Raw genomic sequence first — 50,990 nt, 5'->3', positions numbered from 1 at the left:
GGATTCAGCAGTGGATGAATAATTATCCAAGAAGGATGTTCGGATACAAAACAGCCAATGATATTTATATGGCAGCTTAGTGTGATTGGTAAAATATGGTGGGCAATTAAACTTGCAACTTACATTTGGAAACGAAAAAACCCTTTTTGATTGCTTTGCCAGAAAGGATATGTTATATTTTGTTTATTCCCTGCCTTGTTGAAGAAGGCCGTCAGTCCGAGGGGAGGTGAAAAGCGTGTCATCCTACGAAAGCATGATTATCCTATCTGCAGATCTGGACGAAGAAACAAAAGAACATTGGCTGGAACAATTCCAAGAAATTCTCGTCAAAAAAGGGGGAGAGCTGCTGGAGCTGGAGCCCTGGGGGAGAAGGAAATTGGCCTATGTCATCAACAAAGTCCACCATGAAGGCGAATATTATCTGATCAAATTCAAAGGGAACCTTGAAATATTAAAAGAGCTGGACCACCTCTGTAAAGTTTCTGATGAGGTTATAAGGTCACTGACAACCAGGCTCAATCAATAAAAATGGGAACGGAGGATTCCAATGTTGAACAGAATTATCTTGATAGGGAGGCTTACAAGAGATCCGGAATTGAGGTATACACCTTCCGGAGCGGCGGTGGCCACATTCACGTTGGCGGTTGACAGGCGTTTTTCCAACCAGCACGGGGAAAGAGAAACGGATTTCATCAGAATCGTGGTCTGGCAGAAACTGGCGGAAACCTGTGCAAATTACATCGAAAAAGGGAGACTGGTGGGGGTGGAAGGAAGGCTGCAGACACGTAGCTATGATGACAAGGAAGGAATCCGCAGAAACATTGCCGAGGTAGTGGCCGACAATGTACAGTTCCTGGAATGGCCGCGTGATGACCAGAAAAGAAAACCCTCGGAAGCAAGTAACGACAGTGAATTGGAATTCAAGGATGGCGACATCAAAGATGACGACATTCCTTTTTAAAATTTGTCTATCTGCTGTTTCGAGAAAGGAGTAAGTAGATGAGAAGAGATAGAGGGCGCAGGCCCAGAAAAAAGGTGTGCGTTTTTTGCCAGGAAAAGACGGATTACATTGATTACAAACAGGCGGAAAAATTGAAAAAATTCATCACTGAAAGAGGAAAAATCCTTCCCCGAAGAATAACCGGCAATTGCGCCAAACACCAGAGAGAGATGACAGTAGCTATCAAAAGAGCGCGAATCGTTGCATTGTTGCCTTTCACCTCCGAAAGCAGTTAAATTCTTTCGGGAGAACAGGGGATATGATGCGATGTCGCTGCAACGGTGGCATCGTGTTTTTTTGTCTTCACCGTCAACGCTACGGGAGGAAAAAACGGTCCGTTTAAAGAAATAAGCAATAGCCGTGTCAGGGCAAAGGAGAGAGATAACATGAAGGTAATCTTGATCGAAGATGTTGATCGTTTGGGAAGAAAGGGAGATGTAAAAAATGTTGCCGATGGTTACGCCCGCAACTTTCTTCTTCCCCGCAAATTGGCGCATGAGGCTACCCCGGCCCGATTGAAAGAAGCTGAAAAATGGCAGGAACAACGAAGGCAAAAAGATGCCAGGGAAGAGAAGATTGCTCGGGAAATGGCCGAAAGCCTTGATAACAAAGAAATCATTTTCAAACGGCCGGCAGGGAAAGAAGGAAAACTTTTTGGTTCCGTGACTGCGAGCGACATAGCTTCACTGCTTGAGGAAGAAGGATTCAAAACTGACAAGCGCAATATCGAAATAGAGGAGCCCCTGAAAAGAATCGGTACCCATGACGTTACTCTGAAGCTGAGGGCAGGTGTATTTTCAACCATAAGAGTGACGATAGAACAGGAAAATGGCGCGGAAAACAAAGAAGAACCGGCCGGGGAAGAGAAGGTTGATAGTGAGGACCCCCCGGAGATGTAAGAGAGAGGAAGAATGAATTTGATCGAGGAAAGAATTCCTCCCCAGAACATAGAAGCCGAACAATCTGTTCTGGGAGCGATGTTTTTGAACAAAGAAGCTGCCTATACAGCCTTGAGTATGCTGGAGGAAAGTGATTTTTATCGCAATGACCACCGTAAAATATTTTCTTCCATCAAGAACATGGTCAACAACGGTGATCCGGTCGATGTCATCACCCTTTCCGAAGAACTTGAAAGCAGGGGCATACTTTCGGATGTCGGCGGCAGTACATATCTGACCACGCTGGCCAACATCGTTCCCACGGCAGCCAACGTTCAATATTACGCACAGATAATCAGCGAAAAATCGGTTCTGAGGAGATTGATCAGCGTTGCTACCGAAATTGTCAGGCAGGGCTATGAACCACCGGAAGATGTAAAGGGGTTTCTGGACAAGGCCGAACAACTGATCTTCGATGTGGCCGGAAACACTTCCAGGCAGGGCTTTGTTCATCTGAAAGAGATTTTAAGCGAGACGTTTGACCGCATCGAGACATTGAGTGAAAAGAAAACGGGGGTAACCGGCGTTTCCACCGGTTTTTTTGAGTTTGACAGGCTCACGGCGGGGCTGCAGGATTCCGAATTGATAATTATTGCTGCCCGGCCGTCAATGGGCAAAACAACCCTCGCTTTGAATATCGCCCAACATATTGCCGTGAATGAAAAGCAACCGGTAGCTTTTTTCAGCCTGGAGATGTCCAAGGATTCGCTGGCGCAACGACTCCTGTGCGCACAGGGCAATATTGATTCACAGAGAATGAGGAGTGGATTTCTCAAAAAAGAAGACTGGCCCAAAATTGCGGGTGCTTTGAGTTCCCTGAGCGAGGCTGACCTGTATATCGATGACTCTCCCCAGCTGTCGGTAATGGATATTCGTGCAAAAACGCGGCGCCTCAAAGCTGAAAAAGGACTGAAAGCTGTTTTCATCGACTACCTGCAGCTGATGCACAGCCAGGGAAGAAGTGAATCCAGACAGCAGGAATTGTCCGATATATCGCGTTCGCTCAAAGCCATGGCCAAAGAGCTGGAAACACCTGTTATCGCCTTGTCCCAGTTGAGCAGGGCCGTGGAGAAGAGAGTGGATCGGCGTCCCATTCTAAGTGATCTGATGGAATCAGGAGGCATAGAGGCCAATGCCGACCTGGTTGCTTTTATCTACCGGGAAGATTATTATGTCAGGGATGCCGAGAAAAAGAACATTGCCGAAATAATAATAGCCAAGCAACGTAACGGCCCCGTTGGCAAGTTCGACCTGTATTTTCTGGAGAACTTTATCAAGTTCGGCAATATGTCCCCCGAAAAATGATTGACCCCTTGCTGCATGGATGGAAAATCCAGATTATATCATGTTCAACAGGAATTAAATGAAATGTATCAGTGAAAATGGGGAAGGTGATCACCCTTTGCGCGCAGAAGGCGGAAAATATGACGTGATCATTGTCGGTGCTGGCCCTTCGGGTGTTTTTGCCGCATCCGAGCTTTGCAAGCATGACGGAGCTCGCGTCATGATCATAGAAAAAGGGCCCGATATTACACGCAGAAGATGCCCGGCCAAAAGCGGCGGAGATTGTTTGCGCTGCGATCCCTGCTATCTGGTCAATGGATTTGGCGGTGCCGGTGCCTTCAGCGACGGGAAGCTAACACTGTCCCCTGAATTCGGGGGATCCCTGGCCGAATACACAGGCCTGCCTCTATTGAGGGAACTCATCGACTACATTGAAAGCATGTATCTCTCCTGGGGCGAGGAAACAGTGCTCTACGGAACCGATCTGGCTGCGATCGAAGAGCTTCAACGCGGGGCGGCAGCTGTGGGCCTGAAGCTGATTCCGGCCAGAATACGCCACCTGGGAACGGAAAATTGTTTCAAGATCCTGACCAGAATGTATCATCAACTCCGTCAAAAAGTGGAGATCCGCACCCGCGAGGAAGTGACAGAGATTTTGACGGAAAACGGTGCGGTGACCGGAGTAAAAACGGGTGAAGGTGTCTGCTACAAAGCAGACTATATCATCTGTGGGCCGGGACGGACAGGTTCGGAATGGTTTTCCGAAGAAATTCGCAGGATGGGTCTTGAAGGAACCAACAATCCCGTGGATATCGGGGTAAGGGTGGAGGTTCCTTCCGATGTGATGGAACACATAACCTCCAAAATTTATGAATCCAAACTTGTTTATTTTTCACCCTCATCTGATGATAGAGTGCGAACGTTCTGCATGAATCCATACGGAGAAGTGGTAACCGAAAACAACAACGGCATCCTTACCGTGAACGGGCATAGCTATGCTGCGGCAAGAACGAAAAACACCAACTTTGCCTTGCTGGTGAGCAAGATGTTTACGGAACCCTTCAATGAACCGCTCCGTTACGGGAAAAATATCGCCAGCCTGGCCAACATGCTCGGCGATGGCGTCATCATTCAGAGACTTGGAGACCTCCTGGCGGGGCGGCGATCGACCGTCGAGAGAATCGAACGGGGTTTGGTCAACCCCACTCTTGATCGGGCTACCCCCGGTGACCTGAGCCTGGTCCTCCCTTACAGGCTTCTTCTTTCCATCCTGGAGATGTTGAAGGCACTGGACAGGATTGCGCCGGGAGTCAACTCTTCCGACACCTTGCTTTACGGCGTGGAGGTAAAATTCTATTCATTCAGATTGGATCTGAACCCCCAACTGGAGACAGGGATAAAAAACCTCTTTGCTGTCGGCGATGGTGCCGGAGTGACCCGGGGATTGATACAGGCTTCGGCATCGGGCGTTGTTGCCGCCCGGGAAATAGAAAGAAGAATTTTGAAGGCCTCCTGAGAAGCTTGCCCGAACACCCCCCCATAAATTTCAAGCAATCGGCAATTTAATGCAATTTATTTTTTTTCAAGCAGGAGATTCCCAATTCATGAAGAATTATTAATCAATTACGGGCAGTTTTTTAAGAAAAGTTAACAATTGTTATATACGCTGTACGGGAGGCTTGTTCATGAAAAGCTTTGATCTTGTCTATCATTTTCATAAAAAATGCAAGGATGCGGCGCAGACTGTTGAAACGAAAACGGAGCAATGCCGCAACAAGTTAAAAAAATATGGTGATTTTATAAAAAGGGTCAGGATTGCGCCTGCTACATATCTCATCACTTCATTTCTTCTGATCACACTTGTTCTGGGGCTGAACAATTATTTCAACAGTTTTTTTCATGTGGTTTATTTTGAAAAAGAAAATATCGGACTGACAAAGGATATTGCCGCGGTTGAGAATCTGGTCGCCGGGATGCTGGAAGAAAAAAATGAACGGTACGATTTTGAAGTATTTCCCGGGGAAGAGATCACCTTTTCAGAACTTGAACTGCACTGGCTGGGAAGGGAGAACCTCAAGGAAATCGAAAAATACATTGATGAACAACTTACTTTTTATGCCGAGGGGTACATGGTGTATGTGGATGGCAAACCGACCATATGCCTGGAAAGCAAGGAAAGATTTGATGAGATCTTTGAAGCCCTCAAACATAGATACGTTCCCGAACACCCTCACGTCAGAATTCTCGAGGTTGCCACGGCAGAAAAGATCAACGGTGAACAGATAAAGGTGGCACCCGATGAGGTCATGGACATTGTTGAAGCATTCCGGATTCTACACCCGGAAACGGCAGAGCCAAGGGTATATCTGGCATCCAGGGGGGAGTCACTGCATGCGATAGCGGAGATGCACAATATGGGAGTGGAAGCCCTGGAGGAGAGAAACCCGGGACTTGACGATGTGCAGCTGGAGGAAGGCCAGGAGATATACATGCCTCCCAAGCCGGTAATTACCATTGTTTCTGTCGAGGAGCTGACTGTTCAAGAAAGCATTCCCTACGAGACGGAGTATGTGAACAATGCACAGTTGGAAATAGGTCAATCCAGGGTTAAGTCCGCCGGCAAGGACGGAATCCTGGAAACGATTTATCATGTCACCAGGGAAAATGGGAAAGAGATGGAGCGGCAGAAAAATAGGGAAAAAGTGGTACAGGAACCGAGGAGTGAAATTGTCGAGCGGGGAACCAGGTTGAAGGAAGCGGCGAAAGGAGATTTCCAGCCGACCGGGCAACTCATCTGGCCGGTTCCAAGATCTTACGACGGCGGCGGCAGGATAACCAATTCCTATTCGGCAGGGCACCGGGGTATTGACATTTATGCCAGCACCCTGAAAAAGACACCGATCGTGGCTGCAGATTCCGGGACTGTTGTTGCGGCGCAGTATTACAAGGCTTACGGGAATATCGTTGTTATCAACCACGGGAAACTCTATACTCTTTATGGCCATCTGAGCCAGACCCTGGTTGTGCCGGGACAGTCGGTGAGCAGGGGAGGCACGATCGGGTACATGGGGAACACGGGGCAGACCTCTGGCCGTACGGGTATCCACCTTCATTTCGAGGTAAGGACGGCCAACGGGGGTAACTGGAATCAGTGCACGCGGGTCAACCCCCTGAATTATGTTAACCGGTGATCCTTGAATACCAGTATTTATTCCAGATTTGCAGGCCGGGGGAAGAGACACCCCGGCTTTTTGATTGGCATGAAACGGCATTCTGTTGACCTGCCCCGGGAGAAGGAAAAGAATATGGTAAAGGCGAATAAACTGAAGGGAGAAGGCAATCAGCGGGAGGGTCATGATGACTTACAGGATATTGGTGGTTGATGATGAACAATCCATTGCCGAGATATTGAAATATAGCCTGGAGAAAGAAGGGTACAAGGTTTTTCTTTCATTCGATGGGGAAGATGCCCTCAAAAAAATTGCAGAACTGGATCCCGATCTCGTCCTTCTGGACATCATGCTTCCCTTGCGGGATGGGTTCCAGGTATGCCAGGAAGTCCGGGCATCCCGCAGCAGGCTCCCTATAATTATGTTGACCGCAAAGGAAGCTGAAATTGACAAGGTCGTCGGCCTGGAGATCGGGGCTGATGATTACATAACCAAGCCCTTCAGCATGAGGGAGGTCATGGCCAGGGTAAAGGCAGTGCTGAGAAGAAGTGCTTTCAGCCAGCGCCGGAGGGGGGCCCGGTTGAGAGCCGGGGGCCTGGAAGTTGATTTCAATACCATGGAAGTGATCAAGGATGGCGAGGCCGTTGAGCTTTCGTTTCGCGAATTCACCCTGCTTGCTTTTCTGATGCAACAACCCAATCATATCTTTACACGCAAAAAACTGTTGAATGAGGTGTGGGGATACGATTACATCGGGGAAGAAAGGACTGTGGACGTGATGATAAGGCGCTTGCGGGAGAAAATCGAAAAAAACCCCGCGGAACCATCATATATCTGTACAAAAAGGGGAGTAGGATATTACTTCCGGAGGGGAAGCAGTGTTTAAAGGACTACAATGGAAAATTGTACTGGTATATTCCCTGCTTGTTCTTTTCGCTCTCCAGCTGATCAGCGTGTATCTGGTGCAATCACTCGAAAACTATTATTTGCGCAATTTCAAGGAGGGGTTGGAAACACAGGCCAAACTGCTGGCGACCTTCCTGACTCCGCGCATTTCGGAAGAAGGGGGCAACGATTTTGTAGCTGATATTGTCGAAGGATTCAAGGGAACGGGAGATCTGGACATCATTGTTCTGGATCGTTATGCACGGGTTACCGGAACATCGGGTCACCCGGAAACGGTGGGAGGACGGATAATCCAGGCCGAGATTACCAAGGCCCTGGCCGGCAACCCCGATGAAGCTATCCGTATCAGCGCGGAGAACAAAAATCGTTATTATTACCTTGCCTACCCGATCAAACACGATGGAACGGTGGTCGGGGTTATTTATCTGAGCAGTTCATTGAAAAAAATCGATCAGACCTTGAGGGAGATCAAGAGGATGTTGATCTCCGGCTCGATCCTGGTATTGATAATCAGCCTTGCTATCGGCATGGCGCTGACTCGCACAATCATCCACCCCATAAAAGAAGTAACTTTCAAAGCAGAGCAGATGTCACGCGGTGATTTTTCGCAACGGGTGGAAGCATATTCCGATGACGAGATCGGTCAGCTGGCCAACATGTACAATTTTCTTGCTTCCCGTCTGGACAGCACCCTTGAGGAGATCTCTGCCGAAAAGAGCAAGGTTGAGGCCATTCTCAATTACATGCGCGACGGGATCGTGGCCATGGACAACTCCGAGAGACTGATCCATATCAATCCCGCGGCAGAAAGTTTGTTGAATACTATCGGCAGCGAGGAAGCCTGGCCGGGAAGGCGCCCTTCTTTTCTTCTGGACACCTTGATCGGCCCGGGGATGCTTCAAAGTTATTATGATGATAAACAGCCCATGGTTTTTGAGAGGACCTGGGACCATCCCCAACGCATATTCCGGCTCAGCATTGCCCCCTTCCAGGAGGAAGAAAGGTCGGCGGGCACGTTGATCGTGCTGCAGGATATAACCAGGGAAAGTGAAATCGGACGGCGTCAGCAGGAATTTGTAGCCAATGTTTCTCATGAATTGAAAACGCCCTTGACTTCGATGAAGAGCTATGTCGAGACCTTGCTGGAAGAACGATTGCAGGACAAGGAAGTGGCCTACAAATTTATACAGGTAATCAACAAGGAGACAGAGCGCATGGTCAAGCTGGTCCAGGATCTGCTGACCCTGTCAAAACTGGATGCCCGGCTGGAAGATGCCTATCGCGTGGCGGTCAATCTTCGGGATCTGTTTGTGGAGATTGTTGTCGAGATGGAATTGCAATGGGGGCGGGGAAATATCCCTTCCATGCACATGAAGTTTCAGGAAAATATGCCTGCGGTATTTGTTGACCGCAATCAGATCAGCCAGGTCTTTGTCAACCTGCTGAACAACGCCATCCAGTATACTCCTCCGGGGGGGCGGATCGATATCCGGGCAGAGGAAAAAGAAGGCCGGGTACATGTCTGTATCGAAGACACGGGGATCGGGATACCCCGGGAAGAACTGGACCATGTTTTCGAAAGATTTTACAGGGTTGACAAGACACGCTCCCGGGAGTATGGCGGCACGGGGCTGGGCCTGTCTATTTCCCGGCTGGTCGTGGAGGCCCATGGGGGCAAGATATGGATCGATAGCGAGCCTGGAAGGGGAACGGCAGTCTGGTTTACCCTTCCATCAGCCAATGGGAACGGAGAAAAAGATGAACGGCGATAGCGGTAAAACTGTAACTCTGATCATTCTGGTCATCACCAGTCTTCTCTTGACGGCTTTCCTCTGGTATGGGCCCTCTCCCCGCCATGAAGAAGCTGACCTTATCGTTGAAGCTCCGTTTTTCCTGGAAGAACCCCGCGATGAAATCCAAGCCGTTTTCCCCGCCAGAATAGCGTTGCCTCTTTCTACTGGCCAATATCTGGTCTGCCGCAGGGGTGACGATAAAGCCAGGGAATTATGGGAGCAGATACTATTCTACCTGCAAGGATGCAATTTCACCGAGGAAAGAGAAGTGCTTCAGAAGGAGGATTCCCTGGCAACAATCTATTTTGAACCACCCTTTCCCTGGGCTGCAATTGCAGCCACAACGGAGCAGAAAGACTTGATCGTGGAGAAGATGCAGTTTTTTGTCGACAGCGGCAAGTTGTACCTGTTTTTGCAGGGACCACATGGGGAACTGACCCTGAAAATGACCGAGGACATTTTCCTCCCGGGATTGAAAGATCTGAAAACCGCCATGGCCGCTGAAGGCGGTCCAAGGTACAATCTGCTCGCCGATGCCCGATTTGCAGACCGGGAATTTTCGGATGAACTTCAAATCCAGGGCGAAATTTATTTTTCCGCGGAAGATTTTTTCCTGCATGAATATATTGTCCTGACACGGGAGCCGGTAAAAACCGATGCAATGCTGAAAGCGGTTTTTGTAAACGACAAGCTTGCCCGTAAAATAGAGGAAGAGGACGGGACCCTGATTTTTACCGATGGAGAGAAAGGCCTGCGCATATCCGACTATATTGAATACACGGCACCCCGCCTGGAAAAGGGGGTGGCAACGCTTTCCTATACCCGTGCCATCCAGAAGGCCAATGAATATCTGTGTTATTATGGAGGTTGGCCTGAATATCTGTATCTGGTCCACATGTCTGCCGCCCGGCAAGGTGAGAGCACCTATTGCGCGGGATGGGCGCTACATGTGGACGGCATGCCCGTCCTGGAGGAACCGGGGCGGACAGAAATTACTTTCAATGACCGGGGGTTGTATCATTACAAGCGATCTCTGTACCGAACTTCCGATTTTTCAGGCCGGAGAGTGGTGGCGGCCCCGGCTCTTCAGGCGATAACCAAAGCCATCGAATACTGCAGGAATGCGGCAGATATGGATATTGCGGCGGATTTGAAATTGAAAGATGTTTATCCGGCTTACAGGCCATCCGGTGTTTTGGACGAAAGTGATATCAAGGCTTATCCGGTCTGGGTGGTGCGGATCAACAATCTGGATATCTATCTGGATCTGGTCGATTTATCTCTTTCGGGATGGAGCGAACACGATGAATATCTCTAGAGCAAAAACAGTTTTGATTGTCGTATTCCTGGGTCTGAATTTGTTTCTTGCTTACCATTTGTTTTTACCGGAATGGGGCGGTGCCGGGAGTGCTTTCACGCGTGAAGAGCTGCAAAAATTGGAGCAGAAACTTGCGGAGAACAATTATGAAATATCCACGTCGATCCCCAGAAAGAAGATGAGCAGTTCATTTTTAACCGTGAGGCCGTTGAAAACCGACGCCGAAAAAATAGCAAAACAGTTCTTTATAACAGGAAAAGCAAATAGAATTATTGCAGATGACAAGAATATCTTTGAGAGCGATGACGGGGTTCTTGAAATTTTCAGCAACGGGTTTTACCGTTACTTGTTAAAGAAAGATAATACAATGGAAAATAATTTAACGGGGAAAATCACTTCCGCGGAAGCTGTTGAAATCGTGGAAAACTTCATGGTGCAGAAAGGAATAGAATTCAAGGAATTGAAACCCGATGCTGTGCGAGGAGACCCGTCTCAAAGCTGCAAGATGTCCTATTATCAGCTTTATTCACGGGTACCGTTGTTTTCCGGTCATCTTGGCATCACGATGGAAAAAGGCGTTGTCAAAGAGGTAAAAAACTGCTTGCTGGAGATCGTGGGTCAGGAAAAAAGACGTGAAATGGAGGTATTACCCGTTACCATGGCTATAATGAGGTTGATAGAGGAAATCGGGCCTGCGTATCGAAAAAGAAATATTACAGATGTTGGCCTGGGGTTTTACAGCCAGGAATATGATGCCGAGCAATGGGAAGTTCCTCCTGTCTGGAGAATCGTGATTGACGGGACGGATATCTATTATGTCAATGCATTTACCGGTTTTATTGAGCCTGATGGATTCGCGGATCAGATTACATAGCATATCTTCCAGGAGGAAAAACATAGATGGAAAAACTGATCATACCCGGTAACCAGACAGTGAAAGGAAAAATAAAGGTAAGCGGCGCAAAAAATGCTGCAGTTGCCGTCTTGCCTGCCACCATTATCGCCGGAGCAAAGGTGCATGTTGAAAACATACCGGAAATCGATGACGTTTCCACGTTACTGCAGATACTGGAAAGCATGGGGTTGTTCATCCGGCGCCGGGGGCGCAATGCTTTGGAAATTGACTCCTCCAGAATGTGGGCTGACGCAACCCCGCCCTACGATCTGGTCAAAAAACTACGAGCCTCGTCGTATTTCATGGGAAGCCTTCTGGCTCGTTTCAAACGTGCCGATGTGCCGGCGCCCGGTGGGTGTGAACTGGGGCCAAGGCCTATCGATCAACATCTGAAAGGTTTTGCTGCCCTGGGGGCAGATGTCTCCGTCGAACATGGGATCGTAAAGTTGCGGGCGGACAAACTTCGCGGCGCCAAGATTTATCTTGACGTCGTCAGCGTGGGAGCGACCATAAATATCATGTTGGCTGCTGTCGGCGCGGAGGGAAGGACTGTCATCGAAAACGTAGCCAAGGAACCGGAAATAGTTGATCTGGCCAACTTTTTGAATGCCATTGGGGCTTCTGTCCGCGGCGCGGGTACCGATATAATTCGCATTGATGGTGTGAAAGATTTTTATTCCGCTTCTCACAATATTATCCCCGACCGCATCGAGGCCGGGACCCTGCTGATGGCGGCAGCCGCCACCGGTGGAGACTTGCTGCTTCAGGATGTTATACCTACTCACCTGGAAGCGCCTATTGCCAAGCTGAAAGAGATGGGCTACAGGGTGATCACCACCCTGGACACAGTCGAGATCAAAGGATCCAATGCGCTGACGCCGGTTGATATAAAAACATTTCCCTATCCGGGCTTTCCTACCGACCTGCAACCGCTGGGCATGGTCGTGCTTACCAGGGTTCCCGGGACCAGCATCATAACCGAAAACGTATTTGAAAATCGGTTCAGGCATGTAGATGAACTGAAAAGGATGGGAGCACGTATCAAGCTGGAAGGGAGAACGGCGGTGGTTGAAGGCGGGGGTAGGCTTACCGGCGCTCCGATCAAAGCTACCGATCTCAGGGCCGGTGCAGCACTGATCGTTGCGGGGCTGATTGCCAAAGGGGAGACGATCCTGAGCGGGGTGGAACATATTTACAGGGGTTACGAGGATATCGAGGAAAAATATGCGGGTATAGGAATCGAGATATACAGGCGCCATGGCAACAATCGTAACAAACAGGCAAAAAAGATTTAGTCCATGCAGATCTGGTTGGTTCGACATGCTTCCACATCTGCCCAGGAAGAAGGCCGCCTGCAGGGGCAGCTGGATTTTCCTTTAAGCGCCAGGGGGAAAGAAGAAGCGGCGAAACTTGCGGCACGGCTGAAAAATGAGGTAGAGTTCAGCCGGATATTCAGCAGTAACCTGAAAAGGGCCAGGGATACGGCAGTATTGATAGCCCGGGAGGGCAAGAAAGAACTTGAAATAAATTATCTGCCTCTGCTCAGGGAATATGGTTGGGGGGTTTTTGAAGGGTTGACCTGGGAAGAGGTTGCTTTTATCTATCCCGAACAATATCGTAAAATAAAAAGGAACTACTGGCGTACATACATTCCCGGAAGGGAAAGCCGCCGAGGTTTTATCTCCCGTGTAAGAGCGCTGGGGCGGCGCGTTGAATATTTCCCCCGCGCGGAAAAGGCAATATTGCTTGTAACCCATGCGCGCCTGATCAATGCGTTTATCACCCACATGATCGGAGGGGATTTGAATCAAAAATGGCTTTATTCTCCACAACCGGCCTCGATATCTGTTCTTGAACGAAAACCTGCCACCAAAGATTTCGACCTGATCAATTTTAACGATTGCCATCATTTGAATTCATAAAAAATTATTTTGTGGTTAGCGTACAGAATTAGCAAGGAATGCGGGGGGAAAAAAGTGTATCCATCAGACAATCAGTTCAATGCCAGGGATTATCCGGAAAAAAGGAAGAGGCTGCCTTCACTTCTGGCGGTCCTGATAATGGCCGCTATCGGGGCGTTTCTGGGCTGTTTGCTTTATGCGGCCATCTTCGATGAAGTCCGGGAACCTCCGGAAAAACAACAAGTTCCGGAAAGAATATGGCATGACTATCAGCATACGGAAGTCGTCGGAGCAGTGGAGAAGGCAGCCCCGGCAGTGGTGGGCATCAGCAATTCGGTCACCGTCACCCGGCCGGGGGCGAGGATGTTGATCGAACAGGCATCGGGCTCGGGTGTGGTTATAGATGGGGAGGGCCACATCGTCACCAACCAACATGTCATCAATGGCGCGGAAAAGATCGAAGTGGTATTTTGCGACGGACGGACCATCGAGGCCAGGCTGGTCGGGGAGGACGTCTTGACCGATCTTGCCGTGGTCAAAATCAACCCGGGCAGGGACGGGGTCAAGTATGCGGTTCTCTCCGATTCCGACAATGTCCACATCGGAGAGACAGCGATTGCTATCGGCAATCCTCTGGGGCTGGTATTTCAACAGACGGTAACTGCCGGGGTTGTCAGCGCTGTGGGAAGGCAGGTTCCCGTTCCGCAGAGCCACTACCGGTATACCTATATCCAGACAGATGCTGCCATCAATGAAGGCAACAGCGGTGGGGCGCTGATAAATCTCGCCGGGGACATTATCGGTATAAATTCGGCCAAGATCAAGGATACAGGGGTTGAAGGAATGGGTTTTGCCATACCGAGCAATACCGTGGCCAGGGTTGTCGAAGACATCATCAAACATGGCAAGGTCAGGAGGCCCTATATCGGTGTCTATATCCAGGATCTTGCCGAGGCGACGGGAAACAGCGGTGATCGCGGCGTCTACATTCAGGAAGTGAGTGGCGGAGGCGCTGCCGAGAAAGCGGGGGTACTGGCAGGTGATGTTATTGTTGCTGTTGACGGCCGACAGATAAATGTCACGGCCCAGCTGTTTGACCAGCTTCTGAACTATGAACCGGGCGAGGAACTAACCATAAAAATACGGAGGAACGGCGGAGAGAAGAACCTGACCATCGAGCTCATGGAAACGCCGGAGCAATACTGAGCGGGAAGGAATGGTTGAAAATAGAAAGGATCTTGATCTTTGATGAACCCGGAACGTGTCATAATGATCTTTATCGACGGGATCGGACTTGGGAAACAGGATGTCCATGACAACCCGTTCTGTTTCACAGATACACCGCGTCTGTCCCGGGTTCTGGGAGGCAATTCCCTTTGCCGCGGGGCGGAGGGCTTCTACAGCCCCGGTCTGGGGCTTTTTGGCCTCGATGCCACCCTGGGAGTCGAGGGTACCCCGCAGAGTGCCACCGGGCAGACTACGCTTTTTACCGGAGAGAATGCGGCGGCACTGGTGGGGAGGCATGTCAATCGTTACCCCGGCGAGAAACTCAAAAGCTTGTTGCGTGAAAAGGGTATTTTGTCCCAACTTGTTGCTGCCGGGCTGAAACCGACATTTGCCAACGCTTATCGTCCCGAATTTTTTGATGATCTAAAAAAAGGCCTTGTGCATTCATATTCGTGTTCCACATGGCTTACCTACTATGCGGGGCTGCCCTTCAGAACTCTGGTACAGCTGGAACATGGGCAGGCCCTGTACATGGATATAACCCACCATTATTTGAACAGAATGGGGTATCCAGTCGAAATTGTTGAACCGGAAGAAGCAGCGCGGCGGCTACTTGCATTGAGCGATGAGCACGATTTTACCCTCTTTGAATATTTTCTGAGCGATGTTGCCGGCCATCTGGCGGAGAGACGAAAAGCAAGGGAAATCGTGACCCTTCTGGATAGGTTCTTGGGATACATTCTGGAGCATCCCGGCGGGGAAAAAACAATGCTCATCATTACCAGCGACCATGGCAATCTGGAAGACCTCGGCCATAGGGGGCATACGCTCAATGATGTTCCGGCCCTGATCAAAGGGCCTTCTGAATTCATCCGGAAGGCAGGAGATATGGAAAATATCGGCGATGTCGTGGGTCTGGTCAAAAACTTTTTGGATTTGCATGAATGATCATCGATGAAACAGCATCCATGAGCAGAAACACGAACAACGGGAAAACAGCGAGTGATCGATTGAGCAAAGGGAAAAAGGGAAAAGAGAACAGTAAAATAATTGTCGATGCCGATGCCTGTCCCGGAAACGTGTTGCAGATCTGTTACCGGCTGGGGGAGAAATTTTCCCGTCCGGTATGGACAGTGGCCAGTTTCAACCATTGCGTGGGGGCTGATAACCATATCGTGGTAGGGAATGACCCCGAGGAAGCCGATTTGAAGATAATCAATTTTTGTCAACGGGGAGATGTGGTCATCACGCAGGATGGGGGGCTTGCGGCGATGGTTGTGGGGAAGGGTGCTCACTGCCTTGGCCCTTCCGGCCATCGTTTTCGGCCTGATGCGATAACCAATCTTCTGGAAATACGCGCGGCCAAAGGCCGTTACCGACGAGCCGGCGGAAGGACCGGAGGCCCCTGCAGAAGAACAGCGGAGGATGATCGTAGATTTGCCCGGTCACTGGAACAGGTGTTGAGAGGAAAAGAATAGGTGAAGACCCGGTGCAGGCAAAAAAAGGTAATGGAATGCATGGTTTCATTCTGGAAATAAAAAGGATGTTACCATAATATTGTTGAATATTATACAATAAACATGAAATCAAGAGGCATCTTCAAAATCAATGATCGCTTTGAAAGAACTGGAACAAATAATAAAACAATCTGTACGCACGTTGGTAAGGGCCCGGGAAAATATCAGCGAACTCGGTAACAGTATCCGCTTCGAGAAAAAAACCGCCGCCAGGGAACTGCAATTCCTGGGCAGGCAGGGCCAGGAGACGGTGGAACAGATAAATCAGTTGCAAATAAAAGAAAAACAGGTCATGCTCAATCTGATGGAGATCAGCAAGAACTACCACAGTTTCGGCGAAGAAAGCCTGAGGGAAGCATATGAAAACAGCAAGGAACTTCAAATTGCATTGGGGCTTGCCCGGGAGAGGGAAGTGCAGCTGAAGGAAAGAAAAAAACAGTTGGAGGATCATCTCCGGAACCTGGACGAGGCAGTCGATAATGCCGAGCAGGTATTTGCACGGATGGGGGTAGCTCTCGATTATATCAAGGGGAATTTCAATGACCTTGGCCTGAAAACCGAGGAAATGCAGCAGAAACAGGGGGTAGGGTTCAAGATCATTCTGGCGCAGGAAGAAGAAAGAAAAAGAGTGGCCCGCGAGATTCATGATGGGCCGGCTCAATCCATGGCCAACCTGGTTTTGCGCACGGAAATCTGCGAAAGGATACTGGACACCAAACCACAGGAGGTCAGGGAGGAACTGGCCGATCTCAAAATAATGGTTCGTAACAGTTTGCAGGAGTTGCGCAAGATCATCTTCGATTTGAGGCCCATGGCCATCGATGACCTGGGACTTGTTGCCACGCTGAAACGGTACATCGAGGAATACCGTGAAAGATATCCTTTGAATATCGATCTGGTCATTTCCGGAGGGCCCATCGTAAGGAAGAAGGATCTGGAAATTGCGATTTTTCGCATCATTCAGGAGGCTTTGAACAATGTTTTGAAACATGCTCATGCCAGCGATGCCCTGGTTAAAATTGATGTTGACGACGAACTGATTTCGGTCATAATCCGCGATAATGGATGCGGCTTCAAGACAGGGGAAAAAAGCCCCGAAGGCTCATTCGGGTTGTTGGGCATGAGGGAGCGGGTTGAACTTATCGAGGGCAGCCTCGAAATAAACAGTGCCCCCGGCAAGGGGACGGAAATTATTGTCAAGGTGCCGATTGACAGGAATCATGAAAATAAATTGGATGGTGGTTTCCGATGAAAAGTATACGCATACTGATTGCAGATGATCATGCCCTGATAAGGGATGGGCTCAAAAAGATATTGAATATAGAGGCCGGACTGGAAATTGCCGTTGTCGGTGAGGCTGCCAACGGGGAAGAGGCGGTAATATCCGCCCAGAAACTGAACCCCGATATCATACTCATGGATATCAACATGCCTGGTTTGAACGGTATCGAAGCGACCAGGATAATCAAAAAAAACAACCCCGAGATTGCCATCATTGTATTGACGATCCACGATGCCCGGGAATATATCTACGAACTCATGGAATACGGGGCCTCGGCGTACATACTGAAAGACACCACCGCGGAAGAACTTCTGAACGTAATCAAAATAGTGGCTTCCGGGGATACATATATAGATCCCCGCATGACCGGCAAGTTGATCGGGGCATGGCGGCACATGTCCGAAGGATTCAACGCCAAGGACAAGCTCACGGAGAGAGAGCTGGAAATCCTTGCCGAGGTGGCAGTGGGATTGAACAACAGGAGCATTGCCGAAAAACTGTTCCTGAGCGAGAAGACCGTGAAGAATCATATCACCAGTATTTTGCGTAAATTGAAAGTCAATGACCGCACCCAGGCTGCCATCTATGCCATCAAACACAATCTTGTCGACATATAAAAATGCCTGTTCCCTCGGATAGGGGGTATCTTGCCCCGGCCGCACCGGAAACATGGCCCGGAAACCCTGTTTGCTGTTTGACCACGATAAAATGATAGCATTGCCTGTCATCTCCATCATCATGAAAGCGAGCCCAGAATGGCATGCTTGTATCAACTTGCTTCAACCGATAAAGTCTGCATAGCAATCCATAGAAAAAACAGGACTAAAGTCTCAATATAAACAGGTAATGGGTATTATTCCATGCATTGCCTATGATAACATGGCATGCTATGCTGAAAGTGGAAAGAAAGAACGGAGAGAGGTGATTGATCATGTTAACATTTTTGAAGAATCTGTTCGAAGATGAGAGCGGCCAGGGCATGGTAGAATACGGGTTGATTCTGGCATTGGTAGCGGTGGTGGTTATTGTAGCCTTGACATTCATGGGGGATCAGATCAAGGACATCTTCCAGGGCATCGGGGAAAAACTGGGTGGTGTCGGCGGTGGGGAAGGTTAACGCGTGAGTCGGGCTCCGCCGATATGGCGGGGCCCCATTTGTTTTAAGGGGTGGGTGAGCATGAGCAAGGCCAGGCAGCACAACAATACCGGAGACAGGGGGCAGGCGCTGGTGGAATTGGCGCTTGTCTTGCCCGTATTTTTGTTGTTGTTATGGGGAGTGATCGAGTTTGGCCGATTTGGGCATGCTTACCTGACCGTTGCTCATGCGGCCAGGGAAGGTGCTCGCCTTGGTGCAGTTGGCTGTGATGATCAGGGGATCATGGACGAAATTGGCGATTGCACTATATCCCTGGAGCAAGATAAAACCACGGTGCGCATCAGTCCTTCCTGGAACGAACGGTATGCCGGGGAATCGATCGAGGTAGAAGTTGAATATTCACTTGTTCTGATGCTGCCAGTTCTGTCATCGGCGGTGCCCAATCCTTATCCGGTTAGCTACACGGCAATCATGAGGGTGGAGTGAAAGGAGGGGGAGGCCATGTTGAAACTCTTCCGTCACGGCTTGAAAGATGAACGGGGAGCCATCAACCTTGTTTCCGCGTTTGCACTGATAGTAATTCTGGGTTTTTCGGCACTGGTGGTTGATGTGGGTACATTTTATATTGCCGACATACGCCTCAGCAACGGGGTGGATGCGGCGGCATTGGCGGGAGCGCAGGATCTGGTTATCAGCGCTGCGGAAGCCAGAACCACGGCGATGGAATACGCTGCAAAAAACGGGCTGGACAGCGATAACATAGATATTTACATAAGCCCTGACCGGGCATCGATTACCGTCGAATCCCGGAAGGAAGCTCCCATTTTATTCGGGAAAATTCTTGTTGATGAAAAATCACTGCTTCTTCAAAAGAACGCCACGGCGATGGTGGGAAGTATCGGAGCGATGAGCGGGGTGGTCCCCCTTGGACTGGTAAATCGGGAACTGGTATTTGGGCAGAAGTATATCATCAAAAATGCATCATCGAACAATTATGATGTCGGCCTTGGTGCGGGAAATTTCGGTGCGCTGGCGCTTGGAGAGGGGAGAGGGGCCTCCAATTTCGAACGCCACCTGACGGAAGGGTATCCGGGGGTTATATCGGTGGGTGACATCCTTGATACAGAACCGGGCAATATGTCCAACCCTACCAAAAGAGCGATTGACAAGAGAATAGCCCGGGCACTGAGCACATCATATATCGATGTGCCAAGAGGCTGTCCGCGGGTGGTGATTGTTCCCATGCTGGAACCCTATGACAACAAGAGTGGAAGAAGAAAAGTGCAGGTGGTCGGGTTTTCCGCATTCTGGCTCGACGGGGTCACCGGCCAGGGCAATAACAGTTATATCAGAGGCTATTTCCTGGAGAGAGTGGAGAACGGGGAGATATCCCCGGAAGCAATTGATTACGGGGTCAAGGCCGTTAAATTGAAACATTGACCCTTCAACCGGGGGTGTTGGCGGTGAAATATAGAAAATACATCTATCTGGTTCTTGCTATTGTTGCTGCCGCGATCTCGGCCGGTGGTGTTTTTCTGTATCTTCTGGATCTGGAAGCCAGGACCAAACTGGACATGGAATATACGGATGTCCTGGTGGCCAGGACGACCATCCCGGCCAACGAAAAAATAGAAGGGGATATGCTTGAGGTAATCGAAATTCCCCTGGCTTATGCTCACAAAGAAGCCGGGCAGAGCAAAGAGGGATTTGTCGGTAGTATTGCCAGAACAACTATCTATGAAGGCGAGCAGGTGTTGCCCGGCAAGATCGTGGTTCCGGGGGACACGGCTGATGATTTTCTCTATACGCTGAAAACTGGAAAAAGGGCATTGGCCATTGCCGTCAGTGAGGTAAGCGGGGTGGGGGGCTTGCTGGCTCCTGGTAATCATGTTGATGTCATTGCCACCTGGGAGGTCACATCCGAGTATTATACCAAAATCATCATCCAGAACGTAAAGGTACTGGCCATCAACAGGAATTATGATCCATTGAAGTTCAAGGAGGTTACGGAGCAGGCCAATACGGTAACGCTTGAAGTGCTTCCGGAAGTTGCACCGCAGCTGGCTCTGGCGGCGCAAAGAGGCACCATTCACCTGATGCTTCGTCCTTCAGGTGACGACAGGATCATTCCGGCAACTCCGTGGCATTTTGGCAATTTCTAAATGATATGGCAAGGGGCAAGGGGAAATGGAGAAAATAAAATTGTTGATTGTGGACGATATTGACCAGACACGTACGGATTTGCAGCGCCTGCTTTATTTTGAGGAAGATCTGGAGGTGGTGGGGGAAGCTGCAAATGGCAAGGAAGCTATTGCCAAAGTGGCCGAGTTGCTACCCGATATCGTGTTGATGGATATCAACATGCCGATCATGGATGGGATCACGGCGACAGAGATCATATCGCGCAATTACCCCAACGTTGCGGTGGTCATCATTTCTATCCAGGGAGAACAGGAATATCTGAAGAAAGCCATGGTTGCCGGGGCGAGGGATTACCTGATCAAACCGATAAACAGTGAGGAAATATCCAACACCCTGCGCAAGGTTTACGATCTCGAGAAAGCGAGGGGGAAAAATATTGTCACGGCAGAAGGAACGGGGGAGCAGAAAACAGAGGAGCCGATCATCACCCTTTTTTCGGGTAAAGGCGGCACCGGAAAGAGCATCATCGCCGTCAACATGGCCGTGGGGCTGGCCCGGCAGAACAAGGAAGTTGTTCTTGTTGACCTTGATTTGCAGTTCGGTGATGTCTCCCTTCTTCTGAATTTATCGGACATAAAGTGCATCAGCGACCTCGCCGATGATCCCGAAGGGATTACCGAGCAAACCCTGCCCCGTTACCTGTTGCGCCACAATTCAGGTGTTCATGTTATCGGTGCCTGTTTTTCGCCTCAGGATGCAGAAAAAATTACGGAGAACCACCTCGAGGCGATCCTGGAGGTGCTGGAGAAAAAATTCGATTATATAATAATTGATACTCCCTGTTCTTTCGATGGCCTTACCCTTCTTGCCCTGGAAAGGGCCCATGTGATCATGATGCCGGTACTCAAAGATCTGGCGACGATAAAAAGCACCAAAACGGCGATGAACATCCTCGGTATCCTTGGTCATACGGACAAGATACGTCTCATTCTGAACATGGAAGGGACAACCCACGGTGTGGACAGGGGAGACGTGGAGAAAAGCCTGGGAATGAAACTTTACCATGTCATTCCCAGAAGCGATCGGCAAGTTGTATTATCAATCAACAAGGGGATTCCTTTTGTCCAGCAAAGGGCTCCAGCGGAAGCGGGGAGGAGCCTGCTGGAGCTCTGCGAGAAAATATCCCCCGCTGACAACGGACACCCGGAAGAGAAAGGGAAACCCGCTCCGAAGCCCGGGAAAAAAGGGCTGTTCCGGAAAATATGGGCAAGAAAGGGGACCATCTAAATGTCTCTCTTGCAGCGTTTGAAGAAAGCGGAACAGGAGATGCTGAAAGAAGAAGAAGTCAGCGACGGGCAAATCGGTGATGACGTTTTCATGCCCAAAAAAGGGACAGCGGGGAAAGAAGACCCGAACGTCAAGTTGAAGAATAACATCCATCGGCAGTTGGTCGCTATGCTTGGTCGGCATGGAAACAAGGGAAGTGCGGTGGTTGATGAGGAGCTGGTTCGCAAAATACCCGCCATTGTTGAAGGGATCATGGAAAAAGAAAATATCCAGATCTCGGTGGGCGATAAAAAGAGAATAATCAATGAGATTGTCAATGAGTCCATCGGGTTTGGGCCCATCCAGCCGCTGCTGAATGACCCGGAAATAACGGAAATCATGGTTAATGGCCCCCATCAGGTATATATCGAAAAAAAAGGGAAACTTGAAAAATGCGAAATAACGTTTCGTGATGATGATTACGTCATGCATGTTATCGAGAAAATTGTTACGCCCCTGGGTCGGCGTATTGATGAGGGGATGCCGATGGTCGACGCCCGCCTGCCGGATGGTTCACGGGTAAATTGTATTATCCCCCCTCTCTCCCTGACCGGCCCTACGATTACGATCCGAAAATTTTCAAGGGCGCCCTTCACCATGAAGGATTTGCAGGATAAAGGGACCCTCAGCAAAGAAATGAGCATTTTCCTCGAAGCCTCGGTTCTTTCCCGCCTGAACATTATCGTATCCGGGGGGACCGGTTCCGGGAAGACGACGACTTTGAACGTCCTTTCTTCTTTCATCCCTTCCTCGGAGAGGATCATTACCATCGAGGATGCGGCCGAGTTGCAATTGCAGCAGGAACACGTGATCAGGCTTGAATCCAGGCCGCCAAACATTGAAGGGAAAGGGATGATTACCATCCGGGATCTTGTCCGGAACTCATTGCGTATGCGCCCGGAAAGGATCGTGGTTGGCGAGGTGAGAAGCGGGGAGGCTCTCGATATGCTTCAGGCGATGAATACGGGGCACGACGGCTCCATTACTACCGGTCATGCCAATTCTCCGCGGGATATGCTTTCCCGGGTGGAAACCATGGTCCTGATGGCGGGGATGGATCTACCCGTAAGGGCGATCAGGGAGCAGATAGCATCGGCGATTGACCTTATCGTCCATCAGGCACGCATGAAAGACGGGAGCAGGAAAATTACCCATATTACCGAGGTTCAGGGGATGGAAGGGAATGTGATTTTACTCCAGGACCTGTTTGTTTACGATCAGAAAGGCATTGACGAGGCAGGCAGGGTGGTGGGCATGTTCAGGCCCACCGGTATCCGACCCGGATTCATGCAGAAGTTGGAGACACAGGGCATAAAAATTCCGTTGGAAGTATTTGCCCCCGAGATATGACGGCCAGATGGGGTGATTTGATGTTCGATAACATGCAAGGTGAAATGGGTGTTGTAATTATCGCCACGTTCATGTCCATCTTTTTCTTGCTGCTCTTCATGATGGGCTTTCGTTCCACGGAGTGGGAAAAGGTTTCCAGCCGTTTGAAGAAATATACATCCACGGAGCAGGGTACGCCGTCAAGGGGAAAAGGGAAACTGTTTCGCCGCAAACCAGACGATGTTGACGAAGTTTTGATGGGGGAAAAAGGTGAATGGAAGGCCAGGTTGAAGAATGAACTTTTCCGGGCGGATATAATTTTGCGGGCCGGGGAGTTCCTGTTGTTCTGTTTCCTTGGGGGAGGAGCACTGGGAGCGATCCTTTTTCTGTTGAGCAGCAAGGCTTTTATGTTTCTGGTTGGTTTGTTGGTCGGTGCGGGGGTCATTCCGATATTTTTGATCAAGAGAGCCCAGAACAGAAGGGTGGCCAACTTCAACCAGCAACTTCCCACCGCTCTTTCCACGATGGCCAACTCCCTGCGCGTGGGGTTCAGCCTGTTTCAGGCCATGAAAACACTTGGCGACGAGATGCCCCCGCCGATATCTACCGAGTTCAGGCGGACTTTGCAGGAAATCAATCTGGGGATGCAGACGGACAGGGCCCTTCAGAACATGTGTGACCGTATCAAAAGTGATGACCTGGAACTGGTGGTGATGGCGATAATTATCCAGAGGCAGGTGGGAGGCAACCTTTCTGAAGTTCTGGACAATATTGCCCAGACGATCATGGACAGGATCAAGGTAAAACGGGAGATAAAAACGCTTACTTCCCAGGGACGGATTTCCGGGATTATCATCGGGGTTCTGCCACTGTTGCTGGCCGTGATCCTGTATTCGATCAATCCCGTATACATGTCGGCCTTTTTTACCGATCCGGTGGGGTATATTTTGCTCGGCATGGGCCTTCTCTCCCAGCTAGTTGGCCTGATACTTATTCGCAGGATTGTCAATATCGATTGGTAGGGGGTATGGTCATGATACAAACATCCTGTATTTTTGCTGCCATGAGCATTTTCTTCGCCGTCTTGGCGGTGTCTGCTTTTTTGGAACGGGAAGAGGTGGATATTATCAGGAGGTTGAATGAAATCTCTTCTCGCGGCGAGGAAATAGTGATCGATATACGCGATGCAGAACTGCAAAAATCTTTCACGGAACGGGTTATCCGTCCCCTTCTGGGGAAAGCAACGAAAACATTCAACAAACTCCTGCCGACCTCGATTATCGAAGAACTGCAACCCAAACTCAATCAGGCGGGGAACCCGGGGGGGCTCGTGGCGGGGGAATACCTTACCATCAAGGTCCTATGCATTATCGTGGTCAGTCTGCTGGGCATCCCCCTGTTCAACAAACTAAGTTTCTATCAGATGGTAGCGGTTGTTGCCGGGGTGGTATTGGGACTATGGATTCTTCCCGACTATTATCTGATCAGATTGGCCAGAAACCGCGGCCTGGAGATCGAAAGGTCGATGCCGGATGTCCTTGATCTGTTGACGGTCAGTATCGAAGCCGGTTACGGTTGGGATGCGGCTCTCATGAAAGTGACGGAGAAGAGGAAGGGGGCCCTGGCCAGAGAGTTCCGGCAGGTGGCGCAGGAAGTGAAGATGGGCAAACCAAGGCGCAAGGCACTGCGTGACCTGGCCACGCGCGTCAACGTTGATTCCTTGACCACATTTACCACGGCCATCATCCAGGCCGATCAACTCGGCCTGCGCCTGGGGGATGTCCTGCGGACACAGTCAGAACTGATCCGTCACAAGCGCAGGCAAGAGATAGAAGAAGAGGCGATGAAGGCTCCCATCAAGATGCTTGTTCCGATGCTTATCTTTATCTTTCCAGTTATTTTTATCGTGCTTCTGGGGCCGGCTGTCGTTCAGATGTTGAAAGTATTGTAAAAAAGGGTGAAGAAATGTCACTTTTGTATCTCGAAAAGGATGGGAGACGCCTGGCAAACATTATCCCGGCGCGAACCTTTTTGCAACGCTTGCGGGGACTGATGTTTACAAAAAAAATGCCTGCGGGGAAAGCCCTGATGCTTACCCCTTGCCGGGGTGTACACACTTTTTTCATGCGCTATCCTGTTGACATTCTTTTTCTTGACCACGATTTCAAAGTGCTCGAAGTCTGCCCCGCCTTGAAACCAAACCGTTTCTCCCCCATAATAAAGAAAGCATGCCATGTTCTCGAATTTTCACCGGGAACCATATATCGGCTTGGGATCAGGCCGGGGGATCGGCTGGAGATCAATGGCCGGTAGAGGGGGACGGAACGATGATTATCCAGATGCTGGTTGTGGGGGTGCTGGCCTCCAACTGTTATCTCGTCGGTTGTAAAAAAACGGGGGAATGCGCCGTCATCGACCCGGGTGCTGCCGGGGGGAAAATTCTTGGCGAAATCGACAAACGGGGATGGGAAGTCAAAGCGATCATCAACACGCACGGTCATTATGATCATACGGGGGCCAATGCCCGGGTGCAGAAGGCAACAGGAGCCCCCATCATCCTGCACCGCAAGGACCTCGCTATTTATAGCAAACCGGGATTGGGGCTTTCCCTGATCTTGAAGGCGCCCCCGCCTCCGGATCGGTTTGTCCGCGAAGGGGACGTCATCGCCTTCGGTGATCTGCAGATGAATGTTCTTGAAACGCCGGGACATACCCCCGGCGGAATATCGTTGGTGGCGGGTAGCGATCCCCCTGCGATTTTTACCGGGGATACGCTGTTCAACCTGTCCATCGGACGTACCGATCTCAAGGGAGGTTCCCTGAAAGAGATCATAGAAAGCATCAGAAAAAAAATATTGGTATGGCCGGACGAGACTGTCATTTATCCCGGGCATGGCCCCACTTCAACAGTGGGGTATGAACGTGAACATAACCCTTTTCTGCAACAGGGCTTTTGAGCGGGGCTGACCGCGACATCATTACTGTTACATCCGGTTTATCTCCACCACGGCCACCAGGGGTAGATGGGGGTTGAATGACATTCGGGATAGGAGCAGGATTGTTCGGGCTCCGTTCCCTCCACAAACAGCTCCGTGTAGCCCTCGGCCTGGCACCAGGGGCTTTGCTTCAGGCCCGTGTGGGGGCAGATGGATACCTCCACCATGGCGGGAGGGCGGCTGAAATCGCGGGGCGGGGTATCTTTCAGAGCCCCGGTTATGAATTCGGCCCATAGCGGAGCGGCCAGGCGCCCCCCGTCGGCTCCCAGGGATTTCCCCTGGTCGTGCCCGATATAGACGCCAGCCACGAGATCCGGGGTATAACCGATGGTATAGGCATCCTTGGTGTTGCTGGAGGTGCCCGTTTTGCCGGCAACCGGCCGATCAAGAAGATGAGCAGCGCGGAAACCGGTGCCTCCTTCCCTGAACACGCCTTTCATCATGTCGGTCATGATGTAGGCGATACCCTCGTCGAGAACCGGCTGCCTTTCCGGTTCCGTCTCCCAGACCACTTTTCCTTCGCGATCGATCACTTTTTTTACCGCCATCGGTTCGATGCGGAAGCCCCCGTTGGCAAAGGGTGCAAAGGCCGAAGCCATCTCCATCAACGTAACCTCGGATGTCCCCAGCGGCAGCGAAAGGTAATCGCCGATGGGGCTCCTGATCCCCAGGCGGTGGGCCATCTCCATCGATTTTTTATTCCCGATCTCGGCATTGAGTTTTACAGCGATAACGTTGCACGATTGACTTATGGCTTCCCTCATGGTCAAGGTGTCGTAATGAAAGGTGTTGCCGAAATCTGCCGGGCGGTAAGGGGCGTCCATCCCTTCTTCCCAGAACTCGGTCGGTTCACAGTGGAACCTGGAAGCGGCAGTGTAGCCATTTTCCAGAGCGGCGGCATAGACGAAAGGTTTGAATGCGGACCCCGGGGAACGAAGGGAAAAGACGCGGTTGAACATCGTCTCCGTGTAGTCCTTGCCGCCGACCATGGCTCGGATGTATCCGGTCAGCGGGTCGATAGCCACAAGGGCTCCCTGGGGTTGGCTGATACCTTCCTGGTCGGATTCGCTCACAGGTATTTTTTCCTTCATGATTTTTTCGGCTATAGATTGCATCCGCGGATCAAGGGAAGTATGGATTTCAAGCCCCCCCGTGGACAGCAGGGAAGAATCCTGTTCCCAGAGATCAACCAGTTCCGTATTGATGATATAATCGACCAGGTACCCGGCTTCAACGGTACTGTCCGGTGGTTTCAGAAGGATGGGTTGCGCCAGGGCCTTCTTTTTTTCCGCTGCCGAGATATAACCCTCGGCCTCCATCAAGCCCAGAACGTGAGCCTGCCTCTTGCGTGCCGCGTCCATATCCAGAAAAGGAGAATAGTAGAGCGGGCCCCGCGGCAGGCCGGCCAGCATGGCTGATTCCGACAGGTTGAGTTCCGAGGCTTTTTTGCCAAAATAGGTTTCTGCAGCAGCCTCGATGCCATAAGCTGCATGGCCGTAGTAGATCGTATTCAGATATTTTTCCAGGATGTCTCCCTTGGAATAAACCTGTTCCAACCTCAGGGTGAGGAAAAGCTCCTTGATCTTCCTTTCCCAGGTTCGTTCATGGGAAAGGAAAAGGTTCTTGGCCAGCTGCTGGCTGATGGTACTGCCGCCCTGGCTGATTTTCTTGTTCTTGAAATCATAATAGGCAGCCCTGATTATACCGGCAAAATCAAGGCCGAAATGACGAAAGAAATTTTTATCTTCCGTGGCAATGGTAGCCTGCACAACTTCCTCGGGGATATCCTCGAGCGACACCTCGATACGGTTTTCGACATAATGCTGGGCCATCAGTTCCCCATCATTGTAATAAATACGGGTCGTTAGCGGTTGTTTTATGGCAGGCAGGCCCATGTAGCTTTCGGGAAGCAACTTGCCGCAGCCGCCGTTGAAACTCAATAGCAGGATGATAAAGGCACAAAAAATGAAGTCAAAGACTCTTTTCCTGTTCACATTCTCCACCTTCCATGTCGGCCATAGAAAATCCTGGCCAGGGAAAGATCGCCCGGGCATGCAAAACCAAAACAAATGCGCGGCGGTATATACGTCTGGCTATCAATCTGTGTAACCCAATAGTATGTCCCTCCTGGTGGATATAATAAGCCCAATAAAAAAAATATTCAAAGGTGTTTTCTGGTTTATTTTTGAAGGGCATTCTGATATAATCTGTGGAAGTGAAAATTCCTGGCAATACATCAAAGAAGGTGAACCGGATGCTGCCCACACCCCGTAAATACAAGATTGCCCTGGGTTCCAGCGAAGGGAAAACAATGCTGTCTGCTTTTGATGGTGCCCTTCTGGAAGCCGGAATCGGGAATATCAACCTGGTCAGGGTGACCAGCATACTACCGCCTTTTGCCGCGGAAGCACCCGGATTGATTGTTCCGGAAGGTTCGCTGGTTCCTGCCGCTTACGGCACCACTTGCTCGGATATGCCCGATCAGATCATTTCCGCTGCTGTCGGCATCGGCTTCACGCATGATTCATTCGGAGTGATCATGGAATATTCCGGGAAGGAGGGCCGGGAAGAAGCGGAAGCGGTGGTGAAAACCATGCTAGAGGATGCGTTCAAAAACCGCGCTATTCATCTTGAAAACATGGTTGTCAAGGGAATTGAACATCGGGTCAGACACGTGGGTGCAGTGGTCGCCGCCGTGGTGATGTGGTACTGATAATATTCATGGAAAGGAAACCCTACCGGCTTCAAGGCCGGGAAGGCGCACCGAGAATGAACTTGTGGTTTACAGAGGAGCAGACCTCCGATATAAATCTGAGCTGCCGGGTCGTGGACGTCCTGCTGGATAAACAGTCGGCGTACCAGAAGATCGCGGTAATCAACACCGTTTCCTTTGGCCGCATGCTTGTCCTTGATGGATATATCCAAACCAGTGAAGGAGACGGGTTCATTTATCACGAGATGATTATCCACGTTCCCATGGCTACCCATCCATCACCGCGGAAAGTACTGGTCATCGGTGGCGGGGATGGGGGTGCCGTCCAGGAAGCGCTCAAGCACCCGCATGTCGAACAGGTTACCCTCGTGGAAATAGATCACGAGGTCGTGGAAGCATGCAGAAGGTACCTGCCGAAAACGAGCGGTGCATTGGGCGACAGTCGGGTGAAGATCTGTTACGAGGACGGTGTCAAATTCCTGTATCAACCGGAAGACAGGTATGATATCATCATCATCGATTCCAGCGAACCGACGGGACCATCAGCGGATCTTTTCAGCCAGGAATTTTACCGCCGGGCGTACGGTGCATTGTCGGAGGAAGGCATCCTTGTGGCCCAGACAGAGTCACCTTTTTGCAACGGAGAACTGATCACGCGCTCCTTTACTTATTTCCAGGAGTTGTTTCCGATTGCAGAATTGTATCTGGCCTCGATCCCTTCATATCCAAGTGGCCTGTGGAGTTTCATGCTTGGATCCAGGAAACATCATCCCGGCGATTCCCGGGCCATGAAACGGGCGGGAAAGATTGCCGGATGCCGGTACTACTCACCGGAAATTCATGAAAGTGCATTTGTTTTGCCGCCATTTGTTAAAGGTTTATTGCCACGTTTGCAGAAATAATATAGATGACAGCGGCTGTTACTTTAGGAGCAGAGCATGGAGCGTATGATATGCAACCGATGGTTTCGACGAAAAACATCTTTCCTGGAGAAAAACTTCAGCTGGGCAGATGCCGGGACGGTCATTCTTGGGGTTCCCATGGATTCTACTTCGAGCTACCGCCCCGGGGCGCGGTTTGCTCCGGAGGAGATACGCAAGGTTTTTGATTGTCTGGAAAATTACAGCCTGGAACTGGATGCAGACTTCTCGTCTGCCCGGGTCCATGATCTCGGAGACCTGATTCTGCCCACGGCCGATCCGCAAGAATCATTGTTCCGTGTTGAGAAGGTTGTGACAGAGATAGTGAAGCAGGGGAAGAAACCCTTGCTCATCGGTGGGGATCACTCCATAACCTATGCTCCGGTTTGTGCGCTGTTTTCCAATGGGTATCCAGATCTTGCCGTTTTGCATTTTGACGCTCATTTTGATCTGCGCCCCCGGTACCTGGGGGAGGAAATTTCCCATGCTTCGGTTATTTACCGAATTGTAAAACGCGGAATCAAGCATATTTACCAGTTTGGCATCCGTTCCGCAGATGCTGCCGAGGTAGACGTGGCGGACCGGAACACGAAATATTTTTCACGGGGGATACTTGCGGCTTTGAAAAGAACCATCGAGGAGCTGGAAGATCGCCCCGTTTATGTTACCGTCGATATTGATGTTGTCGATCCTGCCTATGCGCCCGGAACGGGAACACCCGAGCCGGGGGGAATTACATCTACGTGCCTGTTGCGGGCCTTGACGTTGATCCGGGATTTGAATCTGGTCGGATTCGACCTTGTAGAAGTGAATCCTGCATATGACCATGGACAGATTACGACCATTCTGGGAGCCAAGATAATAAGAGAAGCGATCTTGATCTTGGAGGGGGGGAGGAATCATGCCGATGGGCGAATGCAATGATTCCTGCCCCTTGCAAGTTCATTCAAGGAGGAAGAAATGCGCAAGTATATATTCGTTACCGGGGGAGTTGTATCTTCGCTGGGCAAGGGCATTACCGCTGCTTCACTGGGATGTATCCTGAAAAACAGGGGGCTTTCCGTGACCATCCAGAAGCTGGACCCCTATATAAACTATGACCCCAGTGCCATGAGCCCCTTCCAGCATGGTGAGGTTTTTGTTACCAGTGATGGGGCAGAAACAGATCTTGATCTCGGGCATTACGAAAGGTTCATCGATGAAGATCTTTCCTGCGCGAACAACTACACTGCGGGCAAGATATACTGGTCAGTGATACAGAAGGAGAGAAAGGGGGCATACTGCGGAGGGACAGTGCAGGTGATTCCCCACATTACCAACGAGATCAAAGAAAGGATAATCGAAGTTGGCGACCAGAAAAATGCGGCAGTGGTGATCTGTGAAATAGGGGGGACGGTGGGTGATATAGAAAGCCTTCCCTTTCTTGAAGCTATCCGGCAGATGAAGACGGATGTCGGCCGGAATAACGTGTTTTATATTCACGTGACGATGTTGCCTTTTTTGCCGGCTACCGGAGAATTGAAAACAAAACCTACCCAGCACAGCGTCAAGGAATTGCGCAGTATCGGTATCCAGCCGGATGTGATTGTATGCCGCAGCAGCCACGGGCTGACCGAGGATGTCAAGGAAAAGATTGCCCTCTTCTGTGATACGGAGCCAGAAGAGGTGATCCTGAATCGCAACGTGGATTCCATTTATGAAGTCCCCATCCTGTTGGAACAGGAGGGGTTGGATGAGATCGTTGTCAAAAAATTGCAACTGGAAGCCGGCCCCAAAAGTCTGGATGCCTGGAAAAATGCCACGGGCCATGCGGAAGTCCTCCGCGATGAAATAACCATAGCTCTCGTCGGCAGATATGTATCCCTGAAAGATGCTTACAGGAGTGCAGCGGAAGCTCTCTGCCATGGTGGCCTCTATCATCGCTGCAAGGTCAATTTGAAGTGGATCAACGATGCCGACCTGGCCGCAGAGCCGGATGCAGTGAACGAAACCTTGCAGGATGCAAACGGGGTTCTCATACCCGGGGGATACCGGGAGGCGGAAGATGCAATCGAGGGGAAAATTGCAGCTATCCGCTGGGCACGTGAAAACGGGATACCGTTTCTTGGAATAAGCGTGGGCATGTACAGCACCCTGGTTGAATGGGCCGCAAACGTGCTGGAAGCGCCAATTTCTGTCAATGACTGTGAAAATGGGAGCGATGCACTTATCGTCAGATTGCCCGAGGCGGGCCCCGGAAAGAAAGTGGCACGCCTGGGGGCATTGCCATGCTTGTTGAAGAAAGACAGCATGGCTGCCCGGATCTATGGACGGGTGGACATCAGTGAACGTCACCGTCATAATTACACTTTCAACAACAAACATCGCGAAGATTTCATGCGTTCAGGGCTGGTTTTTAGCGGGGTTTCACCCGGTAAAGAGCAGGAAGTGTACATTGTTGAACTGCCGGAACATCCCTGGTTCATGGCCACCCTGTTTCACCCGGAATACAGATCGCGGCCGTTGAAACCCCATCCCCTGTTCAGAGAATTTGCCGGTGCTGCCCTGAAGCACAAAAACAAGTAGAGAAAAAATAATATTTGCACAAAAGAAGGAAAAATGTTTTTTGTGTTGAAATGCACCTTTGTGAGCATACTTTGTCTTGATGGCCTTCCATGTAAACAAAATTTCCCGAATGATTGTATCAATCAATAATATAGAATATAGAAAGCAGACCATCGCCGTGGAGAAAAAAATTTAATTTAACAATCATCATTACGCACAATCGGGATACAAGAATACCCGTTCATTCCTTGTAAAAGCATAAAAGCGGAAGGATTGGTTCATAATTTCTTCTGGGAGGACAGCCCGATCAGCAGGTAAAATAAACAATTCGGGGCTCTTCGCCCTAACTCCTCAATCCAAATAATTACCCGTATGGTATGCCTGATCCCTTAGTATACAACGGAGAAAAAAAATGTTTCTAGTATGGATCAAATTTATAATAAATGCACTGATAATTGTTGTTGCTGGGGCTCGGCTGACGAACAGTACAGAATTGATTTCCAGGCGTCTGGGACTGGGGGTCATCTGGGGAGGATTTTTTCTGTTACCGCTGGTTACATCTCTTCCCGAACTGGTAACCAGCCTGAGGGCGGCCGTCATAGACACACCTGACCTTGCAGTCGGCAACCTTCTGGGAAGCAATCTTTTTAACCTTTCGATTATCGCGATCATCGATCTGTTTCAACGGCGGGGGACGATTCTGGGAAAGGCCAAAAAAAACCATGTCATGACGGCATCATGCGGGTTGTTGATGATCGGCTTTACAGGCCTTGCCATCATTTTCCCCTTCGAACTCCAGGTATCTGGCGTGGGGTTTGATACATTCATCCTGTTGTTTCTGTATATTATCGGAAGTTTCTTAATAAGTTCTTATGAAAGGAAAGACCAGCAAAATCTGATCAACAATCATCAAAAAGCAAAAGCGATTTCAGGGGAACGGACTGTCATTGCGGTTGTCGGTTTCATCCTGGCAGGGATTCTGATCGTTTTTGCCGGCGTCAATCTGGCGGACACGGCTGAAATGATAGCGCGGGAAACGGGGCTGGGGCAGACATTTGTAGGAACTCTTTTTTTGGCGGTGAGCACTTCCCTCCCCGAGGTGGTTACGGCGGTTACGGCGGTACGCCGGGGACTGTTCAACATGGCTATTGCCAACGTTTTCGGAGCCAATTATTTCAATCTTGTGATCCTGTTCTTTGCCGACATTGCCTATGCGGGAGGCCCGTTGCTCTCGGCTGTGTCAAAAAGCCATCTTGTAACCATTTTCTTCGTGGTGATGATAACTTCCATGGCTGTCTTCGGCCTGGTTTTCCGTACTTCCAGGCGGATTGCAGGATTGGGGTACGATTCGATAGCGATAGTGATCGGTTACCTGGTTTCTTTGTTGTTCCTGTATTTTACCAACTCATCCCCTTGAGAGGAGGTTGGCGTTAGCAGTTCAACAATAAAAAATAGTAACAGGAGGTAACAGGTTTGGAATTGGAAAAGATAGAACGTATGACCCTGGCGGAAATGAAAGAATACGCCAAGCAGGAGGGATTGAAGGGGATTTCTCTATTGAGGAAAAAAGAGCTTATGGAAGTAATCAAGGCTCATGTTGCGGAACGGGATTCCCGGGAAGAAGCACGAACCTACAAACCGTCTCGCCGTGATGCTTCTTTCAGAACACAGGCGGCAAAGGATCAGGAGCTGGCTGAAGGCATGCTGGAGATCATGAACGACGGGTTCGGTTTTCTGAGACGCCAGAAATACTCCATCTCCGATGACGACATTTACATTTCCGCTTCGCAGATCCGTCGCTTCAACCTGAGGACGGGGGACATCGTATCCGGCCAGATACGGCCGCCCAAGGACAGCGAAAGATATCATGCCTTGCTTTTCGTGGAGGCTATCAACGGGGGAGACCCCGAGTCCGCGGCAAAAAGGCCCCTGTTCGGGACGTTAACTCCCATTCACCCCGAGAATCAATTGATACTGGAAACCTCTCCGACCAGATATTCCACACGGATCATGGACTTGCTGATCCCGATCGGCAAGGGCCAGAGAGGACTGATCGTATCTCCTCCCAAAGCGGGAAAAACCATGTTGTTGAAGGAGATTGCCAACAGCATATCGACAAACTACCCCGAGGTGGAGTTGATCATACTGCTCATCGACGAACGTCCCGAGGAAGTTACCGATATGAAACGAAGTGTAAATGCAGATGTGGCCAGCTCAACCTTTGATGAGAGGCCGGAGAACCATATCCGTATCGCCGAACTGGTGTGGGAACGGGCACAGCGGCTGGTTGAACACGGACGGGATGTGGCTATTCTCCTGGACAGCATCACCAGATTGGCGCGCGGATATAACCTCGTTATCCCCCCCAGCGGGCGGACACTGTCCGGGGGTATCGATCCGAGTGCTTTTTATAAACCGAAGCGTTTTTTTGGGGCTGCCCGGAAGATAGAGGAAGGTGGCAGTCTGACCATCATTGCCACTGCCCTGGTAGATACCGGCAGCCGTATGGATGATGTCATCTACGAGGAATTTAAAGGAACCGGCAACATGGAACTTCATCTTGACCGCCGACTGGCCGACAGAAGAATCTTCCCCGCAATTGACATCTCCCGCTCCGGAACGCGACGCGAGGAACTTCTGCTTGATGAGGACAAGATCGAACTCATGTGGGCTTTGAGAAGGGCGATGGGCGGTTCCTCGAACGCCGAGTTTCTTGAATTGCTCCTGAACAAATTGAAGCAGACCAATCACAACCAGGATTTCCTGAGCAATATGCACAGCCTGTAAACGTTTTTCCGCATATTTATCCCGGACGCATCTTCCACATCAAGGTATATTTTGGGAAACATGGGTGCAAACTATCGGAAAATCCTATGTTATGTCGTATCTGTGCCATATTTGAGGCGGGAGACGGCAGACGGGAGGTTCAATAGAATGTTTTCTGGTGACGCATCCTGTAAAGCCAAAATATCGAAAATCCTGTCCTGGGTGCTGGTGGCAGGCACGCTGTTGTACGGGGGCACTGTTCTTGCGGTCGGCTCCGACCATTCTGAAAATTTTGTACCCCGCTACTATGGCCAGCTGAAAAATTATATTGAGGCAAGAGCAAACCCTGCGCCTGAAAACAAGCTGGAAATCGTCACCCATCGCGTGGAGTGTGGCGATACGTTATTCCACATAGCGCGGAAATACGGTACCGATATCCGCACCATTATTTCCCTCAATGGGCTTGACAATCCCGACCTTATTTACCCGGGCGAGGAGCTTGAAGTGTTGAGTGCTACCGGTCTGGTGCACACCGTGCAGGCCGGTGAGACCCTCGATGAGATAGCTACCACTTATGACACGGCCAAAGACGAAATAATCAGGCTGGCTCGGGGCACGCAAAAAGCATTGCGGGAGGGGGAACGATTGTTCATTCCAGCTGACCGCAGTGATGTGAGTTCGCGTAGCGCCTCGGGGGCATCAACGCGGGTACCTGCTTTCATATGGCCCCTGGAAGGAACAATCAGCTCACCTTACGGATGGCGGGAAGATGGATTCCATCACGGCCTTGATATTGCAGCTCCTTCGGGTACTCCCATCGTTGCAGCTGCCGATGGCACTGTCCTCTACAATCAATACCGGGGTCGTTACGGTTTGCTGGTGGAAATCGAACATGGGGAATGGATGACCCGCTATGCTCACAATTCCAAAGTGCTGGTCGAGCCGGGTCAGAAAGTGTACCGTGGAGAAGAGATTTCTCGCGTGGGGTCAACAGGCAATTCGACCGGACCTCATCTCCATTTCGAAGTAATTTACCAGGATCAACGCCTGGATCCCATAAAATATCTTCCCTGACCGGTTTACCCCTCTGCAACGGCAGAAAAGAGAAAAAGCCGCTCTTTCCGTGCGACACGAAAGTGAAAGGCAATCCCGTATAAAATGAATGCCAGAAGATACGGTCCCTTCCTGATGGCACCGACGTTCTGCTGCCCCGGGCAGCTGTTTCCCCATAAACCCATTCCCGGTGGAAATCGGATCGATTGCAAGCCCCGCTCTTCCAGCTCGCCTTCTGCATCCTGCAATGCGACTCGAACTGCCGTTTTTAACGTTGCTTTATCATCACCAGTATGCTATGATATCTGCGGTAATTGCAAGGAAAGGGGGTAGAAGCATGAAAGCGGAGATTCATCCCAAGTATTACAGGGCAAAGATTACCTGTGCATGCGGGGAATCGTTCGAGACAGGTTCCACGAAGGAGAACATCAGGATAGATATCTGTTCTCGCTGCCATCCCTTCTTTACCGGCAAGCAGAAATTTGTAGATACCGGGGGTAGGGTGGAGCGGTTCAAACGTAAATATGGGATATAACCATGCAGGGCCACCGATAATGTAGCGTGTCAAAATGTAATTGTTGTGGCTCTGTTTTTTTATTCCGGGAGGGTAAAATCTGTTGAAAGAAAAAGAAATGATCGGGGGCCAGGCTGTTCTGGATGGCGTGATGATGCGCAATCGCGAGAAGATGGTCATCGCCTGCCGCGATCAGCAGGGAAAGATCAACATATCCCATCAGAAACTATCGCCCCTGGCAGACCGTCATCCCTTCTGGGGGTGGTTTTTTTTCCGGGGAATTGTGGCTTTCTTCGAATCCATGGTCATCGGTGTCCGGGCGCTGAATATTTCAACGGAGCTGGTTTTCGAAGGGGAAGATCAGGCGATGGGCCCCGTGCATACGGCCATAAGTGTTTTTCTGGGACTGGCCATCGGCATTGGACTTTTTTTCCTGCTGCCCACTTTTCTGGTGCGTTATCTTCCATCCATCTTTCCCGCGTTGAACAATCATCCGCTGATACTGAATCTGGCCGAGGGCCTTCTGAGGATAGCCCTGTTTGTGTCGTATATTGTTGCCATCTCGCTCTGGGGTGAAATCAAAGCGTTTTTCGCCTACCACGGAGCGGAGCACAAGGCGATCAATTGTCTGGAGGCGGGAGAGGAGCTGGTGGTGGAAAAGGCGGAGAAATACGGTGTCCAACATCTGCGGTGCGGAACCAGCTACCTGCTAATCGTGATGGTGGTCAGCATTCTGTTATTCTCCTTCTTTGGCTGGCCTTCGTTGTGGCAACGTTTTTTGATCAGATTGGCCCTGTTGCCGGTCGTTGCCGGGACGGCCTACGAGATCATCCGCTGGTCATCAAAAAGCAGGATCAGGTGCCTTGAATATGTTGCATACCCGGGGTTATGGCTGCAAAAACTTACGACCAGTGAACCCGACCGGGGTCAGATAGAGGTTGCTCTGGCTTCGTTGAAAGCATTGCTGGGCATGGAAGGGCCGCCATCGGCAGAGGAGGTTGAGGAACATGTTGAAAAAACTAGATGACCTGGAAAATACCTACATGGAGCTTGAGAAAAAAATCAGTTTGCCGGAGACCATGGCTCGGATGGAATTATGGCAGAAGTATTTGAAAGAACATTCTTCCCTGACGGAGACCGTGAACATATACCGCGAATTCAAGAAAACCCGGGACGAACTGTCCCAGGCCGAGGAGATGCTGGCTGAAAAACCGGACAGGGAGATGGTCGAATACCTGAACGAAGAAATATCCGAACTGTCAGCACGAAAAAAGGAACTGGAAGAGCGCTTGAAAGTATTACTTCTTCCCCGGGATCCGGGCGATGAAAAGAATGTCATTATCGAGATAAGGGCCGGAACCGGAGGCGAGGAGGCTGCCCTTTTTTCGGCCGATCTGATGAGGATGTACACCCGCTATGCGGAACGCAACAACTGGAAAATTGAACTCCTGGACATGAATTCCACGGATATAGGGGGCATCAAGGAAGTGGTTTTCGCGGTGGAAGGCAAGAATGTTTACAGCCGCCTCAAATTTGAAAGCGGGGTCCATCGTGTGCAGCGGGTACCGGTAACCGAATCCGGCGGGAGAATCCATACCTCGGCGGCCACCGTGGCCGTGCTTCCCGAGATGGAGGAGATAGAACTGGAAATAAAGCCCCAGGATCTGCGTATTGATATTTTCTGTTCAACGGGACCCGGTGGCCAGAGCGTGAACACCACCCAATCGGCTGTGCGCATCACTCACCTGCCCTCGGGGGTGGTGGCCACCTGCCAGGATGAGAAATCCCAGCTGAAGAACAAGGAGAAGGCGATGAGGGTTTTACGTTCGCGGGTTTATGAAAAAATGCAGCAGGAACAGGAAGCTGAACTGGCCATGGAGCGAAGAAACCAGGTTGGTTCAGGGGACCGGAGCGAACGGATCAGAACTTATAATTTCCCCCAGAACCGGGTCACGGACCACCGTATCAAGTTGACCTTGCACAAGCTTGACATCGTTCTTGATGGCACGCTGGACGAGATCATCGACCCGTTGATCAGAAACAATCAGGCCCGGTTGTTATCCACGGTGGGTGAATAACCTATGGATCGACCCGAAACAACTGTGGGAGCGGCGGTACGGAATGCCACCGCTGCCCTCGGGAACGCGGGAATCGGCGGGAGCCGCGATGAAGCCGAAATAATCTTGGCGGCCGTGATGAAGATACCGCGCTGGAAATTGATCGTCGACAGCGGGCAGAAAATCCCCCCCCGTGTGGAGGAAGCCTACGAAAAAGCGGTTCTGGCCCGTGCCGGCCGTTGTCCCCTGCCCTATATCCTGGGCGTGAAGGAATTCTACGGAGCAGATTTTCATGTTTCCCCCGCAGTGTTGATCCCCCGTCCAGAGACCGAATTTGTTGTAGAAGCCGTGATGGCCGCTCTCGGGGAGAACGGTTCGGCAAAAGGTGAAGGTTTGAATATTATCGAGATGGGTACCGGAAGTGGTGCTATCGTGGTGACACTGGCGCGGCTCCTGCCTGCAGCCCGTTTTCAGGCCGTGGACATCTCCGCGGCGGCGCTCAGCATTGCCCGGAGGAACGCTCTGAATCAGGGCGTTGAAAAAAGAATCCGTTTTCTGAAAAGCGACTACTGGAAAATATTTGATGGCCGGGAAGAACGTTTCGAGGTGATCGTGTCCAACCCCCCCTACATCCCCAGCAGCAAGATCAAGACACTTTCACCCGAGATAAAGGACCATGAACCGACCCGGGCGCTTGACGGAGGCCGGGATGGTCTCGACAGTTACCGCTCCCTTCTGTCCGGATTGCGGGAACATGCTACCCCATCGGCACTGCTGGTCATGGAAATAGGCGTTGAAGTTGCGGATGCGGTCAAGGAATTATGCAAACAGGTAGCCATGGTTGCTTCCCTGAAGGTCATCAAAGACTACCAGGGTCACGACAGGGTGGTCGTGGCCCGGTTAAGATAAACTGCCTCTCCTCTAGAGATTTTTTCCCGTAGAGGTGACTGTTAGTTTCCCATGCAGGACCCCTTTTACACTCAACAGCTTGTCTGCGATTTCTTTTGCTTCCCTGACCTTGCCCTTGACCACGAGAATCTCGAGACAGTTGTGACGGTCAAGGTGGACATGCATCGTGGAAAGGATGAGCTGGTTGTAGGCATGTTGCAGTTCAGTCAAAAGATCGGAAAGCCCCCGTGTATGGTGATTGTAGACCAATGTTATGGTTCCTGCCACTTCCTCGTCTTCATCTTTCCAGTCCTGCTCCACGAGCTGATTGCGGATCAGATCCCTGATTGCTTCAGAACGGTTTTTGTAGCCCTTGTCCACGATCTCCTGATCAAAGCGGGCCAGAAGATCTTCGTCGATAGAGATGCCAAATCTGGTTAAGCCCGACACCCTGGCATACCTCCTTTTCCATTTTATCTGTACACGGATTGCTTGCAGTATTATAAATTATACCACAAACCATTCGATACTTATTATTGAAGTTGATCAATCTTTTTTTCGCTCAAACGGACCATGTGGCATCTATCGTTGGTTCGAGCCGATTTTTCTGCGCGCTCCCCGTATACACATCATGGAAAACCTACCCGGCCGGCACTCCCTGTATGGGCATGAAGCGGAACGGCGTTTTCCGGGCGAAGCTGCCCGGAATCAATTTTGACAATGCATTTTTTACCCCATTTGAAATGGATTGTTGCCTTCAAATTGCAAGCAATACTGTAAGAACGGTCTAAAGCAAACAAAATCTGGCAATAATATAATCAGAAAACAAATTGTTACCCGGGTGAGGAGGGGTGAGATGTTGCCGAGGAAAGTCCAGATAAGCGGGGTTAACACTTACAAACTTCCCGTGATCAACAACAAAAAAATGATCGAGCTGCTGCGTGATCTGAAAGATGGGGATGAAAGTGCACGGCAGAAACTTATCGAGGGGAATTTGCGGCTGGTCCTCAGCATCCTGCAGAGGTTCAAGAACCGGGGCGAATCCCTGGACGATCTCTTCCAGGTTGGATGTATCGGGCTGATGAAGGCCATTGACAATTTTGAACTTGAACAAAAAGTGAATTTTTCCACCTATGCCGTCCCCATGATCATCGGGGAAATCAAACGCTATCTTCGGGACAACAACAACAGCATCCATATCAGCCGTTCCATAAAGAACCTTGCCCACCGCATACAGCAGACGCGTGAGATGCTGACCAAGGATCACCTGCGTGAGGTCACCCTCAAGGAAATTGCCGCCGAACTTGATATCACCGTTGAAGAGGCTGTATTTGCCCTGAACTCATGCCATGACCCTCTTTCGCTGCATGACCCCGTCTTCAATGACAGTACCGATCCGGTCTATATCATGGATCTCATCAGCGACCAGTGCCAGACTGCTGAAAATTGGATTGAAAACATCGCTATCAAGGAAGCTCTGGACAAATTGCCACCCCGGGAGAAGGAAATCCTTGAAGCCAGGTTTTTTGAGGGGAAGACACAGCTTGAAATAGCCGGGGAGATTGGCATCTCCCAGGCCCAGGTTTCCCGGCTGGAGAAGGCGGCATTGAAATTTTTGCGCCATCGCTATTATCAGGAACAGAAAGAACAGAAAAAAAGGGAAGAAGGGGGGGTATAGATGGAACAGAAACAAAACCTGCGAACAATAATAAAAAAAAGTTTGTTTTGTTTGATTGTGGTTGCCCTTGCTCTGGCCATTCTGTTCGTCTACCGGTACGGCGATGCGCGTGGGGAGGATAAATGGGTTGTTCATGACCCCGCCGGGCCGATATTGAGGGTGCACATACTGGCTCATGACGACAGCCCCGCAGAACAGGAGTTGAAAAATAAGGTCAGGGATGAACTGCTGGCCTCTGTTGATCATTATCGCCATATCATTTCTTACGATGAACTGATAGATAATATCGGGAAAGAACTGGTGCCACTGGAAAACCATCTTCGTGGCCGATTGAAAAAGATGGACGGAGGTCTCGATCACCGTTTGAAGGTGGAGTTGAAGGAAGAATATTTTCCATTGCGGCATTACGGTGAAGAGATCTATCCCCCGGGTAAATACATGGCCCTTGTTGTCAGCATCGGTGATGGAAAGGGTCAAAATTGGTGGTGCCTTCTCTATCCGCCGCTTTGTTTCCCCCTGGCGGAGATGACCGATGAGATTGAAAAAGAGGAAGAAGACGAGCAGGCTGCCGTAGAAACGATGGCGACGGGAGAAAGCGAAAGCAGGGTTGATGAAGCCCTTGCAGAGACGTGGTGGAACGGGTTGGGGCGTTACCTTCCGGAAATTGAAATGAAGGGGCGGTGGAAAATCAAAATCTGGGAATGGATCAAAAACTGCATTGAAAAAGAATAGGGGATAACTTATAATGGTGCAGGATTGAAAAGGGGCTATTCATCCCGGAAGGATAGAAGCACACATGTGGTTGAATTTGATCTTCAGCTTGGTCGGAGGCCTGGGGCTTTTTTTTGTGGGGATACAGATGATGGCTTCGGGGATGCAGAAAGCGGCGGGAGACAAATTGCGGCGCATTCTGGAGGCTCTGACGGCCAACCCTTTGGTTGCCGTTTTCACAGGTATAGTTATTACCATATTGATTCAAAGCAGTAGCACAGCCACCGTGATGGTGGTCGGTTTCGTCAATGCCGGGATAATGACCCTCTCGCAAGCCATAGCCACGATCATCGGTTCCAACATCGGAACCACACTCACGGCCCAGATAATTTCGTTTAAAATAGATTTTCTGGCCCTGCCGGCAATCGGAGTCGGGGCCCTTTTGAATTTTCTGGGGAAGCGCCGGCTTCACAAGTACATAGGACAGACCATCCTTGGATTTGGCCTCCTGTTCATGGGGCTCATGACCATGTCGGCGGGTATGAACCCCCTGAAAGAAATGCCCGCTTTCCAGAACATGTTGATCTACTTCAGCGACTACCCTCTTCTGGGAGTACTGGCCGCGACAGCCTTTACCGCTCTTATCCAGAATAGCGGGGCGGTGACCGTGATTATAATCTCATTGGCACTGCAGGATGCGATCAGCTTTTCAGCGGCGGTTCCCTTTGTACTTGGTGCCAACCTGGGTACCTGCGTCACAGCGCTGATCGCCAGTTTCGGGGCCAGCCTTTCAGCCCGGAGGGCTGTTGCCGCGCATATCTTTTTCAATCTGTTCGGGGTGGTTCTGACCCTGCTACTGTTGAAACCTTTTACCTGGCTGGTGATGCATACGGCCTCGACCATTCCCCGGCAGATTGCCAATGCCCATACGCTGTTCAACGTATTTACAGCGGCAATCGTGATGCTCTTTTTCAACCGCTTCAATTACCTGATCGAAAAAATCGTGCCCGGCGAGGAGAAGGTTGTCGAGCGGGGCAGCAAATATCTTGACCGCCGTATGTTGAGGACCCCCGAACCGGCCATTGCCGGGTTGCGCCAGGAGATTATCCGCATGGGGGACATCGCCCGCGAGATGCTCAAAGAAGCCGTGGAGGTTTTTATCGGAAACGGGAAGAAGAAGATCAAACATGTCTATCAGATGGAAGAACTGGTGGATGGGATCGAGAAAGAGATTGCCTTTTTTGTGGCCGATCTTTCCCAGCATTCGTTGTCCTCGAGCCAATCCTGGGCGCTGGCCCGGATCATGTCGGCTTCCAACGACATAGAGCGTATCGGTGATCACGCCCAGAACATACTGGAACTGGCCGAGGAAAAAATTGAGAACAGGCTTCCTTTTTCTCCCGAGGCGCTCTCCGAATTGCGGCAGATGCATAAAAAAGTTGATGTTATGCTGGAAAAATCAATCCTCGCCTTCGAGCGTGAAGACGGAGACCTGGCCTGGACGGTCATCAAGAGCGATGATGAGATCGACCACATGGAGAAAAAACTTAGAAAACAGCATATCAGCAGGATCAATGAAAAAAGATGTTACCCGGCCTCGGGTGTGCTGTTCCTGGACGCCATAAGCAATCTGGAACGTGCTGCAGACCATACAGTCAACATTGCCGAATCCATCATCGGGGAATTTTAAAGGCCATCTCCATCACATCATCTGAAAGGACAGTTAACAACATGTCCGAGCCGACCACAGTTAAAGGAACGCTGGTACTGCATTACGGCAAGGAAAAAAATAATGAAATAAGAAGGGCAGCGGAAATCATCAAACGCGGAGGCCTGGTTGCTTTCCCCACCGAAACGGTTTACGGCCTCGGTGCTGATCCTGGCAACGACCGTGCTCTCGAAAGGATCTTTGCCGTGAAGGGGCGTCCGGCCGGCAAGCCGCTGATCATGCATATTGCAGATTTCTCCCAGGTGGCGGCTCTGGCCCATGAACCTCCTGCAGAAGTTGCAAAACTGGCCGGAACATTCTGGCCCGGTCCGCTTACCCTCGTCCTGAAAAAAAGAGAAAGGATATCGCCGCTGGTAACTGCTGGTCTGCCCACCGTGGCGATCAGGATGCCCGCTCATCCTGCGGCCCTGGCACTGATCGAAGAATGCGGATTTCCCGTAGTTGCTCCCAGTGCCAACCTGTCGGGAACCCCCAGCCCGACCGAGGCTGCTCATGTGATCGAGGATTTCGCGGGAAAGATAGATGCCATACTGACGGGGGGGCGTTGCCCCATCGGGATAGAATCGACGGTCCTTGATCTGGCCGGAGAAAAACCGGTTCTGTTGCGTCCGGGAAGCATCGGTCGGGAAGAATTGGCCTCGTGTTTGCAGGCTCCTGTCCTGATCGCGGGCGGGGAAGAATCCCCAGCATCGTTTCATCCGTCTTCCCGCCGCAGGCATTATGCTCCCCGGGCGGAACTGATCCTCTTCAGGGGTTTTTCTTCAAAAGTCGGTGAGAAGATGGCTTCTGTCTGTCACCGCCTGGTAGGCGAGGGCCGAAAAGTAGGGGTACTCTGCACCGCGGAAAACAGGGGCCATTTCCGCCAGGGCCTGATCCGGGTTCTGGGCCGGCAGGCGGCCTTGCAAGAAGTGGCTGCATCCTTTTACCATGCCCTGCGCGAACTTGACCGTTCGGGGGTTGACGTCATATTGGGCGAGGGCCTCTGTGAGGAAGATCCCCTGGGGTTGGCATTGATGAATCGCTTGCAGAAAGCGGCGGATCGTGTCGTGGATGTGATATAATACATGGGTAGATATTGCGGCGGGGGAAAGAATCGATTTGAAAAGAAAGAAAACCAAAGAGAGCAAACTTGTTGTTTTTGTCTGTACCGGCAACATCTGCCGCAGTATAATGGCCGAGGCCCTTCTCAGGCACCTCTGGTCCGACAAGGGGACTCATTCTCTTGATCTGGATGTCAGTTCGGCCGGATTGCATGCCTGTACAGGTTCCCGTGCCACGGACAAGGTGTTGTTCCTGCTGGGTGAAGAAGGGATTGATGTTTCTTCCCATCGTGCCCGGCAACTTACCCCGGAAATGATCGCCGAAGCCGACCTGATCCTGACCATGACCCGCGCACACAAAGCGCAGGCACTTTACATGGCCTCGGAAAAGGATGCCAGTAAAATAAAAACATTGAAAGAGTTTGTAAAGATTGCCGACGATGGCGATATCGAGGACCCGTACGGAGGAGATCTGGGTGTTTACGAATATTCTTTGCAGGAAATCCGGGCCTCCGTTTTGAAGTTATTGGCGATAATGGAAAACTATTTTGAAACCCCATAACTGATCTTGGAGGGATTTTGATGAAGATTGCTCTGGGTTGCGACCATGCCGGGTTCCGGTTGAAAGAAACTGTCAAGGAATATCTGCAGGGGAAAAATATCCATGTCTATGATTTTGGCACCTTTGATGAATCCCCCATAGACTATCCGGACATCGCCTATACTGTGGGGAAGAGCGTACAGGACGGCAAATTTGATTTCGGCATCATTGTCTGCGGGACAGGTGTGGGGGTTTCAATAACCGCAAACAAGATGCGGGGTATCCGTGCCGCTCTCTGTGGCGATACCTTTACCGCCCATGCGGCAAGGGAACACAACGATGCCAATGTCCTGACCATGGGTGCGCGAGTGATCGGCAAAGGGCTGGCTCAGGATATTGTCGATGCATTCATCAATACTTCCTTTGCCGGGGGGCGTCATCTGGAAAGAGTCAAAAAGATAAATATTTACGAGGAACAGGGCCATGAATGAACAAAGAAAATATGAGTCCGAGCTTACGGAAGGGGAGTAGATACATGCCCAAGGAATGCCATCAACTATTCGATGAGGCGGATCTTGGCCGTCTTGATCCGCAAATTGCAGAGGCCATTGCCAGGGAACAGCGCCGCCAGGAAGAAAAAATCGAGATGATTGCTTCGGAAAATTTCGTCAGCAAGGCGGTTCTGGAGGCGCAGGGCTCCATTCTTACCAACAAATATGCGGAAGGTTACCCCGGTGCACGTTACTATGGCGGATGTGCTTACGTGGACGAAGTGGAGGAGTTGGCCCGGCGGAGGGCCATGGAACTGTTCAAGGCGGAACATGCCAATGTGCAGCCCCATGCGGGAGCACCGGCGAACCTGGCTGCCTTCTTTGCTCTCCTTGCCCCCGGGGATCGTGTTCTGAGCATGGGCCTTTCGGATGGGGGGCACCTCACCCACGGCAGTTCCTCGAATATCTCCGGAAAATATTTCACGGTGAGCAGCTATGGCGTTGATCGAGAAAGCGGCTATCTGGACATGGAAAAGGTACGCCGCATCGCGCTTGAAAAACGTCCCCGGCTTATCATCTGCGGGGCAAGCGCCTATCCCCGGATCATAGATTTCAAAACATTTCGTGAGATTGCAGATGAATGCGGTGCATACCTGTTGGCTGACATTGCCCATATTGCCGGGCTGGTGATAGCTGGCTTGCATCCTTCTCCGGTTGAGTATGCCGATGTTGTAACATCGACCACCCACAAGACGATGAGGGGGCCGCGGGGAGGGTTCATTCTCTGCCGCCGCAAATTTGCCGCGATGATCGACCAGGCGGTGTTTCCCGGCATACAGGGTGGCCCCCTGATGCATATCATAGCGGCCAAGGCCGTGGCCTTCAAGGAGGCCATGGCTCCTGAATTCACTGTCTACCAGCAGCAAGTTCTCCAAAACGCACAGGTGTTGGCCACGGAGCTGATCGACCATGGCTTCGATCTGGTTACCGGGGGAACGGACAACCATCTGGTACTGGTTGATTTGAGAAACATTGGTATCACCGGCTCCGTGGCGGAGATGATCCTGGAGGATGTGGGTATCACCGCCAACAAGAATGCCATTCCTTACGATCCCCAACCCCACCAGGTAACCAGCGGGATAAGATTGGGAACCCCGGCAATCACGACCAGGGGCATGGGAACGGATGAGATGAAGATCATCGCCGCCGTTATCAACGAATCTTTACGCAACCCCGGCAGCGAAGACGTGATGCACAGGACACGCCAGAAAGTTGTCAAGTTGTGCGCGGAATTTCCTCTGTCATGACGATAAAAATTTCCGCGGCTTGCAGATTTTGTTTTGAAGGAGAGGTTTGAACCAGCATGCGCCCTTCCTGGGATGAGTATTTCATGTCTGTTGCCGAAGTGGTTTCCACCCGTTCTACCTGTTTAAGAAGGAAGGTCGGGGCAGTCATCGTTTCTGGCAGACGCATACTGACCACGGGGTACAACGGTGCTCCAAGCGGATTGGAACATTGTGAACGCCATGGATGTTTGAGGTTGAAACAAGATATTCCCCCCGGAGAACGTCATGAACTCTGCCGGGGGTTGCATGCCGAACAGAATGCCATCATCCAGGCAGCCCTGTACGGAGTTAGCATCAGGGGAGGGGTAATATACTGTACCCATCATCCGTGTGTGGTCTGTGCCAAGATGCTCGTGAATGCGGGCGTGAAAGAGGTAATTATCAAGGAAGATTACCCCGATGATCTATCCAAAGAAGTCTTCCGCGAAGCCGGGGTCAGGATAAAATTGCTGCAACCTTCTCATATTAAAAATATTTAATTAAATAATTTAATTATTTAGCAGGAAAAACAATAACTATGTCGAAACATGTATTTATAGAATGTGAAAGGGATAACTACTACAAAGAAAAAACAAATTTTGCGGAAAAAACGGATTTCCTCATTGGCTTTTTTAAATCGAAACAAAATATGGGCGGTCAGCTTTTATGCAATAACACCAGCAGATATAGAAACAGATAATTGTATAATCATGAATAGTGTGCAGATCAAGAAACAATAGAACGCTAAGAGCTGACTGCTTATTTTGAACGCCGCTTTCGAAAGCGGCGTTTTTTTGATTCTTGCCGTGGTATTTCTGTTCGCGGCACCACTTCCCTCATTCATATTCCACCCCGTTAATGGCAATAATATTTGAAAAATACTACCTTGGAAGGATCCAGAACATGCGTGTAAAAATGGCTATCATCTGTATCATCATCCTTGTTTCCGGAGCAGTTGCCATTGCCGGAGCCGGCCAGAATGAAAGGAACAGCAAAGGGCTGAAAATGATGGAAGAAGCCCTGAAAGAAATCGGGGTTGCGGAGACCAGCTGTACAGGGTTTTACGGAGCTACCTTCTGCCATGATTCCCCTTCCGTTGAAGAAATACTGGGCATATTTCGGGAAGCGGGTTTTGCATCGCCGGATCTGGCCAGAGGGTACCGCCGGGACAGGATCAGGGGGTGCCTGCCTTCCGGTGCCACCGGGGTCCTTCTTTTGTACAGCGAGGATGGCGGGCGGAAATCGCGTGTGGGTCTCAGTGTCACCGGTCAGGAAACTGACGCTGTTTGCAAAGCTGTCTCCGGAGTATCGCAAGGCCTGAAAAAATATACAACCGGCGGGACGAGCACTTTTACGCTCGCCGGTACCATTTACCGACATTCAAGCAAGGCGGATATGGTTTCGATCATGGAATGCATCATGGGGTCGATGGGGGGAACGATGATGGAGGAAAAGGGTGACCGGAATTCATTGAATGTATTGGGAAGCTCACCCTATTTTTCATCCGGAATAGACCTTGACGGTAAAAAGATCAACCTGAATCTGGTGGTCAAGTCTCACCATCAGGAAGATAGAACAAAAATTTATGCCGGAACTCCTTGTTTGTCAACGCCTTATTGAACGAAAGTGTACCTTTTTCGATTTTCCGATGTTAACGCCGGGCAGCAAAAACCGATTTATTATTCACCTTCTTCCGCCACCCTTAATACTAATATAATAAAAGGTCCAATATCAATGACAAAAGGAGTCTTTTTGTGGATATGATTGAGATCGAAGGAGGAAAACCCCTGCATGGTACGGTCAGAATAAATGGAGCAAAGAATGCTTCCCTGCCTATCATGACTGCCACATTGCTTACATCGGAACCGGTGATTATCGAAGATGTGCCCGACCTGATTGATGTGGAGATCATGGGCAGGATACTGGAAACACTGGGTGCGGAAATCCGCCATCGGAAAAAACAGAATCGGATCAACATTTATTTTCCCGAACTGCTGGACGACAGGGTTCCGCATGATCTGGTCAGCAGGATGAGAGCTTCCTTTCTGGTCATCGGCCCTCTTCTGGCCAGGCTGAAAAAAGCCCGGATCTCCTTGCCGGGAGGATGTGCGATCGGTGTTCGGCCCATAGACTTGCACTGGAAAGGGCTGGCGGCTCTGGGAGCGGAATTTATCGTTGGTAACGGCTATGTTGAAGCGGTTACCGATGGATTGAGGGGCGCGCATGTCTATCTGGATTACCCCAGCGTGGGGGCCACGGAAAATATCATGATGGCTGCCACCCTTGCCAGGGGTGTAACGGTGATTGAAAATGCTTCTCTTGAGCCGGAAATCGTTGACCTGGCAAATTTCCTTTCTTCCATGGGGGCGATTATCAGCGGTGCCGGAACGCCCACGGTGAAGATAGAGGGGGTAGAATCCCTCGGGGGAACAAGACACCATGTTATTCCCGACCGTATCGAGGCGGGGACCTTCATGATCGCCGTGGCGGCCACCGGCGGGAAGATCACGCTCCAGAATGTCGTCTTCGATCACCTCAAGCCACTGGTGGCCAAACTTGCGGAGGCGGGGGTGACTATCGAACAGACTGCAACAGGGGACATCGTGGTAGAATCGGAAAATAGGCTCCGCTCCGTGGATGTAAAGACACTTCCCTACCCGGGTTTTCCCACGGATTTACAACCACAGTTCTCCGTTCTGCTGGCGATAGCCCGGGGAGTGGGTATGGTGACGGAGACCGTTTTCGAAAACCGTTTCCGCCATGTCGAGGAACTGACCCGTATGGGAGCAGAAATAAAGGTGGAGGGGCGCAACCTGATCATTCAGGGGCATGAATGCATCTACGGCGCTTCCCTGAAGGCCACGGATCTCAGGGCGGCGGCGGCACTGGCTATCGCCGGCCTGGCTGCACGGGGCCGCACCGAAATTTCCGGGACGATGCATCTTGACCGGGGATACTACAATTTTGATCAAAAATTGAGAATGTTGGGAGCCCATGCCCGCCGCCTGGAGAAGGGTAGTGAGAAGACCCGGGCACTTTGAATCTTTCAGGCATAATCATGAAGACCATCCTCATATATTTTACCGTCAACCCCTCGGATGAGGGGTGTTTCACTTCTCATTCGATAAAGAGACGGGAGATAAAGGGCATTGCGTTCGATCTTGATCATGTACTCGCTTCTTCTGGTAGTCATGTTTGTATTGCCAGCCCTGGTCATGTGGCAAAATTTGACCCCCGGGGTACTACCATCTGCAAGTTACATCCCGACTGTTTGCCGGGGAATGGAGGGGGAATGCTCCGTGGACGAACGGGCATACAGTCTTGCTGACCTCGGTGCTGCCGGGGATGTTTTTGTCCGGGTTTATCATCCCCGTGAGCAGAAAGTAATGGAAATGAACCTGGAAGTATACCTGGCCGGGGTTGTTGCTGCCGAGATGCCGACCTCTTTTTCCATGGAGGCCCTGAAGGCGCAGGCGGTGGCTGCCCGAACCTACACACTGAAGAAAAGTCGGCTCTTTGGAGGTTCCGGATGTGTTCGTCACGGTTTTTACGCTGACATATGCACGGATAGCTCTCACTGTCAGGCCTGGAAAGAGACGGCGGATGAGCCGGAAAAATATCAGCGGATTTACCGTGCGGTTCACGAAACAGCCGGTGAGGTAATAACCTTCAATGATGAACTGATCCTTTCCTGTTACCACTCGACCTGCGGCGGGCGGACCGAGGATGCCGCAGCTCTGTGGGCAGGATCGGAACTGCCATATTTGAAGGACCGGGAATGCCTTTTCTGTTGCCATTCTCCCTATTACCGGACAGAGAAAATGGTCGCTCGTGAAGATGCGGCCCTTTTGGATCGGGGCGGTGATGGCCTGCATGTGCTTGCTTCCGGCGACGGGGCGG

At 50.7% G+C, this 50,990-nt stretch carries 52 protein-coding genes (1 of these 52 only partly in view); 50 read left to right on the top strand and 2 right to left on the bottom strand.

The window, feature by feature from the left end; translation table 11 throughout:
* The first annotated feature begins 235 nt into the window (after window positions 1-235).
* From rpsF to GX364_06405, 28 genes are all read left to right on the top strand, one after another.
* Window positions 236-526: a 30S ribosomal protein S6 gene (rpsF, locus tag GX364_06540; protein ID NLI70501.1), complete on the top strand. Its 291-nt coding sequence runs from the start codon at window positions 236-238 to the stop codon at window positions 524-526.
* 21 nt (window positions 527-547) lie between these two features.
* The gene (gene ssb, locus GX364_06535; protein NLI70500.1) at window positions 548-961 is read left to right on the top strand and encodes a single-stranded DNA-binding protein; all 414 of its coding nucleotides are present in this window, start codon (window positions 548-550) and stop codon (window positions 959-961) included.
* Window positions 962-999: 38 nt separating this feature from the next.
* Complete coding sequence (locus tag GX364_06530; protein NLI70499.1) at window positions 1,000-1,236, top strand: 30S ribosomal protein S18; 237 nt, start codon at window positions 1,000-1,002, stop codon at window positions 1,234-1,236.
* Window positions 1,237-1,386: 150 nt separating this feature from the next.
* Window positions 1,387-1,899, top strand: a complete 513-nt coding sequence (locus GX364_06525; GenBank protein ID NLI70498.1) for a 50S ribosomal protein L9 — start codon at window positions 1,387-1,389, stop codon at window positions 1,897-1,899.
* 12 nt (window positions 1,900-1,911) lie between these two features.
* A complete protein-coding gene (dnaB, locus tag GX364_06520; GenBank protein ID NLI70497.1) occupies window positions 1,912-3,243 on the top strand; it encodes a replicative DNA helicase in 1,332 nt (443 codons plus the stop codon).
* Between the two features lie 58 nt (window positions 3,244-3,301).
* A complete protein-coding gene (locus tag GX364_06515; protein ID NLI70496.1) occupies window positions 3,302-4,738 on the top strand; it encodes an NAD(P)/FAD-dependent oxidoreductase in 1,437 nt (478 codons plus the stop codon).
* 169 nt (window positions 4,739-4,907) lie between these two features.
* Complete coding sequence (locus GX364_06510) at window positions 4,908-6,413, top strand: peptidoglycan DD-metalloendopeptidase family protein (protein ID NLI70495.1); 1,506 nt, start codon at window positions 4,908-4,910, stop codon at window positions 6,411-6,413.
* 166 nt (window positions 6,414-6,579) lie between these two features.
* Window positions 6,580-7,278: a response regulator transcription factor gene (locus GX364_06505; protein NLI70494.1), complete on the top strand. Its 699-nt coding sequence runs from the start codon at window positions 6,580-6,582 to the stop codon at window positions 7,276-7,278.
* The gene (locus GX364_06500) at window positions 7,271-9,070 is read left to right on the top strand and encodes a cell wall metabolism sensor histidine kinase WalK (GenBank protein ID NLI70493.1); all 1,800 of its coding nucleotides are present in this window, start codon (window positions 7,271-7,273) and stop codon (window positions 9,068-9,070) included. Before GX364_06505 ends, GX364_06500 begins: the two co-directional genes overlap by 8 nt.
* Complete coding sequence (locus GX364_06495; protein NLI70492.1) at window positions 9,057-10,409, top strand: hypothetical protein; 1,353 nt, start codon at window positions 9,057-9,059, stop codon at window positions 10,407-10,409. The genes GX364_06500 and GX364_06495 overlap by 14 nt, the downstream gene beginning before the upstream one ends.
* The gene (locus GX364_06490) at window positions 10,396-11,283 is read left to right on the top strand and encodes a hypothetical protein (GenBank protein ID NLI70491.1); all 888 of its coding nucleotides are present in this window, start codon (window positions 10,396-10,398) and stop codon (window positions 11,281-11,283) included. Before GX364_06495 ends, GX364_06490 begins: the two co-directional genes overlap by 14 nt.
* Before the next feature lie 26 nt (window positions 11,284-11,309).
* A complete protein-coding gene (locus GX364_06485) occupies window positions 11,310-12,599 on the top strand; it encodes a UDP-N-acetylglucosamine 1-carboxyvinyltransferase (GenBank protein NLI70490.1) in 1,290 nt (429 codons plus the stop codon).
* A 3-nt stretch (window positions 12,600-12,602) separates the two neighbouring features.
* Window positions 12,603-13,226, top strand: a complete 624-nt coding sequence (locus tag GX364_06480; GenBank protein ID NLI70489.1) for a histidine phosphatase family protein — start codon at window positions 12,603-12,605, stop codon at window positions 13,224-13,226.
* 54 nt (window positions 13,227-13,280) lie between these two features.
* Window positions 13,281-14,411: a PDZ domain-containing protein gene (locus GX364_06475; protein NLI70488.1), complete on the top strand. Its 1,131-nt coding sequence runs from the start codon at window positions 13,281-13,283 to the stop codon at window positions 14,409-14,411.
* A gap of 42 nt (window positions 14,412-14,453) precedes the next feature.
* Complete coding sequence (locus GX364_06470; protein NLI70487.1) at window positions 14,454-15,380, top strand: peptidase; 927 nt, start codon at window positions 14,454-14,456, stop codon at window positions 15,378-15,380.
* A gap of 20 nt (window positions 15,381-15,400) precedes the next feature.
* Complete coding sequence (locus GX364_06465) at window positions 15,401-15,910, top strand: DUF188 domain-containing protein (GenBank protein NLI70486.1); 510 nt, start codon at window positions 15,401-15,403, stop codon at window positions 15,908-15,910.
* A gap of 130 nt (window positions 15,911-16,040) precedes the next feature.
* Window positions 16,041-17,201, top strand: a complete 1,161-nt coding sequence (locus GX364_06460) for a histidine kinase (protein ID NLI70485.1) — start codon at window positions 16,041-16,043, stop codon at window positions 17,199-17,201.
* Window positions 17,198-17,848, top strand: a complete 651-nt coding sequence (locus tag GX364_06455) for a response regulator transcription factor (protein NLI70484.1) — start codon at window positions 17,198-17,200, stop codon at window positions 17,846-17,848. Before GX364_06460 ends, GX364_06455 begins: the two co-directional genes overlap by 4 nt.
* A gap of 314 nt (window positions 17,849-18,162) precedes the next feature.
* Entirely contained in the window at window positions 18,163-18,348 is a 186-nt protein-coding gene (locus GX364_06450) for a Flp family type IVb pilin (protein ID NLI70483.1), read from the top strand.
* 60 nt (window positions 18,349-18,408) lie between these two features.
* Entirely contained in the window at window positions 18,409-18,813 is a 405-nt protein-coding gene (locus tag GX364_06445; protein NLI70482.1) for a pilus assembly protein, read from the top strand.
* Between the two features lie 15 nt (window positions 18,814-18,828).
* On the top strand, window positions 18,829-19,767 hold the full coding sequence (locus GX364_06440; GenBank protein ID NLI70481.1) for a hypothetical protein: 939 nt from the start codon (window positions 18,829-18,831) through the stop codon (window positions 19,765-19,767).
* A gap of 23 nt (window positions 19,768-19,790) precedes the next feature.
* Window positions 19,791-20,489, top strand: a complete 699-nt coding sequence (gene cpaB, locus GX364_06435) for a Flp pilus assembly protein CpaB (protein NLI70480.1) — start codon at window positions 19,791-19,793, stop codon at window positions 20,487-20,489.
* A 25-nt stretch (window positions 20,490-20,514) separates the two neighbouring features.
* On the top strand, window positions 20,515-21,756 hold the full coding sequence (locus GX364_06430) for a response regulator (protein NLI70479.1): 1,242 nt from the start codon (window positions 20,515-20,517) through the stop codon (window positions 21,754-21,756).
* The gene (locus GX364_06425) at window positions 21,757-23,145 is read left to right on the top strand and encodes a CpaF family protein (protein NLI70478.1); all 1,389 of its coding nucleotides are present in this window, start codon (window positions 21,757-21,759) and stop codon (window positions 23,143-23,145) included.
* Between the two features lie 20 nt (window positions 23,146-23,165).
* Window positions 23,166-24,146, top strand: coding sequence for a secretion system protein (locus GX364_06420; GenBank protein ID NLI70477.1), 981 nt, complete (start codon window positions 23,166-23,168; stop codon window positions 24,144-24,146).
* Window positions 24,147-24,157: 11 nt separating this feature from the next.
* Complete coding sequence (locus GX364_06415; GenBank protein NLI70476.1) at window positions 24,158-25,075, top strand: type II secretion system F family protein; 918 nt, start codon at window positions 24,158-24,160, stop codon at window positions 25,073-25,075.
* Window positions 25,076-25,089: 14 nt separating this feature from the next.
* The gene (locus GX364_06410) at window positions 25,090-25,437 is read left to right on the top strand and encodes a DUF192 domain-containing protein (protein ID NLI70475.1); all 348 of its coding nucleotides are present in this window, start codon (window positions 25,090-25,092) and stop codon (window positions 25,435-25,437) included.
* A gap of 14 nt (window positions 25,438-25,451) precedes the next feature.
* Window positions 25,452-26,081, top strand: a complete 630-nt coding sequence (locus tag GX364_06405) for an MBL fold metallo-hydrolase (protein NLI70474.1) — start codon at window positions 25,452-25,454, stop codon at window positions 26,079-26,081.
* A gap of 38 nt (window positions 26,082-26,119) precedes the next feature.
* Here GX364_06405 and GX364_06400 read toward each other — a convergent pair whose 3' ends face one another.
* Window positions 26,120-28,114, bottom strand: coding sequence for a PBP1A family penicillin-binding protein (locus GX364_06400; GenBank protein NLI70473.1), 1,995 nt, complete (start codon window positions 28,112-28,114; stop codon window positions 26,120-26,122).
* Window positions 28,115-28,374: 260 nt separating this feature from the next.
* Between GX364_06400 and GX364_06395 the strand changes: the two genes are divergently transcribed.
* The 11 genes from GX364_06395 to prmC all read left to right on the top strand — a co-directional run bounded on the left by GX364_06395 (window position 28,375) and on the right by prmC (window position 39,596).
* Complete coding sequence (locus tag GX364_06395) at window positions 28,375-28,833, top strand: arginine decarboxylase, pyruvoyl-dependent (protein NLI70472.1); 459 nt, start codon at window positions 28,375-28,377, stop codon at window positions 28,831-28,833.
* 56 nt (window positions 28,834-28,889) lie between these two features.
* Window positions 28,890-29,735 carry a polyamine aminopropyltransferase gene (gene speE / locus GX364_06390; protein NLI70471.1) on the top strand — a complete coding sequence of 282 codons (846 nt, stop codon included), beginning with the start codon at window positions 28,890-28,892 and terminating at the stop codon, window positions 29,733-29,735.
* Between the two features lie 45 nt (window positions 29,736-29,780).
* Window positions 29,781-30,677 (top strand): agmatinase, encoded by an 897-nt coding sequence (gene speB / locus GX364_06385; GenBank protein NLI70470.1) that lies wholly within the window; start codon window positions 29,781-29,783, stop codon window positions 30,675-30,677.
* A 36-nt stretch (window positions 30,678-30,713) separates the two neighbouring features.
* Window positions 30,714-32,318: a CTP synthase gene (locus tag GX364_06380; protein NLI70469.1), complete on the top strand. Its 1,605-nt coding sequence runs from the start codon at window positions 30,714-30,716 to the stop codon at window positions 32,316-32,318.
* A 391-nt stretch (window positions 32,319-32,709) separates the two neighbouring features.
* The gene (locus GX364_06375; GenBank protein ID NLI70468.1) at window positions 32,710-33,714 is read left to right on the top strand and encodes a sodium:calcium antiporter; all 1,005 of its coding nucleotides are present in this window, start codon (window positions 32,710-32,712) and stop codon (window positions 33,712-33,714) included.
* Window positions 33,715-33,770: 56 nt separating this feature from the next.
* Entirely contained in the window at window positions 33,771-35,084 is a 1,314-nt protein-coding gene (locus tag GX364_06370; protein NLI70467.1) for a transcription termination factor Rho, read from the top strand.
* Window positions 35,085-35,231: 147 nt separating this feature from the next.
* Entirely contained in the window at window positions 35,232-36,137 is a 906-nt protein-coding gene (locus GX364_06365; GenBank protein ID NLI70466.1) for a M23 family metallopeptidase, read from the top strand.
* 316 nt (window positions 36,138-36,453) lie between these two features.
* Entirely contained in the window at window positions 36,454-36,651 is a 198-nt protein-coding gene (gene rpmE, locus GX364_06360) for a 50S ribosomal protein L31 (protein NLI70465.1), read from the top strand.
* Window positions 36,652-36,748: 97 nt separating this feature from the next.
* Window positions 36,749-37,657, top strand: a complete 909-nt coding sequence (locus GX364_06355) for a DUF1385 domain-containing protein (protein NLI70464.1) — start codon at window positions 36,749-36,751, stop codon at window positions 37,655-37,657.
* Entirely contained in the window at window positions 37,638-38,708 is a 1,071-nt protein-coding gene (gene prfA / locus GX364_06350; GenBank protein NLI70463.1) for a peptide chain release factor 1, read from the top strand. The genes GX364_06355 and prfA overlap by 20 nt, the downstream gene beginning before the upstream one ends.
* A 3-nt stretch (window positions 38,709-38,711) precedes the next feature.
* The gene (prmC, locus tag GX364_06345; protein ID NLI70462.1) at window positions 38,712-39,596 is read left to right on the top strand and encodes a peptide chain release factor N(5)-glutamine methyltransferase; all 885 of its coding nucleotides are present in this window, start codon (window positions 38,712-38,714) and stop codon (window positions 39,594-39,596) included.
* A gap of 12 nt (window positions 39,597-39,608) precedes the next feature.
* On the opposite strand, the gene nikR is transcribed toward prmC, so the two are convergent.
* Window positions 39,609-40,025: a nickel-responsive transcriptional regulator NikR gene (gene nikR / locus GX364_06340; protein NLI70461.1), complete on the bottom strand. Its 417-nt coding sequence runs from the start codon at window positions 40,023-40,025 to the stop codon at window positions 39,609-39,611.
* A 406-nt stretch (window positions 40,026-40,431) separates the two neighbouring features.
* On the opposite strand from nikR, the gene sigG reads away from it, so the two are divergent.
* The 11 genes from sigG to spoIID all read left to right on the top strand — a co-directional run.
* Window positions 40,432-41,253, top strand: coding sequence for an RNA polymerase sporulation sigma factor SigG (sigG, locus tag GX364_06335; protein ID NLI70460.1), 822 nt, complete (start codon window positions 40,432-40,434; stop codon window positions 41,251-41,253).
* The gene (locus GX364_06330) at window positions 41,254-41,985 is read left to right on the top strand and encodes a stage II sporulation protein R (GenBank protein ID NLI70459.1); all 732 of its coding nucleotides are present in this window, start codon (window positions 41,254-41,256) and stop codon (window positions 41,983-41,985) included.
* Window positions 41,986-42,049: 64 nt separating this feature from the next.
* Window positions 42,050-43,654, top strand: a complete 1,605-nt coding sequence (locus GX364_06325; GenBank protein NLI70458.1) for a Na/Pi cotransporter family protein — start codon at window positions 42,050-42,052, stop codon at window positions 43,652-43,654.
* A gap of 41 nt (window positions 43,655-43,695) precedes the next feature.
* Window positions 43,696-44,754, top strand: coding sequence for a threonylcarbamoyl-AMP synthase (locus GX364_06320; protein NLI70457.1), 1,059 nt, complete (start codon window positions 43,696-43,698; stop codon window positions 44,752-44,754).
* A 37-nt stretch (window positions 44,755-44,791) separates the two neighbouring features.
* Entirely contained in the window at window positions 44,792-45,295 is a 504-nt protein-coding gene (locus GX364_06315; protein ID NLI70456.1) for a low molecular weight protein arginine phosphatase, read from the top strand.
* Between the two features lie 20 nt (window positions 45,296-45,315).
* Window positions 45,316-45,765 carry a ribose 5-phosphate isomerase B gene (rpiB, locus tag GX364_06310; protein ID NLI70455.1) on the top strand — a complete coding sequence of 150 codons (450 nt, stop codon included), beginning with the start codon at window positions 45,316-45,318 and terminating at the stop codon, window positions 45,763-45,765.
* A 44-nt stretch (window positions 45,766-45,809) separates the two neighbouring features.
* On the top strand, window positions 45,810-47,072 hold the full coding sequence (locus GX364_06305; protein NLI70454.1) for a serine hydroxymethyltransferase: 1,263 nt from the start codon (window positions 45,810-45,812) through the stop codon (window positions 47,070-47,072).
* Between the two features lie 56 nt (window positions 47,073-47,128).
* The gene (locus GX364_06300) at window positions 47,129-47,590 is read left to right on the top strand and encodes a cytidine deaminase (GenBank protein ID NLI70453.1); all 462 of its coding nucleotides are present in this window, start codon (window positions 47,129-47,131) and stop codon (window positions 47,588-47,590) included.
* A gap of 403 nt (window positions 47,591-47,993) precedes the next feature.
* Window positions 47,994-48,710 carry a hypothetical protein gene (locus tag GX364_06295; protein NLI70452.1) on the top strand — a complete coding sequence of 239 codons (717 nt, stop codon included), beginning with the start codon at window positions 47,994-47,996 and terminating at the stop codon, window positions 48,708-48,710.
* Between the two features lie 134 nt (window positions 48,711-48,844).
* On the top strand, window positions 48,845-50,131 hold the full coding sequence (murA, locus tag GX364_06290) for a UDP-N-acetylglucosamine 1-carboxyvinyltransferase (protein NLI70451.1): 1,287 nt from the start codon (window positions 48,845-48,847) through the stop codon (window positions 50,129-50,131).
* Between the two features lie 108 nt (window positions 50,132-50,239).
* Window positions 50,240-50,990 carry the 5' portion of a stage II sporulation protein D gene (gene spoIID / locus GX364_06285; GenBank protein ID NLI70450.1) on the top strand. It continues 326 nt past the right edge of the window, so the window shows 751 of its 1,077 coding nt (coding positions 1-751); it begins with the start codon at window positions 50,240-50,242; its stop codon lies off the right edge, out of view.

It is taken from the genome of Bacillota bacterium, from assembly GCA_012518215.1.
In the GTDB taxonomy this organism is placed as follows: Bacteria; Bacillota; Dethiobacteria; order DTU022; family PWGO01; genus JAAYSV01.
Note: the sequence above shows the minus strand (reverse complement) of the source record. Positions and strands in the feature narration are given on the sequence as shown.

Excerpts from the sequence above, each read along its gene's own strand:
- ssb (NLI70500.1), top strand. The coding sequence starts at position 548 with ATGTTGAACAGAATTATCTTGATAGGGAGGCTTACAAGAGATCCGGAA.
- GX364_06530 (NLI70499.1), top strand. The coding sequence starts at position 1,000 with ATGAGAAGAGATAGAGGGCGCAGGCCCAGAAAAAAGGTGTGCGTTTTT.
- GX364_06525 (NLI70498.1), top strand. The coding sequence starts at position 1,387 with ATGAAGGTAATCTTGATCGAAGATGTTGATCGTTTGGGAAGAAAGGGA.
- dnaB (NLI70497.1), top strand. The coding sequence starts at position 1,912 with ATGAATTTGATCGAGGAAAGAATTCCTCCCCAGAACATAGAAGCCGAA.
- GX364_06515 (NLI70496.1), top strand. The coding sequence starts at position 3,302 with ATGAAATGTATCAGTGAAAATGGGGAAGGTGATCACCCTTTGCGCGCA.
- GX364_06510 (NLI70495.1), top strand. The coding sequence starts at position 4,908 with ATGAAAAGCTTTGATCTTGTCTATCATTTTCATAAAAAATGCAAGGAT.
- GX364_06505 (NLI70494.1), top strand. The coding sequence starts at position 6,580 with ATGACTTACAGGATATTGGTGGTTGATGATGAACAATCCATTGCCGAG.
- GX364_06495 (NLI70492.1), top strand. The coding sequence starts at position 9,057 with ATGAACGGCGATAGCGGTAAAACTGTAACTCTGATCATTCTGGTCATC.
- GX364_06490 (NLI70491.1), top strand. The coding sequence starts at position 10,396 with ATGAATATCTCTAGAGCAAAAACAGTTTTGATTGTCGTATTCCTGGGT.
- GX364_06485 (NLI70490.1), top strand. The coding sequence starts at position 11,310 with ATGGAAAAACTGATCATACCCGGTAACCAGACAGTGAAAGGAAAAATA.
- GX364_06480 (NLI70489.1), top strand. The coding sequence starts at position 12,603 with ATGCAGATCTGGTTGGTTCGACATGCTTCCACATCTGCCCAGGAAGAA.
- GX364_06470 (NLI70487.1), top strand. The coding sequence starts at position 14,454 with ATGAACCCGGAACGTGTCATAATGATCTTTATCGACGGGATCGGACTT.
- GX364_06465 (NLI70486.1), top strand. The coding sequence starts at position 15,401 with ATGAGCAGAAACACGAACAACGGGAAAACAGCGAGTGATCGATTGAGC.
- GX364_06460 (NLI70485.1), top strand. The coding sequence starts at position 16,041 with ATGATCGCTTTGAAAGAACTGGAACAAATAATAAAACAATCTGTACGC.
- GX364_06455 (NLI70484.1), top strand. The coding sequence starts at position 17,198 with ATGAAAAGTATACGCATACTGATTGCAGATGATCATGCCCTGATAAGG.
- GX364_06450 (NLI70483.1), top strand. The coding sequence starts at position 18,163 with ATGTTAACATTTTTGAAGAATCTGTTCGAAGATGAGAGCGGCCAGGGC.
- GX364_06445 (NLI70482.1), top strand. The coding sequence starts at position 18,409 with ATGAGCAAGGCCAGGCAGCACAACAATACCGGAGACAGGGGGCAGGCG.
- GX364_06440 (NLI70481.1), top strand. The coding sequence starts at position 18,829 with ATGTTGAAACTCTTCCGTCACGGCTTGAAAGATGAACGGGGAGCCATC.
- GX364_06430 (NLI70479.1), top strand. The coding sequence starts at position 20,515 with ATGGAGAAAATAAAATTGTTGATTGTGGACGATATTGACCAGACACGT.
- GX364_06425 (NLI70478.1), top strand. The coding sequence starts at position 21,757 with ATGTCTCTCTTGCAGCGTTTGAAGAAAGCGGAACAGGAGATGCTGAAA.
- GX364_06420 (NLI70477.1), top strand. The coding sequence starts at position 23,166 with ATGTTCGATAACATGCAAGGTGAAATGGGTGTTGTAATTATCGCCACG.
- GX364_06415 (NLI70476.1), top strand. The coding sequence starts at position 24,158 with ATGATACAAACATCCTGTATTTTTGCTGCCATGAGCATTTTCTTCGCC.
- GX364_06410 (NLI70475.1), top strand. The coding sequence starts at position 25,090 with ATGTCACTTTTGTATCTCGAAAAGGATGGGAGACGCCTGGCAAACATT.
- GX364_06405 (NLI70474.1), top strand. The coding sequence starts at position 25,452 with ATGATTATCCAGATGCTGGTTGTGGGGGTGCTGGCCTCCAACTGTTAT.
- GX364_06395 (NLI70472.1), top strand. The coding sequence starts at position 28,375 with ATGCTGCCCACACCCCGTAAATACAAGATTGCCCTGGGTTCCAGCGAA.
- speE (NLI70471.1), top strand. The coding sequence starts at position 28,890 with ATGAACTTGTGGTTTACAGAGGAGCAGACCTCCGATATAAATCTGAGC.
- speB (NLI70470.1), top strand. The coding sequence starts at position 29,781 with ATGATATGCAACCGATGGTTTCGACGAAAAACATCTTTCCTGGAGAAA.
- GX364_06380 (NLI70469.1), top strand. The coding sequence starts at position 30,714 with ATGCGCAAGTATATATTCGTTACCGGGGGAGTTGTATCTTCGCTGGGC.
- GX364_06375 (NLI70468.1), top strand. The coding sequence starts at position 32,710 with ATGTTTCTAGTATGGATCAAATTTATAATAAATGCACTGATAATTGTT.
- GX364_06365 (NLI70466.1), top strand. The coding sequence starts at position 35,232 with ATGTTTTCTGGTGACGCATCCTGTAAAGCCAAAATATCGAAAATCCTG.
- rpmE (NLI70465.1), top strand. The coding sequence starts at position 36,454 with ATGAAAGCGGAGATTCATCCCAAGTATTACAGGGCAAAGATTACCTGT.
- GX364_06355 (NLI70464.1), top strand. The coding sequence starts at position 36,749 with ATGATCGGGGGCCAGGCTGTTCTGGATGGCGTGATGATGCGCAATCGC.
- prfA (NLI70463.1), top strand. The coding sequence starts at position 37,638 with ATGTTGAAAAAACTAGATGACCTGGAAAATACCTACATGGAGCTTGAG.
- prmC (NLI70462.1), top strand. The coding sequence starts at position 38,712 with ATGGATCGACCCGAAACAACTGTGGGAGCGGCGGTACGGAATGCCACC.
- sigG (NLI70460.1), top strand. The coding sequence starts at position 40,432 with ATGTTGCCGAGGAAAGTCCAGATAAGCGGGGTTAACACTTACAAACTT.
- GX364_06330 (NLI70459.1), top strand. The coding sequence starts at position 41,254 with ATGGAACAGAAACAAAACCTGCGAACAATAATAAAAAAAAGTTTGTTT.
- GX364_06325 (NLI70458.1), top strand. The coding sequence starts at position 42,050 with ATGTGGTTGAATTTGATCTTCAGCTTGGTCGGAGGCCTGGGGCTTTTT.
- GX364_06320 (NLI70457.1), top strand. The coding sequence starts at position 43,696 with ATGTCCGAGCCGACCACAGTTAAAGGAACGCTGGTACTGCATTACGGC.
- rpiB (NLI70455.1), top strand. The coding sequence starts at position 45,316 with ATGAAGATTGCTCTGGGTTGCGACCATGCCGGGTTCCGGTTGAAAGAA.
- GX364_06305 (NLI70454.1), top strand. The coding sequence starts at position 45,810 with ATGCCCAAGGAATGCCATCAACTATTCGATGAGGCGGATCTTGGCCGT.
- GX364_06300 (NLI70453.1), top strand. The coding sequence starts at position 47,129 with ATGCGCCCTTCCTGGGATGAGTATTTCATGTCTGTTGCCGAAGTGGTT.
- GX364_06295 (NLI70452.1), top strand. The coding sequence starts at position 47,994 with ATGCGTGTAAAAATGGCTATCATCTGTATCATCATCCTTGTTTCCGGA.